At 42.5% G+C, this 56,874-nt stretch carries 61 protein-coding genes and 3 tRNA genes (2 of these 64 cut by a window edge); 55 read left to right on the top strand and 9 right to left on the bottom strand.

Annotated features, from left to right (window positions below):
• The 7 genes from K1I56_RS01425 to K1I56_RS01395 all read left to right on the top strand — a co-directional run.
• Window positions 1-296, top strand: partial view of a hypothetical protein gene (locus K1I56_RS01425; RefSeq protein WP_070505644.1) — the 3' portion only. It extends 259 nt beyond the left edge of the window; 296 of the gene's 555 nt are visible here — the last part of the coding sequence; its start codon lies beyond the left edge, outside the window; the stop codon is at window positions 294-296.
• Between the two features lie 69 nt (window positions 297-365).
• On the top strand, window positions 366-788 hold the full coding sequence (locus K1I56_RS01420) for a hypothetical protein (protein ID WP_223324781.1): 423 nt from the start codon (window positions 366-368) through the stop codon (window positions 786-788).
• Window positions 789-962: 174 nt separating this feature from the next.
• Window positions 963-1,676, top strand: coding sequence for a DUF6572 domain-containing protein (locus tag K1I56_RS01415; RefSeq protein WP_223324793.1), 714 nt, complete (start codon window positions 963-965; stop codon window positions 1,674-1,676).
• A 345-nt stretch (window positions 1,677-2,021) separates the two neighbouring features.
• Window positions 2,022-2,309 carry a hypothetical protein gene (locus tag K1I56_RS01410; protein WP_223324780.1) on the top strand — a complete coding sequence of 96 codons (288 nt, stop codon included), beginning with the start codon at window positions 2,022-2,024 and terminating at the stop codon, window positions 2,307-2,309.
• Window positions 2,310-2,596: 287 nt separating this feature from the next.
• Window positions 2,597-3,565, top strand: coding sequence for a DUF6287 domain-containing protein (locus K1I56_RS01405; RefSeq protein WP_223324779.1), 969 nt, complete (start codon window positions 2,597-2,599; stop codon window positions 3,563-3,565).
• Window positions 3,566-3,738: 173 nt separating this feature from the next.
• The gene (locus K1I56_RS01400) at window positions 3,739-4,230 is read left to right on the top strand and encodes a hypothetical protein (protein WP_223324778.1); all 492 of its coding nucleotides are present in this window, start codon (window positions 3,739-3,741) and stop codon (window positions 4,228-4,230) included.
• A gap of 153 nt (window positions 4,231-4,383) precedes the next feature.
• A complete protein-coding gene (locus tag K1I56_RS01395; protein ID WP_223324777.1) occupies window positions 4,384-5,196 on the top strand; it encodes a PrsW family glutamic-type intramembrane protease in 813 nt (270 codons plus the stop codon).
• A gap of 42 nt (window positions 5,197-5,238) precedes the next feature.
• Here K1I56_RS01395 and mnmE read toward each other — a convergent pair whose 3' ends face one another.
• Window positions 5,239-6,612, bottom strand: coding sequence for a tRNA uridine-5-carboxymethylaminomethyl(34) synthesis GTPase MnmE (mnmE, locus tag K1I56_RS01390; protein WP_223324776.1), 1,374 nt, complete (start codon window positions 6,610-6,612; stop codon window positions 5,239-5,241).
• 162 nt (window positions 6,613-6,774) lie between these two features.
• Between mnmE and rpiA the strand changes: the two genes are divergently transcribed.
• From rpiA to K1I56_RS01335, 11 genes are all read left to right on the top strand, one after another.
• Window positions 6,775-7,446: a ribose-5-phosphate isomerase RpiA gene (rpiA, locus tag K1I56_RS01385; protein WP_223324775.1), complete on the top strand. Its 672-nt coding sequence runs from the start codon at window positions 6,775-6,777 to the stop codon at window positions 7,444-7,446.
• A 93-nt stretch (window positions 7,447-7,539) separates the two neighbouring features.
• The gene (locus K1I56_RS01380; protein WP_223324774.1) at window positions 7,540-8,751 is read left to right on the top strand and encodes a phosphopentomutase; all 1,212 of its coding nucleotides are present in this window, start codon (window positions 7,540-7,542) and stop codon (window positions 8,749-8,751) included.
• Between the two features lies 1 nt (window position 8,752).
• Complete coding sequence (locus tag K1I56_RS01375) at window positions 8,753-9,295, top strand: DUF1697 domain-containing protein (protein ID WP_223324773.1); 543 nt, start codon at window positions 8,753-8,755, stop codon at window positions 9,293-9,295.
• Between the two features lie 13 nt (window positions 9,296-9,308).
• Complete coding sequence (locus tag K1I56_RS01370) at window positions 9,309-10,118, top strand: purine-nucleoside phosphorylase (protein WP_223324772.1); 810 nt, start codon at window positions 9,309-9,311, stop codon at window positions 10,116-10,118.
• Between the two features lie 4 nt (window positions 10,119-10,122).
• Complete coding sequence (locus K1I56_RS01365) at window positions 10,123-11,355, top strand: chloride channel protein (RefSeq protein WP_223324771.1); 1,233 nt, start codon at window positions 10,123-10,125, stop codon at window positions 11,353-11,355.
• Window positions 11,352-12,095, top strand: coding sequence for a type 1 glutamine amidotransferase (locus K1I56_RS01360; RefSeq protein WP_223324770.1), 744 nt, complete (start codon window positions 11,352-11,354; stop codon window positions 12,093-12,095). The genes K1I56_RS01365 and K1I56_RS01360 overlap by 4 nt, the downstream gene beginning before the upstream one ends.
• A 451-nt stretch (window positions 12,096-12,546) precedes the next feature.
• Entirely contained in the window at window positions 12,547-13,257 is a 711-nt protein-coding gene (gene deoD, locus K1I56_RS01355) for a purine-nucleoside phosphorylase (protein WP_070586244.1), read from the top strand.
• On the top strand, window positions 13,257-14,024 hold the full coding sequence (locus K1I56_RS01350) for a hypothetical protein (protein ID WP_223324769.1): 768 nt from the start codon (window positions 13,257-13,259) through the stop codon (window positions 14,022-14,024). The genes deoD and K1I56_RS01350 overlap by 1 nt, the downstream gene beginning before the upstream one ends.
• Window positions 14,025-14,756 carry an NAD-dependent protein deacylase gene (locus tag K1I56_RS01345; protein WP_223324768.1) on the top strand — a complete coding sequence of 244 codons (732 nt, stop codon included), beginning with the start codon at window positions 14,025-14,027 and terminating at the stop codon, window positions 14,754-14,756. It begins immediately after the preceding gene.
• Window positions 14,757-14,880: 124 nt separating this feature from the next.
• The gene (locus K1I56_RS01340; RefSeq protein ID WP_223324767.1) at window positions 14,881-15,894 is read left to right on the top strand and encodes a hypothetical protein; all 1,014 of its coding nucleotides are present in this window, start codon (window positions 14,881-14,883) and stop codon (window positions 15,892-15,894) included.
• A 54-nt stretch (window positions 15,895-15,948) separates the two neighbouring features.
• Complete coding sequence (locus K1I56_RS01335) at window positions 15,949-16,896, top strand: hypothetical protein (RefSeq protein ID WP_223324766.1); 948 nt, start codon at window positions 15,949-15,951, stop codon at window positions 16,894-16,896.
• Between the two features lie 121 nt (window positions 16,897-17,017).
• On the opposite strand, the gene K1I56_RS01330 is transcribed toward K1I56_RS01335, so the two are convergent.
• A complete protein-coding gene (locus tag K1I56_RS01330) occupies window positions 17,018-17,926 on the bottom strand; it encodes a LysR family transcriptional regulator (RefSeq protein WP_003007102.1) in 909 nt (302 codons plus the stop codon).
• Between the two features lie 234 nt (window positions 17,927-18,160).
• Here K1I56_RS01330 and K1I56_RS01325 point away from each other — a divergent pair, with 234 nt between their 5' ends.
• The 23 genes from K1I56_RS01325 (at window position 18,161) to K1I56_RS01215 (ending at window position 38,024) form a co-directional block, all read left to right on the top strand.
• Window positions 18,161-19,597, top strand: coding sequence for a DUF6688 domain-containing protein (locus tag K1I56_RS01325; protein ID WP_223324765.1), 1,437 nt, complete (start codon window positions 18,161-18,163; stop codon window positions 19,595-19,597).
• A 185-nt stretch (window positions 19,598-19,782) separates the two neighbouring features.
• The gene (locus K1I56_RS01320; protein WP_223324764.1) at window positions 19,783-20,589 is read left to right on the top strand and encodes a dihydroorotate dehydrogenase electron transfer subunit; all 807 of its coding nucleotides are present in this window, start codon (window positions 19,783-19,785) and stop codon (window positions 20,587-20,589) included.
• A 9-nt stretch (window positions 20,590-20,598) separates the two neighbouring features.
• Window positions 20,599-21,537: a dihydroorotate dehydrogenase gene (locus K1I56_RS01315; RefSeq protein ID WP_223324763.1), complete on the top strand. Its 939-nt coding sequence runs from the start codon at window positions 20,599-20,601 to the stop codon at window positions 21,535-21,537.
• 179 nt (window positions 21,538-21,716) lie between these two features.
• Window positions 21,717-22,409, top strand: coding sequence for an orotidine-5'-phosphate decarboxylase (pyrF, locus tag K1I56_RS01310; protein ID WP_003003278.1), 693 nt, complete (start codon window positions 21,717-21,719; stop codon window positions 22,407-22,409).
• A 352-nt stretch (window positions 22,410-22,761) separates the two neighbouring features.
• The gene (gene pyrE / locus K1I56_RS01305) at window positions 22,762-23,394 is read left to right on the top strand and encodes an orotate phosphoribosyltransferase (protein ID WP_214259581.1); all 633 of its coding nucleotides are present in this window, start codon (window positions 22,762-22,764) and stop codon (window positions 23,392-23,394) included.
• Between the two features lie 142 nt (window positions 23,395-23,536).
• Complete coding sequence (locus K1I56_RS01300) at window positions 23,537-24,136, top strand: hypothetical protein (RefSeq protein WP_223324762.1); 600 nt, start codon at window positions 23,537-23,539, stop codon at window positions 24,134-24,136.
• 54 nt (window positions 24,137-24,190) lie between these two features.
• Complete coding sequence (locus K1I56_RS01295) at window positions 24,191-24,682, top strand: DUF3592 domain-containing protein (RefSeq protein WP_223324761.1); 492 nt, start codon at window positions 24,191-24,193, stop codon at window positions 24,680-24,682.
• Window positions 24,683-24,748: 66 nt separating this feature from the next.
• The gene (locus K1I56_RS01290; RefSeq protein WP_223324760.1) at window positions 24,749-25,246 is read left to right on the top strand and encodes a hypothetical protein; all 498 of its coding nucleotides are present in this window, start codon (window positions 24,749-24,751) and stop codon (window positions 25,244-25,246) included.
• Between the two features lie 9 nt (window positions 25,247-25,255).
• Window positions 25,256-25,441 carry a hypothetical protein gene (locus K1I56_RS01285; RefSeq protein ID WP_223324759.1) on the top strand — a complete coding sequence of 62 codons (186 nt, stop codon included), beginning with the start codon at window positions 25,256-25,258 and terminating at the stop codon, window positions 25,439-25,441.
• A gap of 79 nt (window positions 25,442-25,520) precedes the next feature.
• Window positions 25,521-27,026, top strand: a complete 1,506-nt coding sequence (locus K1I56_RS01280) for a glycosyltransferase family 39 protein (RefSeq protein ID WP_223324758.1) — start codon at window positions 25,521-25,523, stop codon at window positions 27,024-27,026.
• Window positions 27,027-27,156: 130 nt separating this feature from the next.
• Window positions 27,157-27,810 carry a uracil-DNA glycosylase gene (locus K1I56_RS01275; protein WP_223324757.1) on the top strand — a complete coding sequence of 218 codons (654 nt, stop codon included), beginning with the start codon at window positions 27,157-27,159 and terminating at the stop codon, window positions 27,808-27,810.
• A gap of 9 nt (window positions 27,811-27,819) precedes the next feature.
• Window positions 27,820-28,284 carry an NUDIX hydrolase gene (locus K1I56_RS01270; protein WP_223324756.1) on the top strand — a complete coding sequence of 155 codons (465 nt, stop codon included), beginning with the start codon at window positions 27,820-27,822 and terminating at the stop codon, window positions 28,282-28,284.
• A gap of 11 nt (window positions 28,285-28,295) precedes the next feature.
• Window positions 28,296-29,564 carry a dihydroorotase gene (locus K1I56_RS01265; RefSeq protein ID WP_223324755.1) on the top strand — a complete coding sequence of 423 codons (1,269 nt, stop codon included), beginning with the start codon at window positions 28,296-28,298 and terminating at the stop codon, window positions 29,562-29,564.
• Between the two features lie 14 nt (window positions 29,565-29,578).
• Complete coding sequence (locus tag K1I56_RS01260; protein ID WP_049486214.1) at window positions 29,579-30,421, top strand: SGNH/GDSL hydrolase family protein; 843 nt, start codon at window positions 29,579-29,581, stop codon at window positions 30,419-30,421.
• Window positions 30,390-31,022 carry a YpmS family protein gene (locus tag K1I56_RS01255; RefSeq protein ID WP_223324754.1) on the top strand — a complete coding sequence of 211 codons (633 nt, stop codon included), beginning with the start codon at window positions 30,390-30,392 and terminating at the stop codon, window positions 31,020-31,022. The genes K1I56_RS01260 and K1I56_RS01255 overlap by 32 nt, the downstream gene beginning before the upstream one ends.
• A 284-nt stretch (window positions 31,023-31,306) precedes the next feature.
• Complete coding sequence (locus K1I56_RS01250) at window positions 31,307-32,869, top strand: 2-isopropylmalate synthase (protein ID WP_223324753.1); 1,563 nt, start codon at window positions 31,307-31,309, stop codon at window positions 32,867-32,869.
• A gap of 12 nt (window positions 32,870-32,881) precedes the next feature.
• A complete protein-coding gene (leuB, locus tag K1I56_RS01245) occupies window positions 32,882-33,919 on the top strand; it encodes a 3-isopropylmalate dehydrogenase (RefSeq protein WP_049473039.1) in 1,038 nt (345 codons plus the stop codon).
• Window position 33,920: 1 nt separating this feature from the next.
• Entirely contained in the window at window positions 33,921-34,199 is a 279-nt protein-coding gene (locus K1I56_RS01240) for a DUF1294 domain-containing protein (protein WP_223324752.1), read from the top strand.
• Between the two features lie 24 nt (window positions 34,200-34,223).
• Window positions 34,224-35,606: a 3-isopropylmalate dehydratase large subunit gene (gene leuC / locus K1I56_RS01235; RefSeq protein ID WP_223324751.1), complete on the top strand. Its 1,383-nt coding sequence runs from the start codon at window positions 34,224-34,226 to the stop codon at window positions 35,604-35,606.
• 11 nt (window positions 35,607-35,617) lie between these two features.
• Window positions 35,618-36,208 (top strand): 3-isopropylmalate dehydratase small subunit, encoded by a 591-nt coding sequence (leuD, locus tag K1I56_RS01230; RefSeq protein WP_223324750.1) that lies wholly within the window; start codon window positions 35,618-35,620, stop codon window positions 36,206-36,208.
• Between the two features lie 98 nt (window positions 36,209-36,306).
• The gene (locus K1I56_RS01225; protein WP_003003291.1) at window positions 36,307-37,092 is read left to right on the top strand and encodes an L-threonylcarbamoyladenylate synthase; all 786 of its coding nucleotides are present in this window, start codon (window positions 36,307-36,309) and stop codon (window positions 37,090-37,092) included.
• Window positions 37,093-37,191: 99 nt separating this feature from the next.
• The gene (locus tag K1I56_RS01220) at window positions 37,192-37,557 is read left to right on the top strand and encodes a hypothetical protein (RefSeq protein WP_223324749.1); all 366 of its coding nucleotides are present in this window, start codon (window positions 37,192-37,194) and stop codon (window positions 37,555-37,557) included.
• Between the two features lie 56 nt (window positions 37,558-37,613).
• Window positions 37,614-38,024, top strand: coding sequence for a hypothetical protein (locus K1I56_RS01215; RefSeq protein WP_223324748.1), 411 nt, complete (start codon window positions 37,614-37,616; stop codon window positions 38,022-38,024).
• A gap of 74 nt (window positions 38,025-38,098) precedes the next feature.
• On the opposite strand, the gene plsY is transcribed toward K1I56_RS01215, so the two are convergent.
• Window positions 38,099-38,740, bottom strand: a complete 642-nt coding sequence (plsY, locus tag K1I56_RS01210; RefSeq protein WP_298620177.1) for a glycerol-3-phosphate 1-O-acyltransferase PlsY — start codon at window positions 38,738-38,740, stop codon at window positions 38,099-38,101.
• 190 nt (window positions 38,741-38,930) lie between these two features.
• On the opposite strand from plsY, the gene parE reads away from it, so the two are divergent.
• The 10 genes from parE (at window position 38,931) to K1I56_RS01160 (ending at window position 48,288) form a co-directional block, all read left to right on the top strand.
• The gene (gene parE, locus K1I56_RS01205) at window positions 38,931-40,880 is read left to right on the top strand and encodes a DNA topoisomerase IV subunit B (RefSeq protein WP_049486220.1); all 1,950 of its coding nucleotides are present in this window, start codon (window positions 38,931-38,933) and stop codon (window positions 40,878-40,880) included.
• A gap of 55 nt (window positions 40,881-40,935) precedes the next feature.
• Window positions 40,936-41,754, top strand: coding sequence for an aminoglycoside 6-adenylyltransferase (locus tag K1I56_RS01200; protein WP_223324746.1), 819 nt, complete (start codon window positions 40,936-40,938; stop codon window positions 41,752-41,754).
• Between the two features lie 172 nt (window positions 41,755-41,926).
• A complete protein-coding gene (gene parC, locus K1I56_RS01195) occupies window positions 41,927-44,380 on the top strand; it encodes a DNA topoisomerase IV subunit A (RefSeq protein WP_223324745.1) in 2,454 nt (817 codons plus the stop codon).
• Between the two features lie 175 nt (window positions 44,381-44,555).
• Window positions 44,556-45,578 (top strand): branched-chain amino acid aminotransferase, encoded by a 1,023-nt coding sequence (locus tag K1I56_RS01190; RefSeq protein WP_223324744.1) that lies wholly within the window; start codon window positions 44,556-44,558, stop codon window positions 45,576-45,578.
• Between the two features lie 236 nt (window positions 45,579-45,814).
• A complete protein-coding gene (locus K1I56_RS01185) occupies window positions 45,815-46,045 on the top strand; it encodes a DUF2969 domain-containing protein (RefSeq protein ID WP_003003589.1) in 231 nt (76 codons plus the stop codon).
• A gap of 52 nt (window positions 46,046-46,097) precedes the next feature.
• A tRNA-Tyr gene (locus K1I56_RS01180) sits at window positions 46,098-46,178 on the top strand.
• Window positions 46,179-46,227: 49 nt separating this feature from the next.
• Window positions 46,228-46,299 (top strand) — tRNA-Gln (locus tag K1I56_RS01175).
• A 168-nt stretch (window positions 46,300-46,467) separates the two neighbouring features.
• On the top strand, window positions 46,468-47,667 hold the full coding sequence (rpsA, locus tag K1I56_RS01170) for a 30S ribosomal protein S1 (RefSeq protein ID WP_003011990.1): 1,200 nt from the start codon (window positions 46,468-46,470) through the stop codon (window positions 47,665-47,667).
• Between the two features lie 76 nt (window positions 47,668-47,743).
• A tRNA-Arg gene (locus K1I56_RS01165) sits at window positions 47,744-47,815 on the top strand.
• A 56-nt stretch (window positions 47,816-47,871) separates the two neighbouring features.
• A complete protein-coding gene (locus tag K1I56_RS01160) occupies window positions 47,872-48,288 on the top strand; it encodes an NUDIX hydrolase (RefSeq protein ID WP_021153136.1) in 417 nt (138 codons plus the stop codon).
• Between the two features lie 45 nt (window positions 48,289-48,333).
• Here the strand turns inward: K1I56_RS01160 and K1I56_RS01155 are convergent, their stop codons facing one another.
• Complete coding sequence (locus K1I56_RS01155; RefSeq protein WP_021153137.1) at window positions 48,334-49,320, bottom strand: L-lactate dehydrogenase; 987 nt, start codon at window positions 49,318-49,320, stop codon at window positions 48,334-48,336.
• Between the two features lie 198 nt (window positions 49,321-49,518).
• Here K1I56_RS01155 and gyrA point away from each other — a divergent pair, with 198 nt between their 5' ends.
• The 4 genes from gyrA to radC all read left to right on the top strand — a co-directional run bounded on the left by gyrA (window position 49,519) and on the right by radC (window position 53,919).
• The gene (gene gyrA, locus K1I56_RS01150; protein ID WP_223324743.1) at window positions 49,519-51,975 is read left to right on the top strand and encodes a DNA gyrase subunit A; all 2,457 of its coding nucleotides are present in this window, start codon (window positions 49,519-49,521) and stop codon (window positions 51,973-51,975) included.
• A gap of 13 nt (window positions 51,976-51,988) precedes the next feature.
• Window positions 51,989-52,732, top strand: a complete 744-nt coding sequence (locus K1I56_RS01145; RefSeq protein ID WP_014713268.1) for a class A sortase — start codon at window positions 51,989-51,991, stop codon at window positions 52,730-52,732.
• Window positions 52,733-52,902: 170 nt separating this feature from the next.
• Window positions 52,903-53,181: a hypothetical protein gene (locus K1I56_RS01140; RefSeq protein WP_003003299.1), complete on the top strand. Its 279-nt coding sequence runs from the start codon at window positions 52,903-52,905 to the stop codon at window positions 53,179-53,181.
• Window positions 53,182-53,235: 54 nt separating this feature from the next.
• Window positions 53,236-53,919, top strand: a complete 684-nt coding sequence (gene radC / locus K1I56_RS01135; protein ID WP_003011667.1) for a RadC family protein — start codon at window positions 53,236-53,238, stop codon at window positions 53,917-53,919.
• Between the two features lie 202 nt (window positions 53,920-54,121).
• On the opposite strand, the gene K1I56_RS01130 is transcribed toward radC, so the two are convergent.
• From K1I56_RS01130 to K1I56_RS01110, 5 genes are all read right to left on the bottom strand, one after another.
• Window positions 54,122-54,769, bottom strand: a complete 648-nt coding sequence (locus tag K1I56_RS01130; protein WP_024055729.1) for a redox-sensing transcriptional repressor Rex — start codon at window positions 54,767-54,769, stop codon at window positions 54,122-54,124.
• Between the two features lie 129 nt (window positions 54,770-54,898).
• Window positions 54,899-55,114: a DUF4649 family protein gene (locus K1I56_RS01125; RefSeq protein WP_003007180.1), complete on the bottom strand. Its 216-nt coding sequence runs from the start codon at window positions 55,112-55,114 to the stop codon at window positions 54,899-54,901.
• A 1-nt stretch (window position 55,115) separates the two neighbouring features.
• The gene (locus K1I56_RS01120; RefSeq protein WP_003015156.1) at window positions 55,116-55,463 is read right to left on the bottom strand and encodes a DUF1831 domain-containing protein; all 348 of its coding nucleotides are present in this window, start codon (window positions 55,461-55,463) and stop codon (window positions 55,116-55,118) included.
• Between the two features lie 9 nt (window positions 55,464-55,472).
• A complete protein-coding gene (locus K1I56_RS01115) occupies window positions 55,473-56,585 on the bottom strand; it encodes a cysteine desulfurase family protein (RefSeq protein WP_223324742.1) in 1,113 nt (370 codons plus the stop codon).
• Between the two features lie 9 nt (window positions 56,586-56,594).
• A protein-coding gene (locus K1I56_RS01110) for a ribose-phosphate diphosphokinase (protein WP_003007186.1) crosses the window boundary here: on the bottom strand, window positions 56,595-56,874 show its end. Its footprint extends 677 nt past the window's final position; only the last 280 of its 957 coding nucleotides appear in the window; its start codon lies beyond the right edge, outside the window; its stop codon occupies window positions 56,595-56,597.

Raw genomic sequence — 56,874 nt, 5'->3', positions numbered from 1 at the left:
ATCATCTTCGCTTTAGCCCTAAATATCAGCGTATCTTCAGTATATTTCGCTCATCAAGTGACTTTGGACTCCCTTCAGAATTAGAGATTTATAATTTAGAAGGTGAGAAAATTGACCAAATTGAATCTCCTGCAGGGTTTACTATGCTATATATTTCTGAGATAAGTAAGAAGAAACTGAGAATTGTATGCGAGGCTCTTAAAGAAGATTCCTTTGATAAATTTGGTCGAAGTGATTTCTATTTTAATTTGGAGTTAGAAACTAGAAAATGGGTAAAAGATGGCATTGCCTATTGAGGAGGAGAAAAAGAAGCCTGATTTTATGATATTCTGGTTGAGAAAATAACCTGCACTAGGAGATATAAAATGAAACCAACAAACCTAAAATGGGAAGATGTTATCCAGTTTGAAGAAGTAAAAGGATACGGGAAGTCAATTTGGAAAAATGAGGATAAATATTTTTTAGTTTCAGAAGAGGGAACTGTGGCTTCTTGGTTAGCAGTCTATGATTTACCCCAAGAATTATTCTCTCTATTAGATAGTGGAGAGAGATCACTACTCGAAGTATCTTGGAAGATTAAACACGATTCTTGGCCACCGACGGAAGAAGAAAAGAAGGCTAGTGAGAAACAATTTGTATTAAAAGGCTTAACTCCTTTAATAGCTAATCCTAAGAGTTGGGAATTATTTACTCAGGAAGAGCTTGAGACATTAATTCCACTTGCTGAACAAAAATGGATTGACTGGAGAGGCAAACTTCCAGATGATTATGTGTCACCATTGAAATAGACAAAAAGAAATAGTATGACAACAGAAATTCAACAATACAAAAATTGTACGGTATTAAAAAACAATAATGATTATCAGATTCTGTGGAGTAGAGGGAAAGAAGTGCTTAACTTTCCCATTAGCCAAAAATTAGCAGAACGTGTTTCAAAATCAGAAAAAGATGCTTTAGAAGTAATGTTTTATTGTGAACATCATCGTTGGCCAAAGAAAGATGAGTTAGATGATTATAATCATTCCAATACGATTGTACATAGAGGCGATGGATTTGTTGTATATGAAACAGATGGTTATTACGAAATTAGCTTCTTTAAAGAAGTTGGAGGAGCTATGGGCCCAGAAGTATGCTACCCCATTACTAAGGAACTAATGGATAAAGCATTTCAATCTTCTAGGGAAGCATATGAGGTGATGATTTATGCCGAAACAGGGAACTGGCCCTTAAGTAAGCAGGATGATATTGATAGAAACTATATACGTAATCATCCTGAAACTATGCTACCAAGTATAGAAGTTCAACGTGAGTTGTTTGATGTTGAAAAGTTTAAAGCTCTTGTAAAAAAAGCTATTGTTTCAGAACTAGAACCTAGCGAACTTGACGCTATTGGTATAGTTGATAATCATTTAGAGCTTCTTCTGGTGGATTCAGTCGGCTGGCAGGAAGAGATAGAAGCAGTCCATCTGGAAATTCTGCAGGAAAAAATTAACAATTACATTCACTTCCTCGAAAGCAAGCAATATGAGGAGAGATATGGCGATAAGTTTGATAAGAAAATCATCCATATCACCTTCCAATATTCTCCATCGGATAACGGCTTAGCCTTCCTCGTAGCGGTTCAGAAGGTATTGCAACCGACGGATATGAGCTTGAAGGTAGAATTGCCGGAGTAAAGAACAACTAAGAAGAATAAAATTAATCAATTTATGAGGGATTAAAAGTATTAAAGCGAAGGTCAGTCAAAAAACAAGATAGCTAAAAAGTAGACAAAATTTTCTAAAAGCCTATTAGAATAGGCTTTCTAAGCATATTTTATATTTCGGCAGGGGACAGAGATAGAAAAGATAAAACTGACAGTTGAACTGCACCCCAAAAGTTAGATTTTTTCTGTCTAACTTTTGGGGAGTAGTTCACTTATGACAGAGTGTTGACGTTTTAGAGCCGTGTTGTTTCGAATGGTCCCAAAACTTATTTTTTGTATGATATAACAGAATATCTTAAAAATGAAGGGGTTTTCTATGGAAAGTGATGTGTTTTTTGATTATTATTTAAAATCACTTAGGTTTCATTTGGGTGATAGGTGTAAGGATATTGGATTTATAGAGTTTTTTAAAGATGAAAATAATTGTTTTATTACTATAGAGGATTATGTTTTGGAATCATTTGTAATATTGTCAAATATTTTGAGTGAGAAGAGGATTGTGTTTTCTTGTGGAATTATTTATAGTAAGGGGGTAGTTACTGGAGTAGAAGTATATATGAATGTATCAGAGTTAGAAAGATTAAATAATTTGTTTAAGATATAGTTTTGAAGAATACAAAAAAAGATAAGGGAAGCTGTCTAAATGAGATGTGTTGGTTGATAGTATCAATGTTTCCTAGTTTTAGAGCTGAGTTCTTTAGAATGATCCCAAAACAAGAAAAACAAAAAATGATGGTCTAGGAGCTTGATACTTTGAGCTTCTTTTTCTTTAGAAATTCAAATCATAATTTTACAGACTTTTATGTCATTAATTTATTTTCCCCCTCCGCTTTTTCTTTGACTCTCCTTTCTTATTTTTCTAAAATAGTAGGTGTGTGAAGGGAGATTGATATGAAAAAAGGTTTTGTGATTGTGCTTTCTGCTTTGGTCTTGGCTTCGTGTGGTCGTCCTCAGAGGACGGTTATGCCTAAGAGTTCGGAGACCAAGCAGACCAGCACGTCAGAAAAGAAACAGTCTGGTATGGACTTAAAAGCCATTAAGGCTAAGGACTACTCGAGTATCAAGGGAACTTGGATCGATGGTCTTGGCAATGAGCTGGTCTTTGATGACAAGGGCTTGGTCAGCGAGGATGTTGAGCTTGATGCATCGAGCTTTAAGCAGAAGGACCAGATCGCAGAGATGACGGTCAGTGCCAAGTCGGGTGTTGGAGGATACGATCTCTTGCTCCTTCCAAAAGGTCAGAAAGCTGGCAAAGATGATGCTTCGGATAAGTCCAAGGATCGGATATGGGCTGGTCAGTCACCGGCATATGGCGATAATGACAATTTCTACTATCGCAAGAAAGAGCAGCCGAAAGATCGGGAAGAAGCTGATACAGACGATAGCAGTAGTAGCTCTAAGACGAGTAAGGCCAAGAAGTGGAATACTCGATCGGATGGTGAGGTCAAGTCTTCGAAGAAGGCAGACCAGAATGATTATCCAGGCTACATCGCTACTCAGGTTGAAGCTGCTCGTGTCTGGGCTTATGTGATCAAGTCTGTACCGACAGAATTGAGTATTAACGAAAAGAGTGCTGGTACAAAAATTTACTTTGGTGGGCTAGGAGTTGACTATCCTAAAGATGTTCGTCAGTTATTTACACCTATTTCTGCAGAAGGTAATGTGACTTATGCGTCTAACGGTGATGGGACGGTGACGATCTATCCTGTACCGAGCCACTGGCAACAGTCTGCGGATGAACTTAATAGTGATGAGTTTATGACGCAATTTACCCAAGGAATCTTGGATCATGCAGAGACGGTGACTTTGCCAGATGGGGATCCAGATATGATTCGTCAGATTCTTGCCGTACTGAAGTAAGAGAGAGATTATGGTAGAATAATAGTAAATGATAATTTTTAAACTGTTAAATATCTAAGCACTTATAAGGTTATAAAATTAAAATTTTGGAATGTCTTTTACTGGAAGCTTTATGTAATTTTGGTCAATTACAGGTCATTTTCGACTTGTTAAAAATTAAAAGGAGGCAATCTATGAAAAAAACTATGTTTGCAACAATGGCCATTCTCTCGCTATTTCTGTCGTCGTGCGTGCAAAAAGAAGCGAAGAATGAAGACAAAAAAGAGCAGTCTACTGAACAGAATGTAAAAGATTCTACAAAGGAAAGTAAAGAATCAGTGGTCAAAGGAATGGATCAAGCCCCTACCTCATTGGTTGGAAATGAAAAACCTAATGTAGTATTTGCTTATATGCTTCAAAATCAAATCAATGGCGAAATTGAGATGGGGAAAGTGTATTATGATGAAGAGTATTTGACTGTCAAATTATCTGTATCAGAAAAATTATTATCTTCAGCAAATATAAATCCAAAAGATTATTGTAAGACGCTTTTTGATTTAAAAGAAGAGATAGTAAAGCAATACAATGCAACTCAAAACAAACCGAGCAGTATAAAAATTAAAATATATGATAAAGATGAGAAGCTTTTGGCGACGGAGGAAAATGGAGCTTTGGTGGTTAAGTAACTAAATTCAGTCAACCATCTGGCGGCATCTGTGTTTTACATTTTTCTCACTAATCCACATTTATTGTTTTTTTAAGCTGATCCTGTTACAATGATACTACACGGAAAAGACTGGTCTTCCAGCCTTTTTCATTTCACTATAGAAAGGTCTTTTATGAAACGCAAATCGATTTTGTTTCTCTATTTACTCTTGCTAGCGATTGGGCTGGCCTATGAGACCCAGTCACTGACGGAAGGCTGGATGTCTGGTAGCCAGTACGGGATTGTGGGTCTTTCAACCCTGCTCCTCCTGGTCTATGCGATTCCTGCTGTCTGGGCATTGTTTCATTTCGCCAAGAAGTGGAAGTTGTCTTGGGTACCGGTGCTCTTTTCTCTACTAGGTGGGGGCTTTGTTGCTGGTTGGTTATCTAGCTTTGCCAATACCTATTTCCATGACATGATTCAAGCTATCGCTCCAAATAGCGAATTTTGGAACCAGTACGAGAGTGCCATCGCTGCGCCACTCTTTGAGGAACCCTTTAAGTTGATTCCCATCTTCTTTGTTCTCTATCTGTTTAATGTCCGTCGGATCAAGTCGATCTTCCTCTTAGCTATTGCGTCTGGGCTTGGCTTCCAGATCGTGGAGGATTTTGCCTATATCCGTCAGGATCTGCCAGATGGCTTTTCTTACACGGTGTCAGGGATTCTCGGTCGTGTAGCCAATGCGCCCATGTCTCACTGGGTCTACACAGGCCTTGTCATGCTCGGTTTCTACTTGATTGTCCAAGCTAGCAGAGGACGCAAGGATCTAGCTCTAGCAGGCTGGGGCTATTTAGTAGCTGGGTTTGGACTCCATTTTGTTGGAAATTCACCCTTCTCACAAATCGTGACCGAGTTGCCGATTGCGATTCCAGTCTTGAATGCTACTGGTCTCTTCCTGATCTACCTAGCTTATCAAACTGTCGAGCGATTAGAACAAGGAAAATAAACCAAAAAAAGATGCGTATGTTTGCACACATACGCATTTTTGTTATTTACCAAGACAGAACTGGCTGAAGAGTTGGGTAATAAGCTCATCTGGAGCGGCATCCCCTGTGATTTCTCCGAGGATTTCCCAGGTGCGGGTGAGGTCGACTTGAAGCAGGTCAACCGGCATACCTAGAGCCAAGCCTTCGTTGACAGCTTGCAGGGCTTCAACAGCTTTCTCGATCAGAGAGATGTGGCGAGCATTGGAAAGGTAGGTAGCATCTTGCTCAACCAGGCCGGCATTCTCAAAGAAGAGGGCGTTGATGCGGTCTTCGATTTGGTCAATGTTTTGATTTTTAAGGACAGAGATCTTGATGTGATCTGCAGGGATTTGATCCAACTCGATTTGTTGCGGGAGATCGACCTTGTTAAGGAGGATGATGCGGTTGCTATCTTGAGAGATCTCAAGGAGCTGGCGATCTTGATCGGTCAAGGGCTCGCTAGCATTTAGGACCAGGAGGACCAGATCAGCTTCCTTGAGGGCTTTTTTCGAACGTTCGACACCGATTTGCTCGACGATGTCTTCGGTCTCGCGGATCCCCGCCGTATCGACCAACTTGAGGGGAACCCCGTTGATGTTGACGTATTCTTCGATAACGTCACGGGTGGTTCCTTCAATATCGGTCACGATGGCTTTTTCCTCGCGCAGGAGATTGTTGAGGAGGCTAGACTTGCCGACGTTTGGACGACCGATGATAGCAGTAGAGATCCCTTCACGCAAGATCTTTCCACGGCGAGCTGTCTTCAGCAAATTGGTCAAGAGGGCTTCAAACTCGGTGGTCTTTTCACGAATGATCTCGGTGGTAGCTTCCTCGACATCATCGTACTCAGGATAGTCGATATTGACTTCAACTTGAGCAAGAGTATTGAGGATTTCTTGGCGGGTGTTGTTGATCAGTTCAGACAGGGAGCCGTCCAACTGTTTGACGGCAATATTCATAGCCTTGTCAGTCTTGGCGCGGATAATATCCATGACCGCCTCAGCCTGGGTCAAATCGACCCGACCGTTGAGGAAGGCCCGCTTGGTAAATTCACCAGGTTCGGCCAAACGAGCTCCCTCACGGATGACCAACTGCAGGATTTCATTGGTCACTGCAATCCCGCCGTGGGTATTGATCTCGATGATGTCCTCACGAGTGAAGGTCTTAGGTGAGCGCATGGCTCCCACCATAACTTCGTCGAGAATCTCGTCCTTATCTGGATCCACGATGTGGCCGTAGTTAAGGGTATGGCTAGCCACTTTGCTTAAATCTATTCCCTTAAAGATTTTTTGCGCAATGGCAAAGCTGTCGGTTCCGCTCAAGCGGACAATCCCGATAGCCCCCTCACCGAGAGGAGTCGAGATGGCAGCGATGGTATCAAATTCTTTAGTAATCATGTCAATTCTCTTTTCCTGTAGATTCATCTCTATTCTATCGTAAAGTCCGCAGACGGGCAAGGTTTTGCTTTTAGAACTAAAAGTTGGAAAGGTTTTCAATTAATTAGTGAAATCTCTTACAGAATATGCTATACTGTAAGAGAATATAAAAGGAGGTCTATGATGGTAAACCTAAAAGAACAGGTAGGAATTAAAGCGGCTGAGTTTGTCACAGACGGCATGATTGTCGGTCTCGGTACAGGGTCAACTGCTTATTATTTTGTGGCTGAATTGGGTCGTCGCATCAAAGAAGAAGGCTTGAAAATCACAGCTGTCACGACGTCAAGTGTGACCTATGATCAGGCTGAAAGTTTAGGCATTCCGCTCAAGGCCATCGACGATGTCGAAGTGGTCGATGTGACAGTAGATGGCGCAGATGAAGTGGATCCTCAATTAAACGGGATCAAAGGTGGAGGTGGGGCTCTCCTCATGGAGAAGATCGTCGCAACCAATTCTAAAGACTGCATTTGGATTGTGGATGAATCCAAACAAGTCCCAACCCTTGGGGCTTTCAAACTTCCAGTGGAAGTAGTGCAATACGGGGCTGAAAATCTCTTCCGTCACTTTGAGCAAAAAGGCTACCATCCTGCCTTCCGTCTTGCGGAAGATCAACGCTTTGTCACTGACCAAGACAACTTTATCATCGACTTGGATCTCAAGGTAATCAAGGATACGGAAGCTTTGGCTAATGAACTAGATCACACCGTAGGCGTTGTAGAGCACGGCTTGTTCTTGAATATGATTTCAAAAGTGATTGTAGGGACACCAGATGGTCCTGTCATCATTGAAAAATAGGTTTCTCTAAAGAGGAGCCGGATCAATCAACGGCTCTCTTCTTATAGGAATATGGTATAATATAGCTAGTTTAATAAAGGAAAGAGGCAGTATATGTCAAAATTTAAACGCATGCACTTAGTTGTGCTGGATTCAGTTGGGATCGGTGCTGCACCAGATGCCAATAACTTTGTCAATGCAGGAGTTCCAGATGGAGCATCTGACACACTTGGACACATCTCAAAAGCAGTTGGGTTGAATGTGCCAAACATGGCGAAAATCGGTCTTGGAAATATTCCGCGTGAACAAGCTTTGAAAACCGTGCCAGCTGAAAGCAATCCAACTGGTTACGCTACGAAGTTAGAAGAAGTCTCTCTTGGAAAAGATACCATGACAGGTCACTGGGAAATCATGGGGCTTAATATTACAGAACCCTTTGATACCTTCTGGAATGGATTCCCTGAAGAAATCTTGACAAAAATCGAAGAATTCTCAGGTCGCAAGGTTATCCGCGAAGCCAACAAACCTTATTCTGGTACAGCTGTTATCGATGACTTTGGACCACGTCAAATGGAAACTGGTGAGTTGATCATTTATACATCAGCAGACCCTGTGCTTCAAATCGCAGCTCACGAAGACATCATTCCTTTGGATGAGTTGTACCGTATCTGTGAATACGCTCGTTCGATCACATTGGAACGTCCAGCACTTCTTGGTCGGATCATTGCTCGTCCCTATGTTGGAGAACCAGGAAACTTCACACGTACGGCCAACCGTCGTGACTTGGCTGTTTCACCATTTGCGCCAACTGTTTTGGACAAGTTGAACGAAGCAGGCATCGATACCTATGCAGTTGGTAAGATTAACGATATCTTCAACGGTGCTGGTATCAACCACGATATGGGCCACAACAAATCAAATAGCCACGGTATGGATACTTTGATTAAGACCATGGGACTTCCTGAGTTCCAAGAAGGCTTCTCATTTACCAACTTGGTAGACTTTGATGCTCTTTACGGACACCGTCGCAATGCGCACGGCTACCGCGATTGCTTGCATGAGTTCGATGAACGCTTGCCAGAAATCATCGCAGCCATGCGTGAAGACGATCTCTTGATGATTACGGCTGACCATGGTAACGACCCAACCTACGCTGGTACTGACCATACGCGTGAATACATCCCATTCTTGGCTTATAGCCCATCTTTCAAAGGCAATGGCGTGATTCCGGTTGGCCACTTTGCGGATATCTCAGCTACTGTGGCGGAAAACTTTGGTGTTGAGAAAGCCATGATCGGAGAAAGCTTCTTAGATAAATTGGTCTAAGATGATGCGCTTTGCTCTCCTCGTAAGAGGAATCAATGTTGGCGGCAAAAACAAAGTGGTCATGGCTCAACTTCGTCAAGAATTGATGGAGCTGGGATTGGAACAAGTTGAAACCTACATCAACAGTGGCAATATCTTCTTTACGACAGGTCTTTCCCGATCTCAGTTAGTAGAGTGCCTGTCGACCTTCTTTGAGAATCACTATCCCTTTATTGAACGCTTTTCTCTCCTGAGTCGAGAAGACTATGAAGCAGAATGTGCAAACCTACCGCAATGGTGGACAGAAGAGATGGCTCGTAAGGATGTTCTCTTTTACACCGAGGGCTTGGATAGGGAATCCGTAGAAGAGAAGTTGCTTGCTTTGAAGCTAGGAGATGAAGTGCTTCACCTTGGCAAAACAGCGGTTTTCTGGGGCAAATCCTCAGAAGCAAGCTACGCTAAAACCGCCTACCACAAATATCTGATGAAGATGCCTTTCTATCGTCAGATCACTATTCGCAACGTTAACACCTTTGACAAAATTGGCACATTACTTAAGAAATAAAAGGAGATACACAATGACATTGTTAGCAAAAATCAATGAAACAGCTGCTTTCTTGAAGGGCAAAGGAATGGAAGCGCCTGAGTTTGGCTTGATCCTTGGATCAGGTTTAGGTGAACTGGCTGAAGAAATCGAAAATCCAGTCGTAGTAGACTACTCTGAGATTCCAAACTGGGGACGTTCGACAGTTGTCGGCCACGCTGGTAAGTTGGTTTATGGTGATCTTGCTGGACGTAAGGTATTGGCACTTCAAGGTCGTTTCCACTTCTATGAAGGAAATCCTCTTGAAGTTGTGACTTTCCCAGTTCGTGTCATGAAAGTGTTGGGATGTGAAGGAGTGCTTGTCACCAACGCTGCTGGTGGTATCGGCTTCGGTCCTGGTACCTTGATGGCTATTACTGACCACATCAATATGACTGGTCAAAACCCATTGATCGGTGAAAACTTGGATGACTTTGGTCCACGTTTCCCTGATATGTCGAAAGCTTACACACCTGAATACCGCGAGACTGCTCATAAAGTCGCTGACAAATTGGGTATCAATTTGGATGATGGGGTTTATATCGGTGTGACAGGTCCTACTTATGAAACTCCAGCTGAAATCCGTGCCTATAAGACTCTTGGTGCAGATGCTGTCGGTATGTCAACTGTTCCTGAAGTCATCATTGCGGCTCACTCTGGTTTGAAAGTTCTTGGTATTTCATGTATTACCAACTTTGCGGCTGGTTTCCAAGAAGAGCTCAACCATGAAGAAGTGGTAGAAGTCACTGAGCGCGTTAAAGACGACTTCAAAGGCTTGCTGAAAGCGATTCTTGCTGAACTCTAATCCTATGAAAGCAAGACTCCAAAGCCTGCCTTACGGACTGAGGTTGCTTCTAGCCACTCTATCATTGGGAATAGGGACGGGTCTGGTCGGAATTGCCTGTCATTATCTACTAGAAGGTGTGCAAGGACTGGCCTTTGGCCAAGATAAGGGGGACTTGCTTCAGCAATTTAATCACGCTGGAGGTTTCCGTAGATTCCTTGTCCTAGGTGTGACAGGGGTCTTGGCAGCAGGTTTCTGGTATATTCTGCAACGGCGCTATAAAATTCTCTCCATTCGTAGGCAAATTGACCTAGCTGGAGACAGTGAGCCAGCGTTCTTAGCCCACCTCCTTCATGCAGGGATGCAGGTTGCGATTGTTGGAGCAGGTGCATCGGTCGGAAAAGAAGGAGCCCCACGAGAGGTCGGGGCTCTTCTAGCTGGTCGATTGGGCAAAGCCTTCTCCTTGGCAATCAAAGCGCGAAAAGTTTTAATCGCCTGTGGTGCAGGAGCTGGCTTAGCTGCAGTCTATCAGGTTCCCTTTGCTAGTAGCTTGTTCGTCTTTGAGACCTTAGGACTTGCCTACAGTTGGCAGAACCTTCTGCTGGTTTTGTCCAGTACTTATCTGGCGACTTGGGTGGCCCAGCCTATCGTTTGGCACGGTTCTATTTATCATATTTCGCTAGTCCATTGGTCAGCTAGCAGTTTCTTGCAGGCTGTCCTAGTGGCTCTATTGCTTACTCCATTTGCGCTAGGCTTTCGATCTTTAGCTAAACGCGCAGGTCGCAAACGACGGAAGGATGGAACGATTCTTTGGGCTCTTCCTCTAGCCTTTCTTGTGCTGGGGAGCCTAGTAGTCTTTTACCCCATCTTTATGGGAAATGGTCAGGTACTAGCCCAGACCTTGTTGTCTAGTCAGTCGATTCCCTATCTTCCATTGACTCTTGCAGTGAAGGGGCTTTTAGTCTATCTCCTCTTGAGCAATGGTGCCTATGGGGGAACCTTGACGCCATCATTTGCCTTAGGAATAGGGTCTGGCTACTTAGTGACTTTATTGATGACAATCGTTGGAATTCATTTAGATCCTGCTCTCGGGATGCTACTTGGTGCGACCGTCTTTTTAGGAACGACCCTACAAGCTCCTTTGACAGCTATTGCCCTGAGCCTTGAATTTACAGGGCAGTCTTTAAGTTTAACAATCCCGCTTGTACTTGCAACAGGTGTGTCTTACGTGATTCGAATGAGATGGGAGAAGAGATGATGAAGGTACATTTTGTACTGCATGAAACATTTGAAGTGCCGGGCGCTTATCTAAAATGGGCGCAGGAGCGTGGTCATCAGGTGACAACGACCAAAGTCTATGAGAATGAAGCCCTACCTGAGACTGTGGATGAGATCGACTTTTTGATCGTAATGGGAGGACCTCAATCGCCAGATGAAGATCAGGAAGCTTTTCCATACTACGATCCTCAGGCAGAGATCGAGTTGATTCAAAAAGCCATGAAGGCAGATCGTTACATTGTTGGGGTCTGTCTGGGGGCGCAGCTCCTGTCTGTTGCTTATGGCGCAGAGTATGAACACAGTCCTGAGCGCGAGATTGGCGTTTATCCTGTGACCTTGACACCGCATGGTCTAACAGATCCGCATGTCCGCTTGTTGGGAGAAACTCTTGAAACCGGTCACTGGCATGGCGATATGCCAGGATTGACAGAGGATGCTTTCGTTCTTGCGACCAGTCAAGGTTGTCCACGTCAGATTATTCGCTTCAGTCCTAAACACTATGCATTCCAAGCCCACTTGGAATTTGATCTAGAAGCAGTCGATCTCTTGATTGCTGCAGACGGTGAAGATGTTTTGGAAGAACAAAGTCAAAAACTGACCTTTGTTCAAAAACCTGAAGCCATTCGTAATTACGATTATCGAGAAATGAATGCCAAACTCTATGCATTTTTGGATTCATTAACAAAACAAAAAATGAAAGGAAGGGCAGTTCGGGTTTGAATTGAACCCGGGCAAGCTATGACTTTCAAAACGATATTTAATTGAACCCTCCCTAAAAGCTGTGTGAAAAAGATTGATTGTCACTTTGCTTTTTACGGGCTTGGTATCTTATAGAAAGGTAGAGCATGTGTTCTAATTTAAACCCGAGCGGAAAGCTTTTCTAATTACTCAATAAATAATGAAAGGATGGGTTAACCGTATTCGCTGAACTGAATACGGGTTACTCTCCTCTAAATCATCAAAATTAAGAAAGAAAGGTAGAGCATGTGTTCAGATTTGAACCCGAGCGGAAAGCTTTTCTAAACAAAAAATGAAAGGAAGGGCAGTTCGGGTTTGAATTGAACCCGGGCTAGAGGCTGTGTAAAAAAGATAAATCCTCCTAGATGCGAGGCATCTTTGTCGGATTTCCTATTTTTACTTTGCCTCTTTAACGCCCTTGGTATCTTATATTATGTCTATCCATATTGCTGCTAAGCAGGGTGAAATTGCTGATAAAATTCTTCTTCCTGGGGATCCTCTTCGTGCGAAATTTATTGCTGAGAATTTCCTTGAAGATGCTGTTTGCTTCAACGAAGTCCGTAACATGTTTGGTTATACAGGGACTTACAAGGGTCACCGTGTATCTGTCATGGGTACTGGAATGGGGATGCCATCAATCTCTATCTATGCGCGTGAGTTGATTGTCGACTACGGTGTGAAGAAATTGATCCGTGTGGGAACGGCTGGTTCTTTGAATGAGGATGTGCATGTTCGTGAATTGGTCTTGGCACAAGCTGCTGCAACCAACTCAAATATCATCCGCAACGACTGGCCTCAATACGATTTCCCACAAATCGCTAGCTTTGATCTTTTAGACAAGGCTTACCACATTGCCAAAGACCTTGGCATGACGACTCACGTCGGCAATGTCTTGTCATCAGATGTCTTCTATTCAAACTATGGTGAAAAGAACATCGAGCTTGGTAAATGGGGTGTGAAAGCTGTAGAAATGGAAGCAGCGGCTCTTTACTATCTTGCTGCTCAACACCATGTTGATGCGCTTGCTATCATGACTATTTCAGACAGTTTGGTCAATCCAGATGAGGATACAACTGCTGAAGAACGTCAAACTACTTTCACAGACATGATGAAAGTTGGTCTTGAGACCTTGATTGCAGACTAATGGCAACATTCTTTCATGATGAATGGCTCTACGATCTCCAAAATTATCACTACAGCCGGGCTCTGCGCTCTATCAAGCAGCAGGAAGAAGTACCGGATTTGTTGGTGAGCTTACTACAGTTAATGGCGGAGCGTCGAGAGCTTAATATCCAACCTGTCATGAATCAAAAGTTGAGAACCGAGTTGCTAGAAGCGACTGGTTTTCAGCTTTTTTGGCATGAAGATCCAGAAGATGAGCAGTTGGCTAACTACCTCTATGATCTCGAGGCGAAGTTGCGAAATGAGCAGATTATTGACTTTGTTCGTGCCGTTAGCCCAGCCATCTATCGGATCTTTATGCGATTGATTCAGTTGAAAATTCCTGATATTACCAACTATATCCATAACTCCAAAGAATCCAGTTATGACCGTTGGAAGTTTGAGAGCCTGCATGCGTCCGACAACCCTATCCTGCAACAATTCCACAGCGAAAGTGTGGTCAATTCATCCAGTTTAACGGAGTTGATTGTGCAGTTGGACTTGCCAGATAGCGTCAAAGTTGCAGCCCAACAATTGCGGGAGTTAGAAAAATCCGTTCGCAACCCCTTGGCCCATTTGATCAAACCCTTTGATGAGGAAGAGCTCCATCGGACGACGGGTTTCTCTTCTCAGGATTTTATGAAGAATTTGATTGACCTTGCAAGCTACACAGGCATTCATTATGATCAAGCTAACTTTTATTTTGATCAGGCCAATGCTGTCATGGAAGAGCTACTAAAGGAGAAGTAGATGGATAAGATTGCTCAACTACAGGAGATGATTGATCAGAGTCAACGGATCGTTTTTTTCGGTGGGGCAGGAGTTTCCACGGAGTCAAATATTCCGGATTTTCGAAGCTCAGACGGTGTCTATAGTGTTCAGGTAGGACGGCATTTGACAGCCGAGCAATTGGTTTCACATACCATGTTTGAGCGCTATCCAGAGGACTTTTTCGACTTTTATAAGAAATACCTGCTCTATCCCGATGCCAAGCCCAATGCAGCCCATCGGTATCTGGCTCGTCTTGAAGAAGCTGGTAAGCTCACGGCAGTCGTGACACAAAATATCGATAGTCTCCATGAAATGGCGGGGTCTAAGAAAGTCTTGAAGCTCCATGGTAGTGCTGACCGTAATTACTGTACGGGTTGCCAGCGATTTTATGATTTAGAGGCCTTTCTAGCTTTAGAAGGCCCGGTTCCCCACTGTTTGGACTGTGGTAAGGTGGTCAAACCAGATGTGACTCTTTACGAGGAGCCTCTCGATATGGAGGTCTTTAGCCAAGCAGCCCAAGCCATCCAGGCAGCTGATCTTCTCATTATCGGCGGGACCTCCCTTGTGGTCTACCCAGCAGCCAGCTTGATCCAGTATTTCCAAGGGAAGAAGCTGGTTGTCATCAATAAAACCAGTATCCCACAAGACAAGCAAGCAGACCTGGTTATCGAAGGAAAGATTGGGGAAGTATTTTCTCAATTAAGACAATAAAAGAACACCTGAGAGAAGTGGAAATCCACTTGTTTCAGGTGTTTTTATGTCTCCCTTTGGACTAGAGCTATAAGAATGTAGTTGATTATGATATAATGAAATAGATTTTGTCAAGGAGGCGTGCATGAAGAAGTTTAAAAAGAAATTGCCACTTGTTTTAGTAGCTTTAGGATTATTCTTCTTTGGAATTTATCAATATTTTAAAAATTACGTTGATCCTGGTTTATTTGATAGGGACTATCAATATACCAGAGTTTATAACTACAAAGCAGAGAAGATTAAGCCTAAAAAAGAAAAAGTAAAAGATATCAATCTTGAATTTATTTATTATGAAAAATCAGAGGTTCCTCAAGGGTTAACTTGGTCGGAAGAAACTCGGTCTGATCTTGGCCTTTTTAATGGTGGGGATGTAATTTTACATGCCACGTTAGAAGATGGTTCAAAAATTAGAATTCCCCTAGAAAAGACGATTCGAATGGGTCCAACCTTCAGTCGTAATTTACTATATGATAAAAAATTAGAACAAGAAATGCTCCGAAGATTTCCAAATGTGATCACAGAGAAAAATAGTGGTTTCAAAATTGCCTTTTTAGCTGGAATGATGTATGTAGGGGATACTCTCTATCATGTTCCAGAAATAGAAGCTGTTACGCGTTTTGACCTAAAGAATCCAAAAACCGGAAAGTTACAAACTTATTATGAATATGGAAATTTGCCGGAGAAAACCAATACACCTGTGTTTTTAAAAACTAAAAAAGATGTGAGTCAAGCAGACATGCAATCTTTTTATGATGATTACCATAACAGTTGGAAGGGCTACTGGGACAGGGGAACCGATACCATTTTTAAAGAATTGTCAAATACCTATCAATATAAATTTTATTACGATACTTGGTATTATTCAGATTCTTTATCTAACCTTCCCATTAATATAAATCCTACAGGATCGAAATTTAAATTAACAGTTACCCGTACACAACTGATAAAGCGTGATCAAAATGATCGGATGAAAGTACGGACTACACAAAAGATCTATACAGAAAACAATAAAGAGGAGTATGAAAAAGAAGTCCTCAACGAACTGAGAAATTATTATGATGATAGTGAAAGAGCAAGAAAAAAAATATTTCGTAAGTAAGAAACAAGGGGTTACAATCTTGTTACTAGAGTCCATCTTTAGGGGGTGAAGAAGTTGGAAATTAAGAAGAAACATATCTACCTGGCTTTATTTGGTGTATTCATCGGTTATATTGCCCTTCGTTATTATTTAAAACCTGAGTTATTTGATCCAGGAGCTATTTATTATGATGTATACAATTACAAAACCAGTAAAATAAAGCCACAGAAAAAGATTATCAAAGACATTAATTTCGAATTTATTCATGATGACATAGAAAAGAAACCATTTGATGGACAATGGAAAGAATCTATCCGAACAGACATAGAAAAATATGGTAGTCGCAGAATACTACATGTGACCTTTACAGATAAAAGTAAAGCGGACATCCCCTTTGATGTAAGTTCAATTGGTCCTGCATTTAGTGAGAAAATTTTAAATAATGAGCTTCTTACGAAACTATCTAACCGTTTTCCAAATCTAAAAGAGGTGGATCACAGCTACATTTATAGAACTGATTTAGTTTTAATGCTCTACCAAGGAGATACCTTGGTTCAAATACCAGAATATCCATATGAGATTAGATTTCAAGTTAGAAATCCAAAGAGTGGAAAACTACAAACTTACTACCAATATGGTACGGAACCAGAATTTACTTTTTTCCGCCCAGTATTCTTTCGGCAATCTGTTATGAATACAGCAGAAAGGAATCAAAGGTTTTTTGATGCTTATGATCAGTCAAAATCACACAATTATTGGGATACACGGTTTGATCATGGTGGAAATAGTTTAAATATTGGTCAAGAAAAATTTTCTGTTTATTTATTTTATTCTGATCGATTTACTAATCAACCGGTTGGAATTCGTATGACAGGAAATTCATTTAAAACTACTATAACAGATACATATATCATGAAAGACCGAAGCAAGAACATTAAAGGTTTTAGAGTTTTATCACAATCGAAAACATACACAGATAAAAATGAATACACAACTGAAATACTTAGTAAAAATGTTAACTGATTTCAAATAATATGGATGCTTAAATGACTTCGTGGATACAAATTATTGACCCATTTTGATTTCGAAATATAGAAATGACCATAAAAAATATCTGAGTGAACATGGATCACTCAGATATTTTTTACTTATCAAACTTCACTTCCTCAAGCAAGTACTCGATGAATTTTTCTCCCATTTTTGAGAGAGCTGTTTTTTCATGTTTGATATAGACCAGCTCGATCGGGTCTTCGATATCAAGAGGAATAGAGACGATGTTATCTCCATTGAGATTGCTGTTGAGGATCCCGGTCGCAATGGTGTAGCCATCCAACCCAATCAAGAGATTAAAGAGGGTTGCCCGGTCACTGACGACGATGGATTTCTTATGGTGTTCTTGAGAGAGGATCTCTTCTGAGAAGTAGAAGGAGTTGTGAGTCCCTTGGTCATAGCTAAGGTATGGGAAATCTTCCAGATCTGACAGGTGGACGATCTCCTTCTTGGCGAGAGGATTGGTCTTGCTGACAAAGATATGAGGCTGCGCTGTAAAGAGGTGAGTGGCAATCAGGTGATTATCATCCAGCATCTTAGAGAGGACATCCCGGTTGTAGCTATTCAAAAAGAGCACGCCAACTTCGCTTCGGAAATTCTTGACGTCATCGATGATCTCCCAAGTCCGTGTCTCCCGTAGGAAAAGCTCGTATTTTTCCATGTCACTTTTCTTGAGGAGAGAAACGAAGGCCTCAACGACGAAGGCGTAGTGCTGTGAAGAGACACTAAAGAGTTCACGAGAACCTACAGGATTTTTATAGCGCTCGGACAAGAGGTCAATCTGCTCCACCACCTGGCGGGCATAAGAGAGAAACTCCATCCCATCGCGAGTCAAAGTGATCCCTTTAGGATTCCGGATAAAGATTTCAATTCCCATCTCATTTTCCAAGTCCTTAACGGCATTGGAGAGACTGGGTTGCGTGATAAAGAGTTGTTTTGCGGCCTCATTCATAGAGCCGGTTTCGACGATTTTGATAATGTATTGTAATTGTTGTATTCTCATGCTTTTATTTTAACATAAAAATGCGCGTTTTTCCCGTAAAATGTGGACATTTCAAGGACTGTATCAGAGAATAACGCAGGCTGAAGTAGGTAATCAGAAGTAGGCTAGAAAAAAATAGAAGCTTTGAAAGAAAATCTCCATCTGGGGACTGATTTTGATGGAAAAATACAGTTTTGCCTTGCTTAAGGGGTGAGCTGATTGATAAAATGGTAAAAAATTCATTGAGGAGATCTTATGAAAAAACTCGTTTCCTGGTATAAGAAAAAGGATAAGGAATTGGAAACCCATTTCACAGCCGGTCTGTTACAGATCAATTTTGTGACCAATGCTCTGATTCTATTGGCCTTTTACATCTATTTGGTCATTAGTCAGTCGATCTATGCTCTATCGGATCCATTTATCCAATTTAGTTTTTGGGAGATCATTGCCTTTACCATGAAGATCTTGCCCTACGGTCTAACCGTAGCACTCTTTATTCCCAATATTTTTGTCATCATTTATGGGATCGGTCGGTGGTCTAGCCTCCAGTTCAAAGAAGCAGAGGAAGAAGCTCTCAAAGATCCGGATTTGTTTGAAGATGGAGGGCCAAAGGAAGGAGAAGGGACAAGAGAAGATGACGCATTCCTTATGAAAGAAAGGCAAGAATCACCTAGTCCTAAGCCTGTCAAAAAGAAAAAGCAACAGCCTACAATTGTTCTTTGGTTTGGTCTCTTTGGTTGCTTTCTCGAAGCGATTTTCATTTACATCGTCAAGGAAATGACCTTTTACGAATGGAATGAGCCTTTGATCAATTCTCAGAAGCATGCCCTGATTTGGTCAGGTGCCTATCCAACCTTCTTTACCTTTGCTGCTCTCACCTTGCTAGCCTTAATCATCTATTCCTATCGGGATGCGAACTCTCTCTCGCCGTTAGCAAATGTCTTCTGCATCAGTGGCATTCTAGGAGGTGTGGTTCTTCTCTTAGTTTTCGATAATCAACTGCAGGTAGCAAGTTTTCACACCTTTTTCTTATTGATCTATTCCATTCATCTCTTGTGGGTTCGTATCAGGGAGTGGCAGCAAGATCGAACAGAGACAGGATATGAGAATCGTCTACTTCAATGGCTCCATCAGCTCTTAAATAAGTCGCGTAACTGGCCTTGGTTAGCGGTCCTTGTCGCTCTTCCAACCCTTGCTCTCGTCGTCCTTATTCTCATGCTCTTTGGGCAGCAACCGGATTCCATGATCAAGGCCTGGACGAACACAGCTGACTGGGCCTTCTCTCAAAAGATCCCTCCTCAGAATCTTATCATTGATGAGCACTATCTCTGTACGGTTGCGGCTGGTGGGCATGAAAAAGTTGTAAAGCCCCAGCGGATGGGCGTCCGCCACGGTCATCCAGTCGTTGTCAATCGTCAGCTTTGTATTGCCAATGCCTTTGAACAGGTACTAGAAGAAAAGACGCCACGATTCCATCGCTTCTTGCGTCGCAATTATGACCGCTATGGTTATCCCTTTGCCAAACATATCAAGAAGAAATGGGCTATGGACCTGATCTATTACCTGATGAAACCTTTGGAATGGCTCTTTTTACTGGTTCTTTATCTAGTCGATCGCAAGCCTGAAAACCGAATCGCCATGCAATACATCAAGCCAATTCCAAAAGATTTTGACCCCAAGAAAGCTTCTTAAGTCACCGATTTCTACTTGACAAGCGAGAAGGAGCGCGATATAATGAGACAAATTTAACCTTTAAGAGGTCCAGAGAGGCCTGCAAGGAAAGACAGAAAAAAGATCAGCAGACTGTGTCTAGCTGATCATTTGTAGGGCCTTGCTTTTGCGAGGTCTTTTTTGCTGAAAGAAAGAAGAGGAAATCAATGGTCAGTGAAAGTTGTAAAAAACGCTTTGGCAAAATCATGATGGAGGAGATGGAGCTGGTCGCTCAAGAAGAGATCGCTCCCCGCATTTATTCTATGATCTTAAAGGGGGAAATGGTGGCGCAGATGCTTCCAGGTCAATTCCTTCATATCCGCGTCCCCGATGGGTCCAAGCTCCTTCGCCGTCCGATTTCAATTTCTGAGATTGACCGTAAGACACAGACTTGCCGCTTGATCTACCGCATCGAAGGTGGGGGGACAGCTATCTTTTCCCAATTGCCAATTGGTAGCAAACTCAGTGTCATGGGGCCACAGGGAAATGGCTTTGATCTCACCAATCTCGGTCAAGGTCAGAAAGCCTTGATCATCGGTGGCGGGATCGGTGTTCCTCCTTTGGTCCAAGTGGCCAAACAACTCCATGAGCAAGGGGTAGAAGTTGAAGTGGTTGTCGGCTTTGCGACCAAAGAAGCCGTCATTTTGGAAGAAGAGCTTTCCAAGGTTGCTCATGTCACTGTAACGACAGACGATGGGACTTATGGCACTAAGGGCTATGTCTCAACCATCGTTGATCAGATGGACCAGGAGTTTGATGCTATCTATTCTTGTGGAGCACCTGGCATGCTCAAATATGTCAATACCAAATTCCATGATCATCCCCGCGCCTACATTTCTATGGAATCGCGTATGGCTTGTGGGATGGGTGCTTGCTATGCCTGTGTAGTGCATCTGGAAAATGAAAGCCAAGCAGCCAATAAGCGCGTGTGTGAAGACGGACCGGTCTTTGAAACCGGTACGATTGTGATGTAGGAGGACCTTATGACAGCAAATCGACTAGCCGTATCCTTACCCGGTTTAGACTTGAAAAACCCGATTATTCCGGCATCTGGCTGTTTTGGCTTCGGTCAGGAATATGCTAAATACTATGACTTAGACTTGCTTGGATCCATCATGATCAAGGCGACAACTGCTGAAGCTCGTTTCGGCAATCCAACGCCACGTGTCGCCGAGACGCCTGCAGGCATGCTCAATGCCATTGGTCTCCAAAATCCAGGGGTAGACGTGGTTCTAGCAGAGAAACTCCCTTGGTTGGCCCAGCAATATCCAGATCTACCGATTATCGCCAATGTAGCTGGCTTCTCCAATGAAGAGTATGCAACGGTATCTGGTAAGATCTCGCAAGCGCCAAATGTCAAGGCCATCGAGCTCAATATCTCTTGTCCAAACGTAGATCATGGCAACAATGGCCTCTTAATCGGGCAGGTTCCTGAGTTGGCCTATGCGGCTGTGAAAGCAGCGGTAGAAGCGTCCTCAGTCCCTGTCTATGTCAAGTTAACGCCTAGTGTAGCAGACATCACGCAGGTCGCAAAAGCAGCAGAGGATGCAGGGGCGACTGGTTTGACCATGATCAATACCTTGGTCGGCATGCGCTTTGACCTCAAGACTGGTAAGCCCATCATTGCCAATGGAACCGGAGGCATGTCGGGTCCAGCTGTTTTCCCAGTTGCTTTGAAACTTATCCGCCAGGTTGCTCAATCCACTAAACTTCCGATTATCGGAATGGGAGGTGTCGATTCAGCCGAAGCAGCCATTGAAATGATGATTGCAGGGGCCTCTGCGATTGGAGTTGGAACCGCTAATTTCACTGATCCTTATGCATGTCCAACCATCATCGAAGATCTGCCACAAGTCATGGATCGCTATGGTATTGATACCCTTGAGAACTTCCGAAAACATGTACGGGAAAATCTACTGTAAATCCTTGACTTTTCCCAAATATCGTACTACAATAAATAAAAACCTTTAAAGCAGTCCAGAGAGGCTCCTAAGGTCTAGACGGTGAATCATGGTAGTTGTTCCTACCTAATTTTCGTGTAACCTTGCCTCGGGCAAGGTTTTTTTGTAGATAAAATGATCAATCAAAAAAGGAGTAATCCATGCGTGAAGAACGTCCTATTATCGCCCTTGACTTCCCAGCTTTCGAGGATGTCAAACACTTTTTAGAGCATTTTCCAGAAGACGAAAAATTATTTGTAAAAATCGGAATGGAATTTTTCTATGCAGTTGGTCCTGAAATTGTACATTACCTCAAAGGGCTTGGACACAGTATTTTCCTTGATTTAAAATTGCATGATATCCCAAATACAGTCAAATCAGCCATGTCCGTACTGGGGACTTTCGGAGTAGATATGGTGACAGTTCACGCAGCCGGTGGTGTAGAGATGATGCGCGAAGCCAAGGCAGCTCTTGGTGAAGGGGCTAAGTTGGTAGCCGTGACCCAGTTGACTTCTACCAGTGAAGAAGACATGCGTGATTGCCAAAACATCCAAACAACGGTCCAAGAATCTGTAGTTAATTACGCTCGCAAGGCCCAAGAAGCAGGCTTGGATGGCGTTGTTTGTTCAGCCCATGAAGTAGCCTTGATCAAGGATGCCACTTCATCAGACTTTGTCTGTGTCACACCAGGGATTCGTCCTGCTGGAGCTGAAATCGGTGACCAAAAACGGGTCATGACGCCACAAGAAGCTCATAAAATTGGATCTGACTATATTGTCGTTGGACGCCCAATCATCCAAGCAGAAAACCCATGGGACGCTTACCATGAAATTAAGAGACAGTGGAATGCGTAAGAGCTACTAAAAGTGAAACTTTTGTAGCTCTACGGGAAGTCCTATGGGACCTTCCCTAACGCATTCACTAGATCACCGAAGAGAAAATGATCGTTTCTCTTCGGTGATCGTCGGAATAATCGGAGCCCGATAGGGCCTTCCCTAAACTATTCACTAGATTTAGAGGATAAAAATAATCGTTTTATCCTCTAAATCGTCGGAACACCAATCGCTACTAAAAGTGAAACTTTTGTAGTTCTACGGGGAGCCCGATAGGGCCTTCCCTAACGCATTCACTAACCTGAAATGTTGTTGTTTAAATCAAAAAAATGATTTAATTCGTATATGATTAAAATCGTAAAAAGGAGTCGTCGTGTCATTAGCTAAAGATATTGCTAGCCATCTTTTGAAAATCGAAGCGGTTTATTTGAAACCAGAAGAACCTTTTACTTGGGCATCTGGGATCAAGTCCCCTATTTATACAGATAACCGTGTAACCCTCGCTTATCCTGAAACTCGTACCTTGATCGAAAATGGATTTGTAGATAAAATCAAGGAAGCTTTCCCTGAAGTAGAAGTGATTGCGGGGACAGCAACTGCAGGGATTCCTCACGGAGCCATTATTGCGGACAAGATGAATTTGCCATTTGCCTACATTCGTAGCAAACCAAAAGACCACGGTGCTGGAAACCAAATCGAAGGCCGTGTACCACAAGGTCAAAAGATGGTCGTAGTGGAAGATTTGATTTCTACCGGTGGGTCTGTTTTGGATGCTGTCGCAGCTGCCAAGCGTGAAGGAGCAGACGTCCTTGGTGTGGTGGCTATCTTCACCTACCAATTGGAGAAAGCCGATAAGAAATTTGCGGAAGCTGGCGTTCAACTTGAAACCTTGTCTAACTATACAGAATTGATTCATTTGGCAGAAGAACAAGGTTACATCACTTCTGAAGGTTTAGAACTGTTACGCCGTTTCAAAGAAAACCAAGAAACTTGGCAAAATAAATAATAGGACGGAAGCGTTTCTAACGCTTCTTTTTTATACTCTTTTCACTAGTTGGTGGTTAACTTGAATCTCAAAGTAAAATCCGGTATGATAGTAGTAATTGTTTTTATGGATGAAGGAAAATCTATTTTTAAGGGAGAAGAAGATGTCAAAAGAAGATTATTTGCAAATGAAGAAGCAGGCTCGGGTCTGGTTTACCGTCAATATCATCATCAGTTTGATTGCTATTGCGGGAGGAATTTTAGTGGTCATAAGTAAATCACGTCATATCCCATTTTTACTGATGGCCTTGGGGGCACTGACTTTGATGAACCAAGTCTTGGTTACCCCTGCTTTCAACGCCAAAAAAGAAGCTGAGGAAGAACATCCAGAATGGAAGAGTTTGTCTACTAAAGATACTAAAATAACTGAAGAGAATCTGCAAAAAGGGTTTCTTGTATCCATTACGGCTCTTCTGATTGTCATTATTGGTTTCTTCATGTTCTATCGTCCTCTTCCGACAACAGACGCAGGAACTGAAGTGATCAATACCTATCGAGAGATCCAGTCTGTACCAGAAAGTTCGACAGAAAAAGAATCTAGCTCGATCTCCAATTTGACTCCGAAAGATGTTCAAACCTTACAAGAATTGAAAGAAGAAATCGAATCCAATGCCCCATCAGATTCAAACTCACTAGATATAAACAAAGCAAAAGATCTTGCAGAAAAAGCGCAGCAACAGAATTGGTTGAAAAGGGGAGAATAAAAATTTTTCAAGGGATTTGAAACCAACAAGTTTATGTGAAAGGGTAAAAAATCAATGACAGTAACAACATTCTGGCTTAGGTTGGGCATTCTGACACTTGTTTTCTTGATCATGCTGCTTATCTTTTACACCTTGTATCGTCGTGAAATAAAAGTGAAAACAGAATCAACCGCAAAAGTTCTGGGAGAAGTAGTTGCTTTTGATTACAAAAATCAACTGCTTATTTCTCTGCCTGTGGTGGAGTATCAAGTCGAGGGTGAAAGATACCAAAAGACCTTTTCCTACGCTTATTTTAGGGAGACTTCTTCCAAATCTAGGCAGGTCAATGTTTTCGATAGAACCTATGTTCTTGGAGCCGGCAAAAATCTGGATTTGCGGATGATATTCCCAATTGGGTCTCCTATGACAGTTTTTTATAATCCAGTCGACCCACAGATCGGTTTTGTCGAACGATATGCCGGCTTAGTCGGTTTCTATAAAATCGGAATGATTCTAACGGTTGGAATTTATCTTGGGTTAGTATGTATTCTAGCTTTGTTAGGTTGAATTGTTCCGACCTATCTGAAATAAAAAGCACATTCATATATGTTTGGTTGAATGAGAGGATTTTCAATGATCAAAAGAGGTCAATGTTTTAATATCAGTTTGAATGGGAAAAGGCCACTCTGGGGGTACTTTTTGTTGGTGACAGATCAAGGGGAAGAATTCATCGTCAAACGCAATAGTAAAATCCCTTTCGACAAGTACCGAAAAGTGTACCAGACCAACCATTCGTTTAAAGATCAAATTTTTTCAAAGAAAGCACCAGCAAATATTTATTCTTTGATTGGTGTTCCACTAGGCCTATTATTAGCAAGGACATTTAGAAAGATCCTTCCCATGGACCTTTTCTTTGGGAAAGCAAATCTTGATTTGAATGTTAGAGAAGGGGCGATAAATGTCTTTTTGTTTCTATTTGCAGTTATGATCACTTTATGGCTGGTCGCTATTGCTAGATATGTGCAGTTGAAACGGTTTGTTAAGAAAAATGAAGCAGAACTAGTATTTGTTGGTCAGATAAAGCCTACAGAGTATCTTCAAAAAACAGCAAATGGAACCGAGGTGTGGTGAATGCGAAAAATGAGAAAACGTCAATTGTTTGCCCTTGTTTGTTTAAGCTCTATTGTTCTGTTTTTAGCATATTTTGTTCAAATGCGCTTGTTTTTGGGATTGATTTTATATTTGTTGGTTGTTCTTTTTTATAGAGGCCTTGAATTCACAGAGCCTCGGGAAATAGAGTTTGATTTTAAGGAAGACCCTAAATAATTAAGATTATTCCCCAACCTGAATGATTTCGTACCACCCCAAAACAGCAGAAATGCTGTTTTTTTGATATAATGGACCTATGTTATCGAAAAGTAAACGTATTCTATTTGGGATGCTTCATGTTGTCATGTTGTTAGTGATGGTCCACTGGTTCTTGATCAGTGTGACCTATCTGAGAGAGATTTCATGGCTAGCCATTTTAGGTGCTGGGTTGCTATTTCTGCTAGCCTGGTTGAAACGCGATGGGCTAAAGAGTGCCTTTGCTTGGTTGACTCGGCATAAAAAAGGCTTCTTACTTGGAGCGGTTGTCTTTCAGTTGATTGTTATGGTTTGTGCGGAGCTCTTTATCCGTCGGGATGCTGCGGTTGTTTTCAAAGGGGCTTTTGATCTTCTTAAGCAATCTTCCATCACCAACTACCTCAGTCGCAATCCCAATAATATTCCGCTCTTTCTTTATGAAAAGTTTTTCTATCTTTTATTCGGTTCTAGCGGTTTGTGGGTCATGCAGATTCTCAATATACTCTATGTCAATCTGGGTGCCGTCCTCTTGTACAAGCTGTCTCAGAAGCATTTCAATCAGAAAACAGCTGATCTAGTTTATCTCTTTTATGTCAGCTTGATCTGTTACTCGCCTTATTTCTATTCCATGTATACGGACATTCCTCCGCTTCCTTTGATCGCTCTTCAATTGTGGTGGGCCTTGGATCTCTTAAAGGAAGACCAAGCAGGGGTCTCTTGGAAGAAGATGTTTGGTTTAGGGATTTTATCTGGCGTGACCATGTTGATCCGTCCAACGACGATTATTATCATGATTGCCTTTTGGGCTGTCCTCTTCTTTAGAGGAAACTGGAAGGCCTTTGGCAAGATTGCTACGGTGACCGTGATGATGACGGGCTTTGTCTTTGCAGGATTGAATACAGCGGTCAATCATCAAACGGTTGTTCCGATTTTGAAAAAGGAAGGTCTCGCAAAGGGCCCACTCTTGTTTATCAATCTAGGCTTGACGGATATGGGGCATAACCAAGAAGATATGAAAGAGGGCTTGCTAGCTTATATCGATGAGGATAAACGCTCGGACTACAACAATGGTCTCTTTAAGAAAGAAAATGTGATCAAAGAAATCAAGCGCCGTCTCAAAGAGTATGGACCTGTCGGTTTGATCGGTCATATCTACTACAAGCAATCTTTGACGGTAGCAGAAGGGACCCTAGGTTGGCTTTACCGAGATGTAGAGTATGAGAAGACACCTTATATTAATCCTCTCTATGCGCCACTGACTAAAAACAATGGTCTGGCTAAATGGGTGAGAACCTATTTCCTCAGCACGGATCGCCCACAGTACAAGTATTATGAATTTGTGAAACAGCTGATCTGGATCGTCTTGTCAGCTGGCTTGGTTGGGGCTTATCTCAAACGTCGAGATACAGATGCCTTTAACTTCCTTTCCTTAGCGGTCTTTGGCGGCTTGCTCTTCTTAACCATCTTTGAAGGTGGGAAGACCCGCTACCTCATCCAATTCTTGCCGCAAATTTTGCTAGTGGCTTCGATCGGTCTAGCAGGATTCATTAAGAAAGAAAATACATAAAAACTCTCGCTTGTTTAACAGGCAGAACCAGAGGTTGGATAAAATGGTCCAGCCTCTTTTTTATCCAGTGGATCTGTATCAAATGTGGTATAATGAAAGGTAAGAATTTATTGGATAGCGGAGAGTTTCCATGCAACATTCCCCCTGGCATGAAGCCATCAAATCCCATCTTCCGGAAGGGTATTTTCATCAGATTAATGACTTTATGAATGAGGTCTATAGCAAAGGGGTGGTCTATCCACCGCGTGACAAGGTCTTTAAGGCCTTGCAGACGACTGAGATGGAGCAGGTCAAGGTCTTGATTTTAGGCCAAGATCCCTACCACGGACCGGATCAAGCGCAGGGCTTAAGTTTTTCTGTGCCGGATCATGTCCCAGCCCCCCCTTCTTTGCAAAATATTCTCAAAGAATTGCGCTCAGACATTGGGGAGAAGCGGTCGCATGATTTGACCTCTTGGGCGGAGCAAGGGGTGCTCTTGCTCAATGCCTGCTTGACGGTTCCTGCTGGTCAGGCCAATGGTCATGCGGGACAAATTTGGGAGCCGTTCACAGATGCTGTGATCAAGGTGGTTAATGAGTTGGAGGAGCCAGTTGTCTTTATCATCTGGGGATCTTATGCCCGTAAGAAAAAGCCTCTAATTACCCACGATCGACATTTGGTCCTTGAATCAGCTCACCCAAGTCCCTTATCGGCCTACCGAGGATTCTTTGGGTCCCAACCTTTTTCAAAAACCAATCAATTTTTGACAGAGGCGGGACGCGAGCCAATTGATTGGTTAAGATAGGAGAAAGAAATGCCACAATTAGCAACGATTTGTTATATCGACAATGGGAAAGAATTTCTCATGTTGCATCGCAATAAAAAGCCCAATGATGTCCATGAAGGTAAATGGATCGGGGTTGGTGGAAAATTAGAACGCGGGGAAACCCCACAGGAGTGTGCTGCCCGTGAGATTTTTGAGGAGACAGGCCTTAGAGCCAAGCCAGTCTTGAAAGGGATCATTACCTTTCCTGAGTTTACTCCGGACTTGGATTGGTACACTTATGTCTTTAAGGTAACGGACTTTGAGGGCGAACTGATCGAGTGTAACGAAGGGACCTTGGAGTGGGTACCTTACGATCAAGTCCTCTTAAAACCAACCTGGGAAGGGGACCACACTTTTGTCGAGTGGTTGTTAGAGGATAAACCCTTCTTTTCAGCAATGTTTCGCTATGATGGGGATCGCTTGCTAGAGACCCATGTCGATTTTTATGAATAAAGGAGAATGCAATGGTTGTCATTAAAAATGGTCGTGTCATGGATCCAAAGACCGGTTTGGATCAAGTCTGTGACCTTCGCATCGAAGGAAAGAAAATTGTAGAGATCGCTGAGAATCTCCCAACGGATGGAGAAGAGGTGCTAGATGCCTCAGGTCTAGTGGTAGCTCCTGGTTTGATCGATGTGCACGTGCATTTTCGTGAACCCGGGCAAACCCATAAAGAAGATATCCATACGGGTGCTTTAGCAGCAGCTGCGGGTGGTTTTACTCGAGTGGTCATGATGGCCAATACCAATCCGACCATTTCAGATATTGCTACCTTAGAGGAAGTCTTAGCTTCTGCAGCCAAGGAAAATCTCCACATTCATACGGTTGCGACGGTGACCAAGAATTTTGACGGTCAACACCTGACAGATTTTGAAGGCCTGCTTAAGGCTGGTGCGGCTGGTTTTTCAGATGATGGGATTCCCCTTCAAAGCACCAAGGTTGTCCGTCAAGCCTTGGAAGAAGCCAAGCGTCTAGGAACTTTTATTAGTCTGCATGAAGAAGACCCTGAGTTGAATGGCATTCTTGGGTTGAATGAGAACATTGCCAAGGAACATTTTCATGTTTGTGGGGCGACGGGTGTAGCCGAATATTCAATGGCTGCGCGTGATGCCATGATTGCCCATGCGACAGGTGCTCACCTCCATATCCAACACCTTTCTAAGGAAGAAAGTGTCAAGGTTGTGGAATTTGCCCAAGGGTTAGGAGCTCATGTGACAGCAGAAGTAGCGCCCCAACACTTTTCAAAAACAGAAAGTCTGCTCTTGACTAAAGGAAGCAATGCCAAGATGAACCCACCCCTTCGCTTGGAATCAGACCGTCTAGCAGTGATTGAAGGCTTGAAGTCAGGCGTCATCTCCGTGATTGCGACGGATCACGCGCCTCACCATGCGGATGAGAAGAATGTCCCTGATATTACCAAAGCACCATCTGGCATGACTGGGCTTGAAACTTCGCTTTCTCTTGGTTTGACCTACTTGGTGCATGCTGGCCATTTAAGCTTGATGCAATTGCTTGAAAAGATGTCCTATAATCCAGCACGTCTCTATGATTTTGATGCTGGCTATATCGCAGTGGATGGACCGGCAGATTTAACCATCTTTGATCCAGAAGCAGATCGTCTGGTATCGGATCATTTCGCTTCAAAAGCTGGAAATTCACCATTTGTGGGTGAAACATTAAAAGGGAAAGTTGCTTATACAATCTGTGATGGACAAGTGATTTTTCAAGGATAAGCGATCGTATTCATATGAATCTTAAAAAAATGATGCAAGGCTTGGTTTTCTTTTTAACCAGCCTTCTTGTCTTTGTCTTTCTATTTCGTGCTCTGCTACCAACTGCATCCCCTCGTATGACCAAGCCCAAAACGGCTGCGAAAGAAATCACCTATACTTATGTAGCTCTAGGGGATTCACTGACTGAAGGAGTAGGGGATAGCACCAAGCAAGGGGGCTTCGTGCCCATTCTTGCCCAAAGCCTATCCAATGAAAATGACGGTCAGTACCAGCCTGTCAACTATGGAGTAGCTGGGAATACAAGTGCTCAGATCTTAGATCGACTCAAGAAGCAAACAGATCTTCAGAAGGATCTCAAAAAGGCGCGTGTCATGACCTTAACGGTTGGGGGAAATGACCTGCGCAAAGTCGTTGTCGATCATCTGAGTGACTTTTCCCTATCGGATATCCAAAAGCCGCTCAAGAATTATACAGCGAACCTCAAAGAAATTATTACAAAGGCCAGAAAGGACAATCCCCATCTTCCCATTTATGTAGTGGGGATCTACAATCCTCTTTACCTGAATTTTCCTGAATTAACTAATATCCAGACGGCTGTCGATCGTTGGAATGAGAGGACGGAAGAAACCATCGCGCAATTTGATCTGGTCTATTTCGTCCCGATCAATGATCTGCTTTATAAAGGAATTGATGGCAAAATGGGCGTATCAGAAGTCAGTGACGGGAAGACTACCGTTATCAATGATGCCCTGTATGAAGAGGATAGCTTTCACCCTAACAATACGGGCTATGAAAAGATGAAACAAGCAATATTGGAGAAAATCAATGCCACGAAGAAAACTTGGAGTCAAAAATAATCCCATCAACGAGAAGGTCCCCTTCCTTCAAAAAATTAATATTTGGAAATGGTTGTTTTTAGGATTGGTGAGCCTTCTCTTAGCCTTTGCTATAGTCGTGCAAGGACGCTTAGCGACGCCAAGAGAAGATGTTAGTCAGCTTCATCAAGCAGTTGGCACCAAAGATGTCAAAGTTGGAACCATGACAACGACTCGGGATCAACTCAATGATACTATCAAATCGCTACTGAAAAAATATAAGCTGTCCGACTACAAGGTCTATGCGGACAATCAGCAAATCCTATTAGAAGGGCAGTTGAGTCTCTTAGGAAAGGATTATCCCTTATACATTTACTTTCAACCATCCAAATTGGAAAATGGGAACATCCTCTTGACGGTGAAAGATTTTTCAGTTGGAACCTTTCAAATTCCACAAAGGATGGTCTTGCAGCTCTTGAGTAAAAATAAATCTATTCCAGAATTTATCCAAATTTCTCCAAAGCAGTCTACCATCACCATTGTATTACCAGAAATTGACAATGACTTTGGAATCTATGTCAAGGCCAATACCATTGATCTCTATAATGACAAGATCGTTTTTGATTTGTATCAGAAGAAGTAGAGCGAAAGCTCTATTTTGTTTCTATTCAAAAAATTCAGAATATTACAGAAAATTCTTGACATTGCTTTTTCCCTATGCTAAAATACTAAACAAGACATTGAACAAAGGAGAAAGTCAAACATGAAAACAGCTAAGTTTATTCAATTTGCTTTGTTGTTGAGGTACAAGGGCTAGTGCAGAAGCATTAGTCCTGTTTGGCTTACCAAGCGGGCAAAAACATCTCGCTTGGTTAACCGAGTGAGATGTTTTTCTTTATATCCACTACATAGAAATGAGGAGACCCTATGCGTAAAGTTGAATTTTTAGATACCAGCCTTCGGGATGGCGAACAGACTCCAGGAGTTAATTTCTCTATCAAAGAAAAGATTGCCATTGCTAAACAATTGGAAAAGTGGGGCATTTCTGCTATTGAAGCAGGTTTTCCTGCAGCTAGTCCTGATTCCTTCACAGCTGTTCAAGAGATTGCCAAGGTCTTGACCAAGACAGCCGTGACAGGTTTGGCCCGTTCTGTCAAATCAGATATTGATGCTTGTTATGAAGCCTTGAAGGATGCTAAGTATCCACAAATTCACGTCTTTATCGCAACCAGTCCGATTCACCGGGAGTTTAAACTCAACAAGACAAAGGAAGAAATCCTTGAAGCGATCAAAGAGCACGTCTCTTACGCTCGCTCAAAATTTGAGATTGTGGAATTCTCACCAGAAGATGCTACCCGGACAGAATTGGATTTCCTCTTGCAAGTCGTACAGACTGCAGTTGATGCTGGTGCTAGCTACATCAACATTCCTGATACAGTCGGTTTCACGACACCAGCGGAGTACGGTGCCATTTTCAAATACTTGATTGACCATGTCAAGACAGATCGCGAGATTATCTATTCACCTCATTGCCATGATGACCTAGGTATGGCGGTGGCGAATAGCCTCGCTGCTGTTAAAAATGGTGCCCGTCGTGTCGAAGGAACCATTAATGGCATCGGTGAACGGGCCGGCAATGCGGCGCTTGAAGAAGTAGCGGTTGCTCTCAATATTCGCGAAGACTATTTCCAAGTTGAGAGTCCGATTGTTCTTAATGAAACCATCAACACCTCTGAGTTGGTCTCTCGTTACTCTGGTATTCCAATTCCTAAAAACAAGGCGGTTGTTGGTGGCAATGCCTTCTCACACGAGTCTGGTATTCACCAAGACGGGGTTCTTAAAAATCCTCTTACTTATGAAATCATCACCCCTGAGCTGGTGGGTGTCAAGAGCAATAGCCTCCCTCTTGGAAAATTGTCTGGTCGCCATGCCTTTGTCGAAAAACTGCATGAGTTGGGACTGGAATATACAGAAGAGGACATCAAGCCGTTGTTTGCTAAGTTCAAATCTCTGGCAGACAAGAAACACGAGATCACAGATGCCGATATCCGCGCCCTTGTTGCCGGTACAGCAGTGGAAAATCCAGAAGGATTCCAATTTAATGATCTCCGCTTAACCACCAATGCAGACGAAACGATTACAGCAGCGGTTAGCCTCAGCAATGAAGAAGGGGAAGTACTTGAATTCCTTGCCAATGGTCAAGGGTCAGTTGAAGCGATCTTTAATGCGATTGATAAATTCTTCAACCAAACCGTTCGCTTGACCTCATACAATATCGATGCAGTGACAGATGGGATCGATGCCCAAGCCCGTGTCTTGGTATCTGTGGAAAATGTCGATACAGATACGATTTTCAATGCCTCTGGTTTGGACTTTGACGTATTGAAAGCCTCTGCCATCGCTTATATCAATGCCAACACGCTGGTTCAAAAAGAGAATGCGGGTGAGATGGGACGAGCTGTCTCCTACCGTGATCTTCCACAAGCCTAAGAGGAAATAAACATGACAAAGAAAATTGTAACACTTGCAGGAGATGGGATTGGCCCTGAGATCATGGCAGCTGGACTAGAGGTCCTCGCAGCCGTTGCTCCCAAAATTGGCTTTGATTATAGTCTAGAAGACAAACCTTTTGGGGGTGCTGGGATTGATGCCGCTGGCCACCCACTTCCCCAAGATACTCTAAAAGCAGCTAAAGGAGCGGATGCTATTCTTCTCGCAGCCATCGGGAGTCCTGAGTATGACAATGCTCCTGTTCGTCCAGAACAAGGCTTACTCGCTATTCGCAAGGAATTAAATCTCTTTGCCAATATTCGTCCTGTACGGATTTTTGACGCCTTGAAACACTTGTCTCCTTTGAAACCAGAGCGTATCGAGGGTGTCGACTTTGTAGTCGTGCGTGAATTGACAGGTGGGATTTACTTTGGAGAGCATATCTTGAAAGAAGATACAGCGCGTGATATCAATGATTACAGTGCAGAAGAAATCCGTCGGATTATGCGCCAAGCCTTCAAGATCGCGCAAGGACGTGGTAAGAAAGTGACCAGTATCGATAAGCAAAATGTCCTTGCAACTTCTAAATTGTGGCGCCAAGTGGCAGAAGAAGTTGCCAAAGAATTTCCAGATGTGACCTTAGAGCATCAGCTTGTCGATAGTGCGGCCATGATCATGATTACCAATCCAGCCCGCTTTGATGTTGTAGTGACAGAGAATCTATTTGGAGATATCCTATCTGACGAATCCAGCGTCCTTCCTGGAACACTAGGCGTGATGCCATCTGCTAGTCATTCTGACCAAGGACCAAGTATGTACGAACCGATTCATGGTTCAGCACCTGATATTGCTGGTCAAGGCATTGCCAATCCGATTTCCATGATCCTGTCCGTTGCCATGATGCTCCGAGACAGTTTTGGAGAAACAGCAGGTGCAGAAATGATCGAAGAAGCTGTCAATCAAACCTTGAATCAAGGAATCTTGACACGGGATCTAGGTGGTCAGGCTTCTACTGCTGAGATGACTGCAGCCATTATTGGGAATCTCTAAGATGACTTGGAGAGATCGCTGTTTAGTTGTTATTGCTATTTGGAATAGTATCGTATTTCTGACCTATGGTTTAGATAAACGAAAAGCCATCCAAAAGAGGTGGCGGATTCCTGAAAAGGTCCTGTTACTCGAGAGCTGGATGCTTGGTGGATTCGGAGCTCTACTAGGTGGATATCTCTTTCACCACAAGGTGCGGAAATGGTATTTTCAAGCTAGCTGGTGGGGCAGTAGCCTTCTTTTAGCAGGTGCCCTCTTTCTAATCCTTCAATGGATTTCCTAACAAGAAGATAAATGGAGAAAGATGATGAGTGGAAAATCTATCTTTGATAAACTTTGGGACCGCCACGTGATTACAGGAGTGGAAGGGCAACCCCAACTCATGTATGTGGACCAACACTATATCCACGAAGTGACGAGTCCGCAAGCCTTTCAAGGATTACGGGATGCAGGTCGCAAGGTTCGACGACCCGATTTAACCTTTGGAACCTTTGATCACAATGTTCCAACGGTCAATATTTTTGATATCCGAGATGTCATTTCAAAAGCCCAGATTGATAAATTAGCTGAAAATGTAGTGGAATTTGGGATTGATCATGCAGGTCACGGTTCTGCTAAGCAAGGAATCGTGCATATGATAGGCCCAGAAACTGGTCGGACCCAGCCAGGAAAATTTATTGTCTGTGGAGACAGTCACACCGCAACCCACGGAGCCTTCGGTGCCATTGCCTTTGGGATTGGAACCAGTGAAGTGGAGCATGTCTTTGCGACCCAAACCATCTGGCAAGTCAAACCAAAGAAGATGTTGGTCAAATTCACCGGAACCCCACAAAAAGGGATCTATTCAAAAGATTACATCTTAGCTTTGATAGCGCGTTACGGTGTTGCTTGCGGAGTTGGCTATGTCGTAGAGTATCGAGGAGAAGCAATTGATCGCTTGACCATGGAAGAACGCATGACCATCTGTAACATGTCGATCGAGTTCGGGTCCAAAATGGGGATCATGAATCCAGATGAGACGACCTTTGACTACCTACGGGGACGCGAATGTGTGCCACATGATTTTGAGGCCGCAGTAGCTGATTGGAAGACTCTGGTTAGTGATGACGATGCTGTTTATGATAAGGTCATCCGTTTGGATGTATCTGATCTTGCTCCGATGGTGACTTGGGGGACCAATCCTTCTATGGGAGTGGACTTCGAGACTCCTTTTCCAGAGATTCGAGACATGAATGATGAACGGGCTTATCATTATATGGATCTAGAACCTGGTCAAAAACCAGCAGACATTGAATTAGGCTATATCTTTATCGGTTCTTGTACCAATGCGCGTCTCAGCGATTTGGAGTTGGCAGCCAAGTTTGTGAAAGGCAAAAAAATTGCGCCAAACTTAACTGCTATTGTGGTACCTGGCTCTCGTCCGGTTAAGCAAGCCGCTGAAAAATTAGGTTTAGACAAGATCTTCATGGATGCGGGCTTTGAATGGCGTGATCCAGGATGCTCCATGTGTCTAGGAATGAACCCAGACAAGGTTCCAGATGGGGTCCACTGTGCTTCTACTAGCAACCGGAACTTTGAAGATCGTCAAGGATTTGGAGCCAAGACCCATCTCTGTAGCCCAGCAATGGCCGCTGCAGCAGCAATTGCTGGTCGCTTTGTCGACGTGCGCCAAATGCCAGAAGTCCAGTAAAAGGAGGAAGCATGGAGAAATTTACCATTTATACAGGAACAACAGTTCCTTTGATGAACGATAATATTGATACCGACCAAATCCTCCCCAAGCAATTCTTAAAGTTGATTGATAAAAAAGGTTTTGGGAAATACCTCATGTATGCTTGGCGCTATTTGGATGACCAGTATACTGAGGATCCAGATTTTATCTTTAACAAGCCAGAATACCGCAAGGCGACCATTTTGATTACTGGTGACAATTTTGGGGCTGGTTCCTCTCGGGAGCACGCAGCCTGGGCTTTAGCTGATTATGGCTTTAAAGTCGTTATCGCTGGATCTTTCGGAGATATCCATTACAATAATGAGCTTAATAATGGCATGCTGCCGATTGTCCAACCACTAGATGTTCGTCAACAATTGGCAAGTTTGAAGCCGACAGATCCAGTGACAGTAGATTTGGAAGAGCAGAAGATTATCTCGCCTGTTGGAGAGTTTCGCTTTGAGATCGATCAAGATTGGAAGCACAAATTGCTCAACGGCTTGGATGATATCGGGATTACGCTTCAGTACGAAGACTTGATTGCAGCTTATGAGAAGAACCGGCCAGCTTACTGGCAATGATAAAATTGTATACTTAATTACGAATTTTCTGAAAATATATTGAATTTGAGACTATTTTTTGTTACAATACTAAAAAGAATAGAAAAGGAAAGAGACTTATGACAAAACACATTCAATGGGACGGACAACTTTCACAAGAAGGATTTGATATTCTTAAAGGAGAGGGTGGCTGTATCGTCTGCCCTACCAAAGTTGGCTACATCATCATGACCAGTGACAAGGCTGGCTTGGAACGTAAATTCGAAGCCAAAGAACGCAACCGCAACAAACCAGGTGTGGTTCTCTGCGGAAGCATGGATGAACTTCGTGCCCTTGCGCAATTGAATCCTGAAATTGAAGCCTTCTACCAAAAACATTGGGATGAAGATATCTTGCTTGGTTGTATACTTCCTTGGCGTGAAGATGCCTATGCAAAATTGCAAGCTTTCGGAGATGGACGTGAAGAACTCATGACAGACGTTCGTGGAACTTCATGCTTTGTCATCAAATTTGGTAAAGCTGGTGAGCAAATCGCCAAAGAAATGTGGGAAAAAGAAGGCAAGATGGTTTACGCTTCTTCAGCCAACCCTTCCGGTAAAGGAAACCGCGGGAAGGTCGAAGGAATCGGTGAGCGCATCGAAGGTGCCGTGGACTTGGTTATCGAAGCCGATGATTATGTAGCTTCTATCCAACCAGACAAGACCATTGAAACTCGCTATGAACAAGGCGTGATGGTCTCTATGGTTGATGCGGAAGGAAAACTCATCCCAGAACAAGGAGCAGGTAGCCGTTCTGTCAATACTTGTCCAGTTGTGATCCGTAAAGGATTGGATATTGATAAGATCATGATGCACTTATCTGATCATTTCAACTCTTGGAACTACCGCCAAGGGGAATACTATTAAGAAATAGAAAAAAGCATTCCATTTGGAATGCTTTTTTTGTGAAAGGATAAAAGATGGTATAATAGAGTCAAACGATGTTCCATTAGAAGAGGAGTTAGTATGGTCTCCAGAAAAGCATTTATCGATAAAGCCAATCAGGAAGGTTTTTCCTTCAATATCCAAATCCCATGGTGGCGGTACAATAACTTCAAGTCATTAGTTTGGAGAAAAAGGCTCTCTGAGGAGCAACTCTATCAGATCTTTCTTTCACTTTGTAGAGAGGTAGAAGACCGGCAAATGAAAGTAGTAGAGGATAAGAGGAAGTATCAGACCGGATTTTATATAGTGGCATGCAATGGCCGGGAGTTTCGCTTTGAGTTTGCTTTTAAAAAGAACCAACAACTAAGAGTTTATAATCTCTTTGAGACCGTCAATGGTCGTAAGAAACTCACCCTGATGGATCTGCTTGACTACATAATGGATTGACTGTGTATAGAAACAATAAGGGTTCACTACAGATTGATAAAAGAAAGAGTGGTTCTATGATTTCAAGAGATGCATTTTTAGAAAGAATCAACCAAGAGGGCTTCTCATTTAGCATTGAAATCCCGCGCAGAAATTTTTCGGATTTTAAATCATTGGTTCGGAGAAGAAGAATTTCAGAAGAAGACCTCTATCAGCTGTTTTACAACTATTGTCAGGAACTAGAAAATTGTCTGAAAGAAGCAGGAGAGAAACGACGCTTGCTCTTTAATAAATTTCCAGTTAGCCCTGTTCATGATAAATATAAAACAAAATTTGATACAGTGGCACCCAATGGACGTCAATTTCGCTTTGAGTTTGTCTTTAGCAATGACAATCGTTTAAAAGTTTATCACATGATCGAAACTGTTAATGGTCGTAGGAGAAAAACTCCTATGGAAATTTTGATGGACTTAGTCGATGCTTTATAGTGGATACAGATTTCAGAGCTTGAGAAATGTAAAATGACTTCCGTTCAAATCATAAAAAAACTAGAGCGCAGGCTCTAGTTTTTTAGTTGTTGGTGGGTGATGTTCTTTCCCCAAGGGATGAGATTTTCTTTTTTCTCTTTGATCCGTTGGATATTGTCTTTGTGACGAAGAATGATCAAGGTCGCTAAGGCCAAGACAATGACTGTAAAAAGCGGATCATAACCGTGCAAGATCCATCCAGTCAAAGGAAGAAGGAGGACCGATAAAATGGCGAGTAGCGCAACAGTAACACTCGAAAACGAAATCATACTGGTTAAATAAAGGCTGGCTACAAAATAAACAGCTAAGATTAGTAGTAGGATAGGCGAGAAGCCGAGTAAGACACCAGCACTTGTCGCCACTGCTTTTCCCCCCTTGAATCCAGCAAAAATTGGAAAAGTGTGACCTAAAACAGCTAAGAGACCAAAGACCATCGGTGAGATCCCCTGAATTCCGAAGAAAGTCGGAAGGAGGACGGCCAGTGTCCCTTTCAAGAAATCAATCGCAAAGACAATGATCCCAGCTTTTTTTCCTAAGATCCGGAAGGTATTGGTCGTTCCTGTATTGCCTGATCCATGTTCTCGTAAATTAATATGGAAAAAGATTTTCCCAATCCATAATCCCGAAGGAATGGAGCCTAACAGATAGGCTAAAATTAAAACACTTATTTCTTTCATCATACCTTCATTATATCAAAAAGCCAACGATAGAAAAAGCAATTTCTGGAGTTCAAGTGTGACATCTGAAGAAAGTGTCCAGCCAGCTTTTTTTACTGAGATATAGAAATCTCCATATAGAGAGAAAAAATTTTGCAAAATTTCCTAAAAAACTGTAATATAGAAAAGATGAACAAACAGGAGGTTCCTTGTGGCAAAAAAGGAAATCAATATTAATAATTATAATGACGATGCCATTCAGGTACTAGAAGGGTTGGATGCAGTCCGTAAACGTCCAGGGATGTATATCGGATCGACCGACGGAAATGGCTTGCATCACATGGTCTGGGAGATCGTGGATAATGCGGTCGATGAAGCCTTGTCTGGCTTTGGCTCACAAATCGATGTAACGATTAATAAAGATGGTTCGCTATCGGTAGAAGACCAGGGACGTGGAATGCCGACCGGGATGCATGCTATGGGTAAACCAACCGTTGAGGTGATCTTTACGGTCCTCCACGCCGGAGGGAAGTTTGGTCAAGGAGGTTATAAGACATCTGGAGGTCTTCACGGAGTGGGATCTTCTGTCGTCAATGCCCTTTCTAGTTGGCTTGAGGTAGAAATTACCCGTGATGGAGCTGTCTACAAGCAACGCTTTGAAGATGGCGGGAAACCTGTCACTACTCTCGAGAAGATAGGAACGGCTCCCAAGTCTAAGACAGGGACCAAGGTCACCTTCATGCCGGATCCAACCATCTTTTCAACGACGGATTTCAAATTTAATACCATTGCTGAGAGGATCAAAGAATCAGCTTTCTTGCTTAAGGACGTAACGCTGACGCTGACCGACCTCCGCAAGGAAGAAGACAACCATGTGGCCTTTCATTATGAAAATGGTGTCCAAGATTTTGTAGAGTACTTGAACGAAGATAAGGAAACTTTGACACCTGTTCTTTACTTTAGTGGCGAATCAGATGGTTTTCAGGTAGAAGTGGCCATGCAATACAATGATGGTTACTCAGATAATATCTTGTCCTTCGTTAATAATGTCCGTACCAAAGATGGGGGAACCCATGAGACAGGTCTGAAGACAGCCATTACCAAGGCCATGAACGACTATGCAAGAAAGACGGGTCTTCTCAAAGAAAAAGACAAGAACCTAGAGGGATCAGACTACCGCGAAGGTTTGTCTGCTGTTCTTTCGATCTTGGTTCCAGAAGCCCATTTGCAGTTTGAAGGGCAAACCAAAGACAAATTAGGAAGTCCCTTAGCTCGTCCAGTCGTTGATAGCATTGTTTCTGATAAATTGACCTTCTTCCTCATGGAAAATGGAGAATTGGCTTCTAATCTCATTCGTAAGGCTATTAAGGCCCGGGATGCGCGTGAAGCAGCCCGAAAAGCGCGGGATGAAAGCCGAAATGGCAAGAAGAGCAAAAAGGACAAAGGACTTTTATCTGGTAAATTGACACCGGCCCAGTCTAAAAATCCTAAGAAGAATGAACTCTATCTAGTCGAAGGAGACTCAGCCGGCGGTTCTGCCAAACAAGGACGGGACCGTAAGTTCCAAGCGATTCTCCCCCTTCGTGGGAAGGTTCTCAATACCGAGAAAGCCAATATGAGTGATATTCTCAAGAACGAGGAAATCAACACCATGATCTACACTATTGGTGCAGGAGTTGGGGCAGATTTCTCTGTGGAAGATGCCAACTACGATAAGATCATTATCATGACCGATGCGGATACAGATGGTGCCCACATTCAAACCCTTCTCCTAACTTTCTTCTATCGCTATATGCGCCCTTTGGTAGAAGCAGGGCATGTCTACATTGCGCTTCCTCCTCTTTATAAGATGTCCAAAGGCAAAGGCAAGAAAGAAGAAGTGGCCTATGCTTGGACAGATAGCGAATTAGAGGAGTTGCGTCGGACCTTTGGCCGTGGCGCAACCCTCCAACGTTACAAAGGGTTGGGGGAAATGAATGCGGATCAGCTTTGGGAAACCACCATGAACCCAGAGACCCGTACTTTGATCCGTGTCACCATTGATGATCTAGCTCGTGCAGAACGCCGCGTCTCAGTCCTCATGGGAGATAAGGCTGCACCTCGGCGCCAATGGATCGAAGATAACGTTAAGTTTACCTTGGAAGAAAATACGGTATTTTAATTACTTTCTACTATAAAATAAATAAGCCGTAATGTAGAAATGTTAAGGAATCGACATGAGAACTGATACAGAAATGATGACTCTGATCTTGCAGATAGCTGATGCTCTGAAAGTAGAAGCAATTGCTTTATCCGGATCCCGAACGAATCCTCAGTCCGTAAAAGATGAGTTTCAAGATTACGATGTGGTCTATATAGTTGATGATCTGGAAGACCTGATTTCAGATTTATCTTGGCTAAACCAGTTTGGAAATCGCCTGATTTCACAACATAACGTAGTAGACCATCGTCATCTTTATCTCATGCTTTTTGAAGATGGAAATCGCATTGATTTGACCCTCTGTCCTAAGGAGTATATCCAAGAGTGGGTAGACAGCGAAGCAAATTTTGAAGTTATAAAAGATGACAAAGGTTTGTTTGAATCGTATTTCCCAAGCCCAAAACGCTACTGGACCTGTCCGCCTACTGAAGAGGAATTTGCAGCATCCTGCAATGAATTTTGGTGGGTATCGGCTTATGTTGTAAAAGCCATTCGAAGAAATCAGCTTATCTATGCGACTGATCATCTCTATGGCATTTGTCAGCAAGAACTTCTCAAGTTCTTAGCTTGGCAGGTAGCAAGCGATAGGGGAGTAGTTGATATCGGAAAGAACTACAAGCACCTCTTCCAGTATCTACCAGCCGGGCAAGAGAAGGAGTTCTCAGCACTGCTTGATTTATCTAGTATCGATAAAATCACTCAGTCTTTATTTGCTACCATGGGGCTATTCAATCGAGAAGCTCAAATTCTGGCCCAAAAGATGGGATTTACTTACGATATGGAAGTTGCAGAGAAAATGACTTCTTATGCTAAAGAGAAACTTTCTAATCATTAATGAATTTATTTTAAACATCAGAAAGGAACGTTTGGTTACTTGGTGTAACCGAATTCCTTTTTCCTAAAAGACTACTCAACATTCTTTGAAAGGAGTTGAACACGCCCTGAGTGCTGTGTGAAAAAGATAAATTTCTAATTTTCACTTTGTATTTTTAAGGGCTTTGTATCTTATGTCTAATATTCAAAATATGTCCCTGGAGGACATCATGGGGGAGCGCTTTGGTCGCTACTCCAAATACATTATTCAAGAGCGGGCTCTTCCTGATATTCGGGATGGCTTGAAACCTGTACAACGGCGGATCCTTTATTCGATGAATAAGGATGGCAATACCCATGACAAAGGCTACCGCAAGTCTGCCAAGTCTGTCGGAAATATCATGGGGAATTTCCACCCTCACGGGGACAGTTCTATCTATGATGCCATGGTCCGCATGTCTCAGGACTGGAAAAATCGTGAGATTCTAGTCGAAATGCACGGAAACAATGGTTCCATGGACGGTGATCCACCGGCAGCCATGCGTTATACCGAAGCACGCTTGTCTGAAATTGCGGGTTATCTTTTGCAAGATATCGAAAAGAACACAGTACCATTTGCCTGGAACTTTGACGATACAGAAAAAGAGCCAACTGTTTTGCCGGCAGCCTTTCCAAACCTCTTGGTCAATGGAGCTACAGGGATTTCAGCTGGTTACGCGACAGATATTCCGCCACACAACCTTGCTGAAGTCATCGATGCCGTGGTCTACATGATCGACCATCCTTCTGCTAAGGTCGATAAGTTGATGGAATTCTTGCCTGGACCTGATTTCCCAACGGGTGCCATTATCCAAGGCCGGGATGAGATTAAGAAAGCCTATGAAACTGGTAAGGGTCGGGTGGTTGTCCGCTCTAAGACAGAGATCGAGCAGCTCAAAGGTGGTAAGCAGCAAATCGTTGTTACCGAGATCCCTTATGAGATCAACAAGGCTGTCTTGGTCAAGAAGATCGATGATGTTCGTGTCAACAACAAGGTTGCAGGTATCGCTGAGGTTCGGGATGAGTCTGACCGAGATGGTCTTCGTATTGCCATTGAGCTCAAAAAAGATGCCAATGCAGACTTGATCTTGAACTACTTGTTTAAGTACACAGATTTGCAGGTCAACTACAACTTCAATATGGTGGCGATTGACAATTATACCCCTCGTCAAGTGGGGATTGTACCGATTCTCTCTAGCTACATTGCTCACCGTCGGGATATCATTGTCGCTCGCTCGCGCTTTGATAAGGAAAAGGCAGAACGACGCCTCCATATCGTAGAAGGCTTGATTCGCGTCATTTCAATCCTTGATGAAGTGATTGCCTTGATCCGTGCTTCTGATAATAAGGCAGATGCTAAAGAAAACCTCAAGGTCAGCTACGATTTCACGGAAGAACAAGCAGAAGCTATTGTTACCTTGCAATTGTATCGTTTGACCAATACCGATATCGTCACCTTGGAAGAAGAGCATGCCAGTCTCAAGGAGCAAATCGCAACCTTGGCAGCCATCATTGGGGATGAACGGACCATGTTTAATCTTATGAAGAAAGAGTTGCGTGAAGTCAAGAAGCTCTTTGGTAATCCGCGTCGCAGTGAGTTGCAAGACACTGCTAAAACGATCGAGATTGATACAGCCAGTCTCATTGTTGAAGAGGAAACCTTCGTCAGCGTAACCCGTGCTGGATATATCAAACGGACCTCGCCTCGTTCTTTCAATGCCTCAACACTGGAAGAAGTCGGTAAGCGAGACGATGACGAGTTGATTTTTGTAGAGCCTGCTAAGACCACTCAGCATCTTTTACTCTTTACCAACTTGGGGAATGCCATTTATCGACCAATCCACGAATTGACAGATACCAAGTGGAAGGATATCGGAGAGCACCTCAGTCAGACCTTGACCAATTTCGAGCAAGAGGAAGAAATTCTCTTTGCGGAGATTGTGGATCAGTTTGAGGGAGTAACCTACTTTGCGGCAACTCAACAAGGACAAATCAAGCGCTTTGAACGCAAGGAATTAAGCCCATGGCGGACTTATCGTTCTAAATCGACTAAGTATGCTAAGCTAAAAGACCAAGACGACCGTATCGTAGCAGTTGCACCAGTTGTCCTTGAAGACATCATGATCATTACTAAAAATGGGTATGGCTTGCGTTTCAATATTGAAGAGGTCCCTGTCGTAGGAGCCAAAGCAGCAGGGGTCAAAGCCATTAACCTCAAAGACGGAGATCAAGTTGCTGCCGCCTTTAAGTCGACAACTCCAAGCATGTACATTCTGACTCAACGAGGCAGTCTCAAACGGATGTTACAAGACGATATTCCTGTGACCAGTCGAGCTAAACGGGGACTACAGGTCTTGCGTGAGTTGAAAAATAAACCACACCGTGTCTTCAAGGCAGGTCCAGTCTTCACTGACCAGGGAGATTTTGATCTCTTTACGAGTCAAGAAGAAGTGGCAGAACAAGATCAAATTCTTCAGATCATTTCTACAACAGGTCAGGTGACAGAAGTTGATTTGACACAATTAAGCATTTCTGAAAGAACAAGCAATGGATCCTTTGTCAACGATACCATTTCGGATCAAGAAGTTTTTTCAGCCACTATCAAATAAAAGAAAGCGTCGGTCCATTCTAGGACTGACTTTCTTTAAAAATAAATTTTCTGAAAATTGAAAATTTCTCTTGAAATTCTCATGAAATGGTGTACAATAGTGTACATAGATTGAGAAACTGAATCGACCTGCATCAGATCGACTAGGAATAGAAAGAATTAAAAGGAGCATTATCATGACAGTATCACTTGATTGGGAAAATCTTGGCTTTTCATATATGAAATTACCTTATCGCTATTTAGCCCATTATCGCAATGGAGCTTGGGAAAAAGGGGAATTGACAGAAGATGCGACCTTGCATTTGTCTGAATCTTCTCCAAGTTTGCATTACGGTCAGCAAGCCTTTGAAGGGTTGAAAGCCTATCGTACAAAAGACGGAAGCATCCAATTGTTCCGTCCAGATCAAAACGCCAAACGTTTGCAACGCACGGCTGATCGGTTGCTGATGCCTCAAGTTCCAACAGATATGTTTGTGGATGCTTGTAAGGCAGTTGTAAAAGCAAATGAAGAGTATGTTCCACCGTATGGTACAGGAGCTACCCTTTACCTTCGTCCTCTTTTGATCGGTATTGGAGATATTATTGGCGTAAAACCTGCAGATGAGTATATCTTTACCATCTTTGCCATGCCTGTCGGTAACTACTTTAAAGGTGGTTTGGTTCCAACGAACTTCTTGATTCAAGATGAGTATGACCGTGCTGCACCAAATGGTACAGGGGCTGCAAAAGTTGGTGGGAACTACGCAGCTAGTATGTTGCCAGGTAAGATTGCGCATGACCGTAACTTCTCTGACGTGATTTATCTCGATCCAGCGACGCACACCAAGATTGAAGAAGTTGGTTCTGCAAACTTCTTTGGTATCACTGCTAATAACGAATTTGTGACGCCATTGAGTCCTTCTATCTTGCCATCGATCACCAAGTACTCTTTGCTTTACCTTGCGGAACACCGTCTTGGTATGACACCAATTGAAGGGGATGTCTTTATCAATGACTTGGATCGCTTTGTAGAAGCAGGAGCTTGTGGTACCGCAGCTGTCATCTCTCCAATCGGAGGAGTTCAACACGGTGATGACTTCCATGTCTTCTATTCTGAAACAGAAGTAGGTCCTATCACACGGAAGCTCTATGACGAGTTGACCGGTATCCAATTTGGTGATGTCGAAGCGCCAGAAGGATGGATTGTCAAAGTCGATTAAACCGATAGCGTCTGAGACCAAAGTGTCCAGACTTCAATGAGAAGGAGTCTTAACGAAAAAACGCAGTAGCTAATGTTTCTCTTCATTCGCTTTTAGGAATAGAAGAGTGCCGAATGACCTTTTCGGGGGTGGGAGAAAGAAGGAATTTCTAACTAAATTCTTTCTGACCCACTCCCTTTTCTCTTGCGTCATCAAGAGAATTTTTGTAAAATAGAAAAAGTGAAAAGAGGGTTGAAATGAGTAAAAAAGATAAGAAAATTGAGATTCAAATCGTTGATAGTAAAGTAACCGTCGGAAAAGACACTTTTGATGGTTTCACTTTGTCCATTGGAAAGAAAACGATTGGTGAAATTGCAGACATGGCTGGTCAATTTGCCATTATCAAAAATGGAAATGTGGATTCTCTTTACAAAAAACTTGAAAAAGCCGTTGAAATTTTGATAGAAAATTATAATTTGAATAAATAAGGGCTTGCAATCATAATAAATCAATGGTATAATAGATCCTGTTGATTTATATGGAGAGATAGCGAAGAGGCTAAACGCGGCGGACTGTAAATCCGCTCCTTCGGGTTCGGGGGTTCGAATCCCTCTCTCTCCATTAGCGTTCATTGTGACGATGATAAAGTGACTAATGTCAGCGCTCTTTTTGGGGTATAGCCAAGCGGTAAGGCAAGGGACTTTGACTCCCTCATGCGTTGGTTCGAATCCAGCTACCCCAGTTCTTAGGTAATATCAGATAAGTGATAAAATATCTATCCAGGTATTTTATTTCTTTATAGGATGAGTCGTTAAAGATTGTAGTTGATCTCATTGCGAGTGCTTGCTTAGGAAAAATAATTATAAGTATGTCAAGTTTTAGAAAACTTGATTGTTGGAGGATTTTTTAGATGAATGAATTTGAAGATTTGCTAAACAGTGTTAGCCAAGTTGAACCAGGTGACGTTGTTACTGCTGAAGTATTGACAGTTGACGCGAACCAAGCTAACGTTGCAATCTCTGGAACTGGTGTCGAAGGTGTCTTGACTCTTCGCGAATTGACAAACGATCGTGATGCTGACATCAACGACTTGGTAAAACCAGGTGAAACACTTGAATTGCTTGTTCTTCGTCAAGTAGTTGGTAAAGATACTGATACAGTAACTTACCTTGTATCTAAAAAACGTTTGGAAGCTCGCAAAGCATGGGACAAATTGGTTGGACGTGAAGAAGAAGTTGTTACTGTTAAAGGAACTCGCGCTGTTAAGGGCGGACTTTCAGTAGAATTTGAAGGACTTCGTGGATTTATTCCAGCTTCAATGCTTGATACTCGTTTTGTACGTAACACTGAACGTTTCGTAGGTCAAGAATTTGATGCTAAAATCAAAGAAGTAGATCCAAAAGAAAACCGCTTTATCCTTTCACGTCGTGAAGTTGTTGAAGCTGAATCAGCTGCAGCACGCGCAGAAGTATTTGGTAAATTGAACGTTGGTGATGTCGTAACTGGTAAAGTTGCACGTATTACAAGCTTCGGTGCCTTCATCGACCTTGGTGGTGTTGATGGATTGGTTCACTTGACAGAATTGTCACACGAACGCAACGTATCACCTAAATCAGTTGTAACTGTTGGTGAAGAAATCCAAGTGAAAGTTCTTGACTTGAACGAAGAAGAAGGTCGTGTATCACTTTCATTGAAAGCTACAACACCTGGACCTTGGGATGGCGTTGAACAAAAATTGGCTGCTGGTGATGTTATCGAAGGAACTGTTAAACGTTTGACTGACTTCGGTGCATTCGTTGAAGTATTGCCAGGTATCGATGGTCTTGTACACATCTCACAAATTTCACACAAACGTGTTGAAAATCCAAAAGATGTTCTTAAAGTTGGACAAGAAGTAACTGTTAAAGTTCTTGAAGTAAATGCTGCAGATGAACGTGTATCACTTTCTATCAAAGCTCTTGAAGAACGTCCAGCTCAAGAAGAAGGCGAAAAACAAGAAAAACGTCAATCTCGCCCACGTCGTCCAAAACAAGAAAAACGCGACTTTGATCTTCCAGAAACTCAAACTGGATTCTCAATGGCTGACTTGTTTGGCGATATCGAATTGTAATATTCAAAAAGCTTACCTCTCGGTAAGCTTTTTTTACTTGTAAAATTCTCGAGAATTTGATATACTGTAACAGTTGCCACCCTTAGTGTAATGGATATCACGTAAGATTCCGGTTCTTGAGATGGGGGTTCGATTCCCTCAGGGTGGATGATTCATAACGAGGCTCCTCGGAGTCTTTTTTGCTCTTTCTTGGAGGAACATGCAATGACAGTAAAATTAATCGCCCATACCTTGATTGAGAAAGACGGGAAGTATCTGCTTATCAAACGCTCGAAAATAAAGCGAGGTCTCCCTAATGTCTATCCATCTTATTGGGATATTCCAGGTGGAAGTGTAGAAGAGAATGAATTGCCCAGAGAGGCTGCTCTACGTGAGGCTATGGAGGAGGTTAATCAAAAGCTTCGGATTAATAAGATTATCCACGAAGATAGTCAATTTGATGCCAGCAAAGATACTGTCTTTACACGCCTAGTTTATGCTGGCGAGATTTTGGAAGAGCGTGATTTTATATTAGATCCAGAAGAGCATACAGACTTTAAATGGATTTCTTCTTTGAAAGACATAGAGAGCAATCTCGTTGTGCCTTATTTGCTTGAAATCCTTGCTGACAAATCCAAATAAAGCAGCTAAAAAACATCCCCTTTTTAATAAGGAGATGTTTTTTTCTTAGTTTTTAGAAGCTTCTTGGAATTCAGGGTTTTTCCATGCTTCATCAATGATTGCTTGCAATTCATCAGCAGAAGCTTTCATTTTTTGTTGTTCCGCATCGTTCAATGGGATGTTCACTGGACGTACAATACCGTGTGCACCTACGATGGCAGGTTGACCGATAAAGACGTTGCTAACACCATATTGACCTTCTTGGAATACAGAAAGTGGAAGTACTGCATTTTCATCATCAAGGATTGCTTTAGTGATACGAGCAAGGGCAACAGCGATACCGTAGTATGTAGCACCTTTTTTGTTGATGATGGTGTAAGCAGCATCACGAACACCTTCGAACAATTCGATCAATTCAGTTTCTTGAACGTTTTGAGTATCTTTAAGGAATTCTTCAAGGTTTACACCAGCGATGTTAGCGTGTGACCATACAGCGAATTCTGAGTCTCCATGTTCACCCATGATGTAGGCGTGCACTGAACGAGCATCAACGTCCAATTTTTCAGCAAGTGCTTGACGGAAACGAGCTGAGTCAAGAGAAGTACCAGAACCGATAACGCGTTCTTTAGGGAATCCTGAGAATTTCCATGTAGAGTATGTCAAAACGTCAACTGGGTTAGCAGCTACAAGGAAGATACCGTTAAATCCTGATTCAATAACTTGTGTTACTATTGACTTGTTAATGGCAAGGTTTTTACCAACAAGATCAAGGCGAGTTTCACCTGGTTTTTGAGGAGCACCTGCAGTAATTACAACAAGGTCAGCATCCGCACAGTCAGCGTACTCAGCCGCATAGATCTTCTTAGGTGAAGTGAAGGCAAGGGCGTGGCTAAGGTCAAGCGCATCTCCGACAGCTTTTTCGTGCAATTGAGGAATTTCGATAATTCCAAGCTCTTGTGCAATTCCTTGGTTGACAAGTGCAAATGCATAAGATGAACCTACGGCACCGTCACCGACAAGGATAACTTTTTTGTGTTGTTTAGTCAAATCCATGAGTCTAAACGTCTCCTTCATTTTTTTTTGAGATAGATTCTCATACGATTTCATTCTACCACTTTTGAAAGTCTTTGTCATCTGAAACAGTATGAATCCTTGATGTAAACGTTTTTACGTTTGTGTTCCTAAGAAGAAAAATAGGCTAAAATGTGTTATAATAGTATGGTGAATTAAGTAAAGAGAGGCATTTTTTGAATGCAGGATAAGAATCTAATTGATGTGAATTTAACATCAGAAATGAAGACGAGTTTTATCGATTATGCCATGAGTGTTATCGTTGCTCGTGCCCTCCCTGATGTTCGGGATGGTTTAAAACCCGTTCACCGTCGTATTTTGTACGGAATGAATGAATTGGGTGTTTCGCCAGATAAACCACATAAGAAGTCAGCCCGTATCACAGGGGATGTTATGGGTAAATACCACCCACACGGTGATTCCTCTATTTATGAAGCCATGGTTCGGATGGCGCAATGGTGGAGCTATCGCTATATGCTAGTGGACGGCCATGGGAACTTTGGTTCTATGGACGGAGATGGGGCCGCTGCACAACGGTATACCGAAGCCCGTATGAGCAAGATCGCACTTGAGATGTTGCGGGATATCAATAAGAATACAGTTGATTTTGCAGATAACTATGATGCCAGTGAGCGGGAGCCCATGGTGCTACCAGCACGCTTCCCTAACCTTCTTGTGAATGGAGCTACAGGGATTGCTGTAGGTATGGCTACCAATATTCCACCTCATAATCTCGGTGAAACAATAGATGCCGTCAAATTGATGATGGACAATCCTGAAGTGACCACTCGTGAACTCATGGAAGTGCTGCCTGGTCCAGATTTTCCAACCGGAGCCTTGGTCATGGGGAAATCAGGTATTCATAAGGCCTATGAAACAGGGAAAGGTTCAATTGTTCTTCGCTCTCGTACAGAGATTGAAGTGACCAAGAGTGGTCGTGAACGGATTGTCGTTACCGAGTTCCCTTATATGGTCAACAAAACCAAGGTTCACGAACATATCGTTCGCTTGGTGCAAGAAAAACGGATCGAAGGGATTACAGCTGTACGTGATGAATCAAACCGTGAAGGGGTTCGTTTTGTGATTGAGGTCCGCCGAGATGCTTCGGCTAACGTTATTTTGAACAACCTCTTTAAGATGACACAAATGCAAACCAATTTTGGATTCAATATGTTGGCGATCCAAAATGGTGTTCCAAAGATTCTTTCTCTTCGCCAAATTTTAGGGGCTTATATTGAGCACCAGAAAGAAGTGGTGACTCGACGGACCATCTTTGATAAAGAAAAAGCGGAAGCACGTGCCCATATTTTAGAAGGTTTGCTCATTGCCTTGGATCACATCGATGAAGTGATCCGGATTATCCGCAATAGCCAGACAGACGCTGAAGCACAAGCTGAATTGATGGCCAAATTCAAGCTCTCTGAACGTCAAAGTCAAGCCATTTTGGACATGCGTCTTCGTCGTTTGACCGGTTTGGAACGAGACAAGATCCAAAGTGAATACGATGATTTGGTTGCCTTGATTGCTGATTTGGCTGACATTTTGGCGAAACCAGAACGTGTGGCAACTATCATCAAGGAAGAATTGGAAGAAGTCAAACGCAAGTTTGGCGATGCTCGTCGAACTGAGTTAATGGTCGGAGAAGTCCTTTCTCTTGAAGATGAGGACTTGATCGAAGAAACAGATGTCTTGATCACCCTTTCTAACAAAGGCTATATCAAACGTTTGGATCAAGCGGAATTTACGGCTCAAAAACGTGGTGGACGTGGTGTTCAGGGAACTGGTGTCAAAGATGATGACTTTGTCCGTGAACTGGTCTCTACGAGCACCCATGATCATTTGCTCTTCTTTACCAATAAAGGGCGTGTCTATCGTCTGAAAGGTTATGAGATTCCAGAATATGGCCGGACAGCCAAAGGATTACCAATCGTCAACCTCTTAAAATTGGACGAAGGTGAATCGATTCAAACCATTATCAATGTGGAGCAAGATCGCAGTGACGAAGCTTATCTCTTCTTTACGACGAGACAAGGTTTGGTCAAGCGGACCAATGTAGCTGAATTTTCAAATATCCGTCAGAATGGTCTCAAAGCTCTGAATCTGCGTGATGAGGATGAATTGATCAATGTCTTCCTTACAGATGGCAATGCTGACGTCATTATCGGTACCAAGTATGGATATTCAGTCCGCTTTAATGAGGCAGTGGTTCGGAATATGGGACGTTCTGCCACAGGTGTACGTGGTGTGAATCTCCGCGAAGGAGACAAGGTTGTTGGGGCTAGTGTCGTTACGGATCAAGATGAAGTATTGATCATCACTGAAAAAGGGTATGGTAAGCGGACAATGGCTAGCGAATATCCAACCAAAGGCCGTGGCGGTAAAGGAATCAAGACAGCCAATATCACAGAGAAAAATGGTCCCTTAGCTGGTCTTTTAACCGTTAAAGGGGATGAAGATCTGATGATCATTACCGATACCGGAGTCATGATCCGAACAAGTGTTGGTAATATCTCTCAAACGGGTCGTTCAACTCAGGGTGTTAAAGTCATGAGACTGGATCAAGATGCGAAAATTGTGACCTTTACAACTGTACAAGCTGATGAAAAAGATGAAGAAGTAGTGGAAGAAAACGAATAGATAAGGGGACAGCATGTCACGCAAAAGAAAAAAGAAAAAGAGTTTACGTAATACTCTTATCAACATCGTTGCAACACTTTTGATTATTCTCTCGCTTCTCTTGATTTTCAATGCTCCGATCCGAAACATGATTATGGTTTGGCATACCAACCAATACCAGGTTAGCAAGGTCGATAAAAAAACCATTGATAAGAATAAAGAAGTGAAGACGAGCTTTGATTTCCAACATGTCCAGTCACTCTCGACGGAAGCCGTCATCAATGCCCAATGGCAAGCTCAAAAGCTACCAGTAATTGGGGGGATTTCGATTCCTGAATTAAACATGAACCTTCCGATCTTTAAGGGGCTTGAAAATGTAGCCCTCTACTACGGAGCAGGGACCATGAAGGAAAACCAAGTCATGGGGCAAGGCAATTATTCTCTTGCTAGCCACCATGTATTTGGCCTAACTGGAGCAAATGCCATGTTATTCTCACCATTAGAGAAAGCCAAGGCGGGAATGAAGATCTACATCACGGACAAAGAAAAAATCTATACTTATGTCATCTCGTCAGTTGAGACAGTGACTCCAGATCGTGTAGATGTCATTCAAGATCGTGAAGGCGTTAATGAGATCACTTTAGTGACCTGTGAGGATGCTGCAGCGACTTACCGTACGATTGTAAAAGGAAATTTGGAAACCTCTGTTGACTATGACAAGGCTCCAAAAGACATCCTGGATTCATTCAGCAAGTCTTATAATCAAATGCAACTTTAAGAAAATAAAGCCCAAGGCAGAGATGCGAGGGCTTTTTTCTATGTGGGAAGCTAGGAGAAATTCTTGTAAAATTGTAAGAGATTGGTAATATTATGTAAGGAATTTGTCATAATATTAAGGGAAAATCAGTATATAATAAAGGGGAAAGAGTATGATAAGGAGGTAGAATAGTGACAAAAGAGCGAATTTATCATCTCTTGCATCATTTCTATAATCTCTTAGTAAACGATTTTCCACGAAATGGTTTAATTACGAAAGGAATCTACGAAGTAGAGCAGGTCTACCAAGCTTTAGAGGCCATTCCTCAGAGCCAGGAGTACTTGATTCGCTGTGAAATTCAACAGTTTTTAAAGGAGCTTGAACAAGTTCAAACAGGTTACCAGATCCGCTTTAATAAAGATGAAGTCTTAGTGTTAGATGATTTGAAACAAGAAATTGCCTGTAAATAATGAAAGATCGTCGTTTTCTCCATTTATTACGAATTAATAAGTGAGGAGGAAATTATGTACGACATATCATTTATTGAACCATCTTTGCTTCCTAGAGAACGTTTGGTTTCTGAAGGGGTGGATAAGCTGAGTCATCAAGAATTGTTATCCATTCTCTTACGGACAGGCAATAAGCAAAAAAGCGTTTATGAGATTGCACAAGGGCTTTTGAGTTCGGTTAATAGTTTAAAGGAGTTAAGTCAATTAACTCTAGAGGAGCTACAGGAAATCTCTGGCATTGGCCGGGTGAAGGCCATCGAACTTCAGGCTGTGATTGAGTTTGGACGAAGGATTCATAAAGATGAATTAATGAGTTCTGAACAGATCATGAGCAGTCAGAAATTGGCCCATAAAATTCAACAGGAAATCGGCCATAAGAAACAGGAACACCTGGTTGCCCTCTATTTAAATACGCAAAATGAAATTATTCATCAACAGACCATATTTATTGGAACCGTGAATCGAAGTATTGCGGAGCCACGTGAAATCCTGCATTATGCACTAAAACACATGGCAACCTCCATCATTTTGGCTCACAATCATCCATCTGGTGCCGTATTTCCAAGTAAAAATGATGATGAAGTAACGCATCGAGTCTTAGAGGCCTGTGAAGTGATGGGCTTAACCCTATTGGATCACTTGATTGTATCTGAAGAAAACTATTATAGTTACCGAGAAGAAACCGATTATTTGGTATAAAAAAGAGAGTGGGACAGAAATCGGTAATTCGTTAGAATTCGATTTCGTCGTCCCACCTCCGCACAGTTTAGTAGGGCTGTAAAAGCTGATGAAATCAGTGTAGTAGAGCCCACTCAACCACTGCGTCTTACTCGACAATCCAAAAATAATTGAGAGGCTAGGACTTTTGTCCCAGCCTCTTTTCTTGTTAAACTATAAGTCTTTATTCTTCGTTTTTTCGCATGAAATAAAGGAGTGTTTGCAATTCACTGGTGAGATCGACATATTGGACGACGACATCTTTAGGGACTGTCAGATGCACTGGTGAGAAGCTGAGAATTCCCTTGACCCCAGCGTCTACCAAAAGGCTAGCTACTTCTTGAGCCTTGACGCTTGGAACAGTCAGGATGGCTGTTTGAATGCCTTCTTGTTTGAGCTTTTCTTTAATAGAGGAAATACCGTAAATAGGAATTCCGTCCTTACTTTTAGTATTAATCAGTTCATGATCGTCTAGATCAAACGCCATAACAATTTTCATCTTATTGCGTTCATGGAAGCGATAATTGAGGAGCGCACTTCCCATATTTCCGATCCCCACAATAGCGACATTGGTAATGGCATTATCATTTAAAAGATCTGCAAAGAAGTTCATCAGTTTTTTTACGTCATAACCAAATCCACGTCTTCCTAATTCACCAAAATAAGAAAAATCTCGGCGAACGGTAGCAGAGTCAATCCCAATTGCATCAGCAATTTGCTTGGAATTGGCGCGCTCTATTTTTTCAGAGTTAAAGCGTTTAAAAATTCGGTAGTAGAGCGATAAGCGTTTTGCTGTTGCGCGTGGAATTGGAGTATTTTTATCATGTTTCACAATATCACAACCTTTCCCTCTTATTGTATAGGAAGATTGTGAAAAAATCAACTATCTAGAGTGTTTTTTCAAAAATATTTTTGTCTAAAGAAAAAGCTGATGGCGATGGAGAGTTCCATCATCATCAGCTTAGTTTTCAGCTTGCTCTACCTTTTTCAAAAAAGCATAGAGTCCATCGACTCGTCCTGTATAGGGGAGTTTTTCTCCCTTGTATTCAATGGATACGATTGAGTAAGAGTCAGGCAAGGTTACACAGCCTGAAAAAGCTAGTATGCAGGCTGCAAGGTTGGGATAAGTAGTTGTTCGTTCTACTTGGTAAGCGTCGATATAAGTTAGGGTTACCATATTAAACCTCTGTTTTGTTGAAAATTTCTCTTTCGACGAGACTATCCATTAAGAAATAGAATTTTTGTTGGATAATATCATTTTCTGGATTTTTAAAGATATTAACCAGGCGAAGCCCAGACTTGTCTGTAATATTGATCTTAAAACCTGTCAAATCTTTATTGAAAATGATTTTAAGTAGGAAGCCTTCGCCGCTATTTGGAACGGCTTCGAGCAAACGATTTAACTCGTAATTTCCAACTTTTGTAACAGCAAATGTATTGTCACGTAAGGTATATTTTTTTACATTTGGGTGTAGACTATAGGTATATTTGCAGTCTTTCAATGAAACACTTGTTTCAAAAGCCATATTGTTCTCCTATGATAAAATTTCTTTAAGTTTTGAGAGGAAGTCTTGAACCTCCTCTACGGTATTGAGTTCTGAAAAACTAATTCGAAGGGATTCTTTTAGACGTGAGCTATCTTTTCCATAGAGCGCCTCAAGGACATGGCTGGGTTGCACTGTACCAGCGGTACAAGCAGAACCTGTAGAGACAGAAATTCCAGCAAGATCGAGTCGCATCAATAAGACATCATTTTGGACACCTGGAAAGCCAAGATTCCAAACAAATGGAAGATGATCGTCATTCGCATTTACGTAGTAGTCGTAGGCTGCTAAACCATTGACTAGTTCCTGGCCAAGTTTTTGAACCTGGTGGAAATTTTCTTCTTGATGAAGTGTAGCTTGCTGTAGCGCAGTTGCCATCCCGACAATAGAAATAAGATTTTCCGTGCTGGCTCTCATCTTACTTTCCTGATCCCCACCATGTAAGAGATTATCAAAATCTGGGGTGGCCGCATAAAGGAAGCCGACGCCCTTTGGTCCATGGAATTTGTGGGCGGAAGCACTGAGAAAATCAATTCCCAACTCTTCGGGATAGACAGGGACCTTTCCGATTGCTTGGACAGCATCAACGTGAAAGGCAGCTGAATGATCTTTTAAGAGTTCTCCGATTTCTTTAATCGGTAGAAGATCGCCTGTCTCGTTATTGGCAAACATGGTAGAGACAAGAATGGTATCCGGTCTAAGTGCAGCCTTGATATCACTAGACTGAATGCGTCCATCTCTTGGTTGGACGATCGTAACTTCAAAACCGAAACGTTCTACAAGGTATTCGATGGGTTCTAGAACCGCATGGTGTTCCAAAGCGGTCGTAATGATGTGTTTGCCATCTGCTTGGTGTTTCAAGCAGTAGCCTTTTATAACGGTATTATTACTTTCTGATCCACCTGAAGTGAAGAAAACACGATTTGGAAGAGTATGGAGAGACTGAGCAATCTGCTCGCGAGACTCTCGAAGGAGTTTACTAGCCATCCGTCCATGGGCATGAAGGCTCGATGGATTTCCAAAAGTGGTCTTCATAGTTTCAGACATTTTATCAATGACTTCAGGTAGGAGGGGAGTTGTTGCGGCATTATCAAAATATATCACATTAAGACCTTATTTCTTGTGGTAGGCAAATAGAGGACTAACAGGTTTTCTTTCTTGAATGCGAACAATAGCTTCAGCGATCAGTTCGCTAGCTGTCAGATAGTTAATATTTTTTGGAGTTGGTCCATTTGGAGCAACAGAATCGGTTACCAAGATTTCTTTGATCGGAGCTTGGTCTAATAATTCAACAGCACCTTTCACAAATAAGCCATGGCTTGAAACAGCATAAATTTCAGTAGCTCCTTCGCGTTCGACGATTTTCGCAGCTTCTGAGAATGTTTTACCGGTA

The organism is Streptococcus parasanguinis, assembly GCF_019929185.1.
GTDB classification, from domain to species: domain Bacteria; phylum Bacillota; class Bacilli; order Lactobacillales; family Streptococcaceae; genus Streptococcus; species Streptococcus parasanguinis_O.
This window is presented reverse-complemented; position numbering and strand designations above follow the sequence as displayed.

What these genes read in the sequence shown, in the direction of transcription:
- K1I56_RS01420 (WP_223324781.1), top strand. Translation starts at nt 366, where the DNA reads ATGAAACCAACAAACCTAAAATGGGAAGATGTTATCCAGTTTGAAGAA.
- K1I56_RS01415 (WP_223324793.1), top strand. Translation starts at nt 963, where the DNA reads ATGTTTTATTGTGAACATCATCGTTGGCCAAAGAAAGATGAGTTAGAT.
- K1I56_RS01410 (WP_223324780.1), top strand. Translation starts at nt 2,022, where the DNA reads ATGGAAAGTGATGTGTTTTTTGATTATTATTTAAAATCACTTAGGTTT.
- K1I56_RS01405 (WP_223324779.1), top strand. Translation starts at nt 2,597, where the DNA reads ATGAAAAAAGGTTTTGTGATTGTGCTTTCTGCTTTGGTCTTGGCTTCG.
- K1I56_RS01400 (WP_223324778.1), top strand. Translation starts at nt 3,739, where the DNA reads ATGAAAAAAACTATGTTTGCAACAATGGCCATTCTCTCGCTATTTCTG.
- K1I56_RS01395 (WP_223324777.1), top strand. Translation starts at nt 4,384, where the DNA reads ATGAAACGCAAATCGATTTTGTTTCTCTATTTACTCTTGCTAGCGATT.
- mnmE (WP_223324776.1), bottom strand. Translation starts at nt 6,612, where the DNA reads ATGATTACTAAAGAATTTGATACCATCGCTGCCATCTCGACTCCTCTC.
- rpiA (WP_223324775.1), top strand. Translation starts at nt 6,775, where the DNA reads ATGGTAAACCTAAAAGAACAGGTAGGAATTAAAGCGGCTGAGTTTGTC.
- K1I56_RS01380 (WP_223324774.1), top strand. Translation starts at nt 7,540, where the DNA reads ATGTCAAAATTTAAACGCATGCACTTAGTTGTGCTGGATTCAGTTGGG.
- K1I56_RS01375 (WP_223324773.1), top strand. Translation starts at nt 8,753, where the DNA reads ATGATGCGCTTTGCTCTCCTCGTAAGAGGAATCAATGTTGGCGGCAAA.
- K1I56_RS01370 (WP_223324772.1), top strand. Translation starts at nt 9,309, where the DNA reads ATGACATTGTTAGCAAAAATCAATGAAACAGCTGCTTTCTTGAAGGGC.
- K1I56_RS01365 (WP_223324771.1), top strand. Translation starts at nt 10,123, where the DNA reads ATGAAAGCAAGACTCCAAAGCCTGCCTTACGGACTGAGGTTGCTTCTA.
- K1I56_RS01360 (WP_223324770.1), top strand. Translation starts at nt 11,352, where the DNA reads ATGATGAAGGTACATTTTGTACTGCATGAAACATTTGAAGTGCCGGGC.
- deoD (WP_070586244.1), top strand. Translation starts at nt 12,547, where the DNA reads ATGTCTATCCATATTGCTGCTAAGCAGGGTGAAATTGCTGATAAAATT.
- K1I56_RS01350 (WP_223324769.1), top strand. Translation starts at nt 13,257, where the DNA reads ATGGCAACATTCTTTCATGATGAATGGCTCTACGATCTCCAAAATTAT.
- K1I56_RS01345 (WP_223324768.1), top strand. Translation starts at nt 14,025, where the DNA reads ATGGATAAGATTGCTCAACTACAGGAGATGATTGATCAGAGTCAACGG.
- K1I56_RS01340 (WP_223324767.1), top strand. Translation starts at nt 14,881, where the DNA reads ATGAAGAAGTTTAAAAAGAAATTGCCACTTGTTTTAGTAGCTTTAGGA.
- K1I56_RS01330 (WP_003007102.1), bottom strand. Translation starts at nt 17,926, where the DNA reads ATGAGAATACAACAATTACAATACATTATCAAAATCGTCGAAACCGGC.
- K1I56_RS01325 (WP_223324765.1), top strand. Translation starts at nt 18,161, where the DNA reads ATGAAAAAACTCGTTTCCTGGTATAAGAAAAAGGATAAGGAATTGGAA.
- K1I56_RS01320 (WP_223324764.1), top strand. Translation starts at nt 19,783, where the DNA reads ATGGTCAGTGAAAGTTGTAAAAAACGCTTTGGCAAAATCATGATGGAG.
- K1I56_RS01315 (WP_223324763.1), top strand. Translation starts at nt 20,599, where the DNA reads ATGACAGCAAATCGACTAGCCGTATCCTTACCCGGTTTAGACTTGAAA.
- pyrF (WP_003003278.1), top strand. Translation starts at nt 21,717, where the DNA reads ATGCGTGAAGAACGTCCTATTATCGCCCTTGACTTCCCAGCTTTCGAG.
- K1I56_RS01300 (WP_223324762.1), top strand. Translation starts at nt 23,537, where the DNA reads ATGTCAAAAGAAGATTATTTGCAAATGAAGAAGCAGGCTCGGGTCTGG.
- K1I56_RS01295 (WP_223324761.1), top strand. Translation starts at nt 24,191, where the DNA reads ATGACAGTAACAACATTCTGGCTTAGGTTGGGCATTCTGACACTTGTT.
- K1I56_RS01290 (WP_223324760.1), top strand. Translation starts at nt 24,749, where the DNA reads ATGATCAAAAGAGGTCAATGTTTTAATATCAGTTTGAATGGGAAAAGG.
- K1I56_RS01285 (WP_223324759.1), top strand. Translation starts at nt 25,256, where the DNA reads ATGAGAAAACGTCAATTGTTTGCCCTTGTTTGTTTAAGCTCTATTGTT.
- K1I56_RS01280 (WP_223324758.1), top strand. Translation starts at nt 25,521, where the DNA reads ATGTTATCGAAAAGTAAACGTATTCTATTTGGGATGCTTCATGTTGTC.
- K1I56_RS01275 (WP_223324757.1), top strand. Translation starts at nt 27,157, where the DNA reads ATGCAACATTCCCCCTGGCATGAAGCCATCAAATCCCATCTTCCGGAA.
- K1I56_RS01270 (WP_223324756.1), top strand. Translation starts at nt 27,820, where the DNA reads ATGCCACAATTAGCAACGATTTGTTATATCGACAATGGGAAAGAATTT.
- K1I56_RS01265 (WP_223324755.1), top strand. Translation starts at nt 28,296, where the DNA reads ATGGTTGTCATTAAAAATGGTCGTGTCATGGATCCAAAGACCGGTTTG.
- K1I56_RS01260 (WP_049486214.1), top strand. Translation starts at nt 29,579, where the DNA reads ATGAATCTTAAAAAAATGATGCAAGGCTTGGTTTTCTTTTTAACCAGC.
- K1I56_RS01255 (WP_223324754.1), top strand. Translation starts at nt 30,390, where the DNA reads ATGCCACGAAGAAAACTTGGAGTCAAAAATAATCCCATCAACGAGAAG.
- K1I56_RS01250 (WP_223324753.1), top strand. Translation starts at nt 31,307, where the DNA reads ATGCGTAAAGTTGAATTTTTAGATACCAGCCTTCGGGATGGCGAACAG.
- leuB (WP_049473039.1), top strand. Translation starts at nt 32,882, where the DNA reads ATGACAAAGAAAATTGTAACACTTGCAGGAGATGGGATTGGCCCTGAG.
- K1I56_RS01240 (WP_223324752.1), top strand. Translation starts at nt 33,921, where the DNA reads ATGACTTGGAGAGATCGCTGTTTAGTTGTTATTGCTATTTGGAATAGT.
- leuC (WP_223324751.1), top strand. Translation starts at nt 34,224, where the DNA reads ATGAGTGGAAAATCTATCTTTGATAAACTTTGGGACCGCCACGTGATT.
- leuD (WP_223324750.1), top strand. Translation starts at nt 35,618, where the DNA reads ATGGAGAAATTTACCATTTATACAGGAACAACAGTTCCTTTGATGAAC.
- K1I56_RS01225 (WP_003003291.1), top strand. Translation starts at nt 36,307, where the DNA reads ATGACAAAACACATTCAATGGGACGGACAACTTTCACAAGAAGGATTT.
- K1I56_RS01220 (WP_223324749.1), top strand. Translation starts at nt 37,192, where the DNA reads ATGGTCTCCAGAAAAGCATTTATCGATAAAGCCAATCAGGAAGGTTTT.
- K1I56_RS01215 (WP_223324748.1), top strand. Translation starts at nt 37,614, where the DNA reads ATGATTTCAAGAGATGCATTTTTAGAAAGAATCAACCAAGAGGGCTTC.
- plsY (WP_298620177.1), bottom strand. Translation starts at nt 38,740, where the DNA reads ATGAAAGAAATAAGTGTTTTAATTTTAGCCTATCTGTTAGGCTCCATT.
- K1I56_RS01200 (WP_223324746.1), top strand. Translation starts at nt 40,936, where the DNA reads ATGAGAACTGATACAGAAATGATGACTCTGATCTTGCAGATAGCTGAT.
- parC (WP_223324745.1), top strand. Translation starts at nt 41,927, where the DNA reads ATGTCTAATATTCAAAATATGTCCCTGGAGGACATCATGGGGGAGCGC.
- K1I56_RS01190 (WP_223324744.1), top strand. Translation starts at nt 44,556, where the DNA reads ATGACAGTATCACTTGATTGGGAAAATCTTGGCTTTTCATATATGAAA.
- K1I56_RS01185 (WP_003003589.1), top strand. Translation starts at nt 45,815, where the DNA reads ATGAGTAAAAAAGATAAGAAAATTGAGATTCAAATCGTTGATAGTAAA.
- rpsA (WP_003011990.1), top strand. Translation starts at nt 46,468, where the DNA reads ATGAATGAATTTGAAGATTTGCTAAACAGTGTTAGCCAAGTTGAACCA.
- K1I56_RS01160 (WP_021153136.1), top strand. Translation starts at nt 47,872, where the DNA reads ATGACAGTAAAATTAATCGCCCATACCTTGATTGAGAAAGACGGGAAG.
- K1I56_RS01155 (WP_021153137.1), bottom strand. Translation starts at nt 49,320, where the DNA reads ATGGATTTGACTAAACAACACAAAAAAGTTATCCTTGTCGGTGACGGT.
- gyrA (WP_223324743.1), top strand. Translation starts at nt 49,519, where the DNA reads ATGCAGGATAAGAATCTAATTGATGTGAATTTAACATCAGAAATGAAG.
- K1I56_RS01145 (WP_014713268.1), top strand. Translation starts at nt 51,989, where the DNA reads ATGTCACGCAAAAGAAAAAAGAAAAAGAGTTTACGTAATACTCTTATC.
- radC (WP_003011667.1), top strand. Translation starts at nt 53,236, where the DNA reads ATGTACGACATATCATTTATTGAACCATCTTTGCTTCCTAGAGAACGT.
- K1I56_RS01125 (WP_003007180.1), bottom strand. Translation starts at nt 55,114, where the DNA reads ATGGTAACCCTAACTTATATCGACGCTTACCAAGTAGAACGAACAACT.
- K1I56_RS01120 (WP_003015156.1), bottom strand. Translation starts at nt 55,463, where the DNA reads ATGGCTTTTGAAACAAGTGTTTCATTGAAAGACTGCAAATATACCTAT.